Annotated in this window: 53 protein-coding genes and 1 pseudogene (2 of these 54 only partly in view); 25 read left to right on the forward strand and 29 right to left on the reverse strand. The window is 58.4% G+C overall.

Annotation, left to right across the window (positions count from 1 at the left end; genetic code table 11):
* On the reverse strand, positions 1-296 hold the 5' portion of the coding sequence (locus GIW48_RS09965; RefSeq protein WP_017136146.1) for a hypothetical protein. The gene continues 91 nt to the left of window position 1, outside the view; only the first 296 of its 387 coding nucleotides appear in the window; its start codon is at positions 294-296; the stop codon falls past the left edge of the window.
* Between GIW48_RS09965 and GIW48_RS09970 the strand changes: the two genes are divergently transcribed.
* A complete protein-coding gene (locus tag GIW48_RS09970) occupies positions 295-729 on the forward strand; it encodes a PilZ domain-containing protein (RefSeq protein WP_170038969.1) in 435 nt (144 codons plus the stop codon). The two genes, GIW48_RS09965 and GIW48_RS09970, sit on opposite strands and share 2 nt — an antisense overlap.
* Before the next feature lie 130 nt (positions 730-859).
* Positions 860-1,936: a 3-deoxy-7-phosphoheptulonate synthase gene (locus GIW48_RS09975; protein WP_017136144.1), complete on the forward strand. Its 1,077-nt coding sequence runs from the start codon at positions 860-862 to the stop codon at positions 1,934-1,936.
* A gap of 128 nt (positions 1,937-2,064) precedes the next feature.
* On the opposite strand, the gene GIW48_RS09980 is transcribed toward GIW48_RS09975, so the two are convergent.
* Positions 2,065-2,346: a GNAT family N-acetyltransferase gene (locus tag GIW48_RS09980; protein WP_003189869.1), complete on the reverse strand. Its 282-nt coding sequence runs from the start codon at positions 2,344-2,346 to the stop codon at positions 2,065-2,067.
* A gap of 622 nt (positions 2,347-2,968) precedes the next feature.
* Here GIW48_RS09980 and oprI point away from each other — a divergent pair.
* Positions 2,969-3,220, forward strand: coding sequence for an outer membrane lipoprotei OprI (gene oprI, locus GIW48_RS09985; protein ID WP_003172710.1), 252 nt, complete (start codon positions 2,969-2,971; stop codon positions 3,218-3,220).
* A gap of 135 nt (positions 3,221-3,355) precedes the next feature.
* Here the strand turns inward: oprI and GIW48_RS09990 are convergent, their stop codons facing one another.
* The 3 genes from GIW48_RS09990 to GIW48_RS10000 form a co-directional block, all read right to left on the reverse strand.
* Entirely contained in the window at positions 3,356-4,327 is a 972-nt protein-coding gene (locus GIW48_RS09990; protein ID WP_017136143.1) for a L,D-transpeptidase family protein, read from the reverse strand.
* Positions 4,328-4,411: 84 nt separating this feature from the next.
* A complete protein-coding gene (locus tag GIW48_RS09995) occupies positions 4,412-4,702 on the reverse strand; it encodes a hypothetical protein (RefSeq protein ID WP_017136142.1) in 291 nt (96 codons plus the stop codon).
* 59 nt (positions 4,703-4,761) lie between these two features.
* Entirely contained in the window at positions 4,762-5,367 is a 606-nt protein-coding gene (locus tag GIW48_RS10000) for an arylesterase (protein ID WP_236460659.1), read from the reverse strand.
* 10 nt (positions 5,368-5,377) lie between these two features.
* On the opposite strand from GIW48_RS10000, the gene GIW48_RS10005 reads away from it, so the two are divergent.
* Positions 5,378-6,061, forward strand: coding sequence for an ABC transporter ATP-binding protein (locus GIW48_RS10005; RefSeq protein WP_017136140.1), 684 nt, complete (start codon positions 5,378-5,380; stop codon positions 6,059-6,061).
* Positions 6,061-8,571: an ABC transporter permease gene (locus tag GIW48_RS10010; protein WP_236460660.1), complete on the forward strand. Its 2,511-nt coding sequence runs from the start codon at positions 6,061-6,063 to the stop codon at positions 8,569-8,571. The genes GIW48_RS10005 and GIW48_RS10010 overlap by 1 nt, the downstream gene beginning before the upstream one ends.
* A gap of 44 nt (positions 8,572-8,615) precedes the next feature.
* Here GIW48_RS10010 and greB read toward each other — a convergent pair whose 3' ends face one another.
* Together greB and GIW48_RS10020 are read right to left on the reverse strand one after the other, a co-directional pair.
* Positions 8,616-9,089, reverse strand: a complete 474-nt coding sequence (gene greB, locus GIW48_RS10015; RefSeq protein ID WP_056857197.1) for a transcription elongation factor GreB — start codon at positions 9,087-9,089, stop codon at positions 8,616-8,618.
* A gap of 126 nt (positions 9,090-9,215) precedes the next feature.
* A complete protein-coding gene (locus GIW48_RS10020) occupies positions 9,216-10,298 on the reverse strand; it encodes a hypothetical protein (protein ID WP_236460661.1) in 1,083 nt (360 codons plus the stop codon).
* Between the two features lie 238 nt (positions 10,299-10,536).
* Between GIW48_RS10020 and GIW48_RS10025 the strand changes: the two genes are divergently transcribed.
* The 3 genes from GIW48_RS10025 to GIW48_RS10035 are packed head-to-tail and all read left to right on the forward strand — an operon-like array spanning position 10,537 to position 13,919.
* On the forward strand, positions 10,537-11,463 hold the full coding sequence (locus GIW48_RS10025) for an ABC transporter ATP-binding protein (protein WP_099549078.1): 927 nt from the start codon (positions 10,537-10,539) through the stop codon (positions 11,461-11,463).
* Positions 11,460-12,185: an ABC-2 transporter permease gene (locus GIW48_RS10030; RefSeq protein ID WP_017136134.1), complete on the forward strand. Its 726-nt coding sequence runs from the start codon at positions 11,460-11,462 to the stop codon at positions 12,183-12,185. Before GIW48_RS10025 ends, GIW48_RS10030 begins: the two co-directional genes overlap by 4 nt.
* A 15-nt stretch (positions 12,186-12,200) precedes the next feature.
* Positions 12,201-13,919, forward strand: coding sequence for a Gldg family protein (locus GIW48_RS10035; RefSeq protein ID WP_026013613.1), 1,719 nt, complete (start codon positions 12,201-12,203; stop codon positions 13,917-13,919).
* Between the two features lie 7 nt (positions 13,920-13,926).
* Here the strand turns inward: GIW48_RS10035 and GIW48_RS10040 are convergent, their stop codons facing one another.
* From GIW48_RS10040 to GIW48_RS10050, 3 genes are all read right to left on the reverse strand, one after another.
* Positions 13,927-14,235: a hypothetical protein gene (locus tag GIW48_RS10040; protein WP_003172695.1), complete on the reverse strand. Its 309-nt coding sequence runs from the start codon at positions 14,233-14,235 to the stop codon at positions 13,927-13,929.
* Positions 14,236-14,495: 260 nt separating this feature from the next.
* Positions 14,496-14,930, reverse strand: coding sequence for a DoxX family protein (locus tag GIW48_RS10045; protein WP_017136132.1), 435 nt, complete (start codon positions 14,928-14,930; stop codon positions 14,496-14,498).
* Between the two features lie 103 nt (positions 14,931-15,033).
* The gene (locus GIW48_RS10050; RefSeq protein WP_017136131.1) at positions 15,034-16,455 is read right to left on the reverse strand and encodes a transglycosylase SLT domain-containing protein; all 1,422 of its coding nucleotides are present in this window, start codon (positions 16,453-16,455) and stop codon (positions 15,034-15,036) included.
* A 236-nt stretch (positions 16,456-16,691) separates the two neighbouring features.
* On the opposite strand from GIW48_RS10050, the gene GIW48_RS10055 reads away from it, so the two are divergent.
* From GIW48_RS10055 to GIW48_RS10065, 3 genes and pseudogenes are all read left to right on the forward strand, one after another.
* The gene (locus tag GIW48_RS10055; protein WP_099549080.1) at positions 16,692-17,513 is read left to right on the forward strand and encodes a TatD family hydrolase; all 822 of its coding nucleotides are present in this window, start codon (positions 16,692-16,694) and stop codon (positions 17,511-17,513) included.
* A gap of 210 nt (positions 17,514-17,723) precedes the next feature.
* On the forward strand, positions 17,724-19,205 hold the full coding sequence (locus tag GIW48_RS10060; protein ID WP_170038959.1) for a methyl-accepting chemotaxis protein: 1,482 nt from the start codon (positions 17,724-17,726) through the stop codon (positions 19,203-19,205).
* 109 nt (positions 19,206-19,314) lie between these two features.
* Positions 19,315-19,563: pseudogene (locus GIW48_RS10065) on the forward strand (terminase); the annotation flags it as partial.
* Between the two features lie 6 nt (positions 19,564-19,569).
* On the opposite strand, the gene GIW48_RS10070 reads toward GIW48_RS10065, so the two are convergent.
* The 3 genes from GIW48_RS10070 to GIW48_RS10080 all read right to left on the reverse strand — a co-directional run bounded on the left by GIW48_RS10070 (position 19,570) and on the right by GIW48_RS10080 (position 21,540).
* Positions 19,570-20,367, reverse strand: a complete 798-nt coding sequence (locus GIW48_RS10070; RefSeq protein WP_138449878.1) for an acyl-CoA thioesterase — start codon at positions 20,365-20,367, stop codon at positions 19,570-19,572.
* Between the two features lie 90 nt (positions 20,368-20,457).
* Complete coding sequence (locus GIW48_RS10075) at positions 20,458-21,219, reverse strand: CHAD domain-containing protein (protein WP_099549084.1); 762 nt, start codon at positions 21,217-21,219, stop codon at positions 20,458-20,460.
* A gap of 42 nt (positions 21,220-21,261) precedes the next feature.
* Positions 21,262-21,540, reverse strand: a complete 279-nt coding sequence (locus GIW48_RS10080) for a hypothetical protein (protein ID WP_010176194.1) — start codon at positions 21,538-21,540, stop codon at positions 21,262-21,264.
* A 237-nt stretch (positions 21,541-21,777) separates the two neighbouring features.
* On the opposite strand from GIW48_RS10080, the gene GIW48_RS10085 reads away from it, so the two are divergent.
* A complete protein-coding gene (locus GIW48_RS10085; protein WP_099549110.1) occupies positions 21,778-22,815 on the forward strand; it encodes a patatin-like phospholipase family protein in 1,038 nt (345 codons plus the stop codon).
* 122 nt (positions 22,816-22,937) lie between these two features.
* On the opposite strand, the gene GIW48_RS10090 is transcribed toward GIW48_RS10085, so the two are convergent.
* The 6 genes from GIW48_RS10090 to kdpF all read right to left on the reverse strand — a co-directional run bounded on the left by GIW48_RS10090 (position 22,938) and on the right by kdpF (position 30,941).
* Positions 22,938-23,627: a response regulator gene (locus GIW48_RS10090; RefSeq protein WP_053255124.1), complete on the reverse strand. Its 690-nt coding sequence runs from the start codon at positions 23,625-23,627 to the stop codon at positions 22,938-22,940.
* A gap of 37 nt (positions 23,628-23,664) precedes the next feature.
* Positions 23,665-26,316 (reverse strand): sensor histidine kinase, encoded by a 2,652-nt coding sequence (locus tag GIW48_RS10095; RefSeq protein WP_017136124.1) that lies wholly within the window; start codon positions 26,314-26,316, stop codon positions 23,665-23,667.
* Between the two features lie 125 nt (positions 26,317-26,441).
* Positions 26,442-26,987: a potassium-transporting ATPase subunit KdpC gene (kdpC, locus tag GIW48_RS10100; protein WP_017136081.1), complete on the reverse strand. Its 546-nt coding sequence runs from the start codon at positions 26,985-26,987 to the stop codon at positions 26,442-26,444.
* 75 nt (positions 26,988-27,062) lie between these two features.
* The gene (kdpB, locus tag GIW48_RS10105) at positions 27,063-29,120 is read right to left on the reverse strand and encodes a potassium-transporting ATPase subunit KdpB (RefSeq protein WP_236460662.1); all 2,058 of its coding nucleotides are present in this window, start codon (positions 29,118-29,120) and stop codon (positions 27,063-27,065) included.
* A gap of 21 nt (positions 29,121-29,141) precedes the next feature.
* Positions 29,142-30,842: a potassium-transporting ATPase subunit KdpA gene (kdpA, locus tag GIW48_RS10110; protein ID WP_236460663.1), complete on the reverse strand. Its 1,701-nt coding sequence runs from the start codon at positions 30,840-30,842 to the stop codon at positions 29,142-29,144.
* Between the two features lie 9 nt (positions 30,843-30,851).
* The gene (kdpF, locus tag GIW48_RS10115; protein ID WP_003218754.1) at positions 30,852-30,941 is read right to left on the reverse strand and encodes a K(+)-transporting ATPase subunit F; all 90 of its coding nucleotides are present in this window, start codon (positions 30,939-30,941) and stop codon (positions 30,852-30,854) included.
* A 396-nt stretch (positions 30,942-31,337) separates the two neighbouring features.
* Between kdpF and eat the strand changes: the two genes are divergently transcribed.
* Together eat and GIW48_RS10125 are read left to right on the forward strand one after the other, a co-directional pair.
* Positions 31,338-32,702 carry an ethanolamine permease gene (gene eat / locus GIW48_RS10120; RefSeq protein WP_236460664.1) on the forward strand — a complete coding sequence of 455 codons (1,365 nt, stop codon included), beginning with the start codon at positions 31,338-31,340 and terminating at the stop codon, positions 32,700-32,702.
* Between the two features lie 111 nt (positions 32,703-32,813).
* Positions 32,814-32,981: a DUF2897 family protein gene (locus GIW48_RS10125; RefSeq protein WP_017136085.1), complete on the forward strand. Its 168-nt coding sequence runs from the start codon at positions 32,814-32,816 to the stop codon at positions 32,979-32,981.
* A gap of 6 nt (positions 32,982-32,987) precedes the next feature.
* Here GIW48_RS10125 and GIW48_RS10130 read toward each other — a convergent pair whose 3' ends face one another.
* Positions 32,988-33,836 carry an urea carboxylase-associated family protein gene (locus tag GIW48_RS10130; protein ID WP_169985679.1) on the reverse strand — a complete coding sequence of 283 codons (849 nt, stop codon included), beginning with the start codon at positions 33,834-33,836 and terminating at the stop codon, positions 32,988-32,990.
* Between the two features lie 15 nt (positions 33,837-33,851).
* Positions 33,852-34,496, reverse strand: a complete 645-nt coding sequence (locus GIW48_RS10135) for a GntR family transcriptional regulator (protein ID WP_170039027.1) — start codon at positions 34,494-34,496, stop codon at positions 33,852-33,854.
* Between the two features lie 133 nt (positions 34,497-34,629).
* Here GIW48_RS10135 and GIW48_RS10140 point away from each other — a divergent pair, with 133 nt between their 5' ends.
* Complete coding sequence (locus GIW48_RS10140; RefSeq protein ID WP_099549088.1) at positions 34,630-35,208, forward strand: TetR/AcrR family transcriptional regulator; 579 nt, start codon at positions 34,630-34,632, stop codon at positions 35,206-35,208.
* Between the two features lie 27 nt (positions 35,209-35,235).
* On the opposite strand, the gene GIW48_RS10145 is transcribed toward GIW48_RS10140, so the two are convergent.
* Complete coding sequence (locus tag GIW48_RS10145) at positions 35,236-35,568, reverse strand: ComEA family DNA-binding protein (protein WP_017136089.1); 333 nt, start codon at positions 35,566-35,568, stop codon at positions 35,236-35,238.
* A gap of 111 nt (positions 35,569-35,679) precedes the next feature.
* Positions 35,680-37,674, reverse strand: coding sequence for a polysaccharide biosynthesis protein (locus GIW48_RS10150; protein WP_099549089.1), 1,995 nt, complete (start codon positions 37,672-37,674; stop codon positions 35,680-35,682).
* Positions 37,675-38,863: 1,189 nt separating this feature from the next.
* Here GIW48_RS10150 and wecB point away from each other — a divergent pair.
* The 10 genes from wecB (at position 38,864) to GIW48_RS10200 (ending at position 51,440) form a co-directional block, all read left to right on the forward strand.
* Complete coding sequence (gene wecB, locus GIW48_RS10155; RefSeq protein ID WP_099549090.1) at positions 38,864-40,003, forward strand: non-hydrolyzing UDP-N-acetylglucosamine 2-epimerase; 1,140 nt, start codon at positions 38,864-38,866, stop codon at positions 40,001-40,003.
* Positions 40,000-41,265, forward strand: a complete 1,266-nt coding sequence (gene wecC, locus GIW48_RS10160; protein ID WP_099549091.1) for a UDP-N-acetyl-D-mannosamine dehydrogenase — start codon at positions 40,000-40,002, stop codon at positions 41,263-41,265. Before wecB ends, wecC begins: the two co-directional genes overlap by 4 nt.
* Before the next feature lie 136 nt (positions 41,266-41,401).
* A complete protein-coding gene (locus tag GIW48_RS10165; RefSeq protein WP_236460665.1) occupies positions 41,402-42,646 on the forward strand; it encodes a hypothetical protein in 1,245 nt (414 codons plus the stop codon).
* A gap of 2 nt (positions 42,647-42,648) precedes the next feature.
* On the forward strand, positions 42,649-43,110 hold the full coding sequence (locus tag GIW48_RS10170; RefSeq protein ID WP_026013606.1) for a serine O-acetyltransferase: 462 nt from the start codon (positions 42,649-42,651) through the stop codon (positions 43,108-43,110).
* Between the two features lie 16 nt (positions 43,111-43,126).
* On the forward strand, positions 43,127-44,749 hold the full coding sequence (locus GIW48_RS10175) for an O-antigen ligase family protein (RefSeq protein ID WP_236460666.1): 1,623 nt from the start codon (positions 43,127-43,129) through the stop codon (positions 44,747-44,749).
* Complete coding sequence (gene asnB, locus GIW48_RS10180) at positions 44,749-46,590, forward strand: asparagine synthase (glutamine-hydrolyzing) (protein WP_186617320.1); 1,842 nt, start codon at positions 44,749-44,751, stop codon at positions 46,588-46,590. Before GIW48_RS10175 ends, asnB begins: the two co-directional genes overlap by 1 nt.
* A gap of 60 nt (positions 46,591-46,650) precedes the next feature.
* Entirely contained in the window at positions 46,651-48,279 is a 1,629-nt protein-coding gene (locus GIW48_RS10185; RefSeq protein WP_170038947.1) for a heparinase II/III family protein, read from the forward strand.
* A 7-nt stretch (positions 48,280-48,286) separates the two neighbouring features.
* Positions 48,287-49,465, forward strand: a complete 1,179-nt coding sequence (locus GIW48_RS10190) for a glycosyltransferase family 4 protein (RefSeq protein ID WP_017136097.1) — start codon at positions 48,287-48,289, stop codon at positions 49,463-49,465.
* A 2-nt stretch (positions 49,466-49,467) separates the two neighbouring features.
* On the forward strand, positions 49,468-50,427 hold the full coding sequence (locus GIW48_RS10195; protein WP_138449026.1) for a UDP-glucose 4-epimerase family protein: 960 nt from the start codon (positions 49,468-49,470) through the stop codon (positions 50,425-50,427).
* A complete protein-coding gene (locus GIW48_RS10200) occupies positions 50,424-51,440 on the forward strand; it encodes an MraY family glycosyltransferase (RefSeq protein WP_017136099.1) in 1,017 nt (338 codons plus the stop codon). Before GIW48_RS10195 ends, GIW48_RS10200 begins: the two co-directional genes overlap by 4 nt.
* A gap of 60 nt (positions 51,441-51,500) precedes the next feature.
* Here GIW48_RS10200 and GIW48_RS10205 read toward each other — a convergent pair whose 3' ends face one another.
* The 6 genes from GIW48_RS10205 to GIW48_RS10230 form a co-directional block, all read right to left on the reverse strand.
* Positions 51,501-51,728, reverse strand: a complete 228-nt coding sequence (locus GIW48_RS10205; protein ID WP_186617316.1) for a LapA family protein — start codon at positions 51,726-51,728, stop codon at positions 51,501-51,503.
* Between the two features lie 19 nt (positions 51,729-51,747).
* Complete coding sequence (gene ihfB, locus GIW48_RS10210) at positions 51,748-52,041, reverse strand: integration host factor subunit beta (protein WP_003172657.1); 294 nt, start codon at positions 52,039-52,041, stop codon at positions 51,748-51,750.
* A gap of 132 nt (positions 52,042-52,173) precedes the next feature.
* On the reverse strand, positions 52,174-52,458 hold the full coding sequence (locus GIW48_RS10215; RefSeq protein WP_017136101.1) for a hypothetical protein: 285 nt from the start codon (positions 52,456-52,458) through the stop codon (positions 52,174-52,176).
* 161 nt (positions 52,459-52,619) lie between these two features.
* Entirely contained in the window at positions 52,620-54,314 is a 1,695-nt protein-coding gene (gene rpsA / locus GIW48_RS10220) for a 30S ribosomal protein S1 (protein ID WP_017136102.1), read from the reverse strand.
* 120 nt (positions 54,315-54,434) lie between these two features.
* The gene (gene cmk, locus GIW48_RS10225) at positions 54,435-55,124 is read right to left on the reverse strand and encodes a (d)CMP kinase (RefSeq protein WP_003172653.1); all 690 of its coding nucleotides are present in this window, start codon (positions 55,122-55,124) and stop codon (positions 54,435-54,437) included.
* On the reverse strand, positions 55,121-56,993 hold the 3' portion of the coding sequence (locus GIW48_RS10230) for a bifunctional prephenate dehydrogenase/3-phosphoshikimate 1-carboxyvinyltransferase (RefSeq protein ID WP_236460676.1). 338 nt of this gene lie beyond the right edge of the window; 1,873 of the gene's 2,211 nt are visible here — the last part of the coding sequence; its start codon lies beyond the right edge, outside the window — the gene reads right to left on this strand; the stop codon is at positions 55,121-55,123. Before GIW48_RS10230 ends, cmk begins: the two co-directional genes overlap by 4 nt.

Genomic DNA, 56,993 nt, shown 5'->3' on the forward strand with positions numbered 1-56,993 from the left:
AATTGACCCTCGCACACGAGGAACAACGCGGGCAAATGAAAGATCTGGTAGCGCTCAACCGCCCCGCCGTTGTGCCCGGCATCCACCCAGCACACGCGCTCGACCGGCAACGTCCAGCCGGGCAGTTGCTGGCGTGCCCAACGGCAACTGGAACAGCCCACGCTGGTAAACACCAGCAGCGAAATACCTGGCAATCCCAGCAATTGCTGGTCAATATCCAGGTCGGTCAATTCCAGTTCCTTCACTATACTGCTGCCACTGCCGTCAATTGGACGGTGCTCGGAGTCCGTGTACATGGGTCGTTTTTTACCTCACCCTGATGATGTCGCTGTCGAGTTAATCCAACGTCCCGCCCCAGCTATTCCCCGCCAACGCCTGCACACTATCGGCCTGGGCGGCGTCGCCTGCAATTGCCCGCGTGCCTGGCGCCAGGGCACGGCGGTTGATCTGCGCATCCCGTCACTGGGCGCCAGCGCCCGTTATCCGGGCTATGTGGCCTGGTGTCGCAAAGTCGATAATGGCTACCGTATCGGCATTTCCTTTACCGATGAACATGCCTTGTTCGGTGCGCGCATGGGCGAGCAAGTGTGCCAGATCGAACGCTACTGCCGCCTGCACGAAGACGCCGAGCCAACCCCTGCCCAGCTCGAGACCATGGCCCGTGAGTGGGTTTCACGCCATGCCAGTGAGTTCGCCCACGACACCTTTGTGGCGCCGGTGCTGGATTAAAGCCGGCTTTGCCCATTGTCGCGGCCCCGTGTTACGCGCTAAGGTTCCTCCCCCCTGCATTCAAATCATGCTGTGCCCGCCGCACGGGGATAGCAGGCGGCCGGCACCCGTGACCCTGGCGAGTAACACGATGGCTGATTTACCGATCAATGACCTTAACGTCGAATCCAACGAGACCCTGATCACCCCTGATCAGCTCAAGCGCGAAATCCCTTTGAGCGATGCTGCCCTGCAGACCGTGACCAAGGGCCGCGAAGTCATTCGTGACATTCTCGATGGCACCGACCACCGCCTTTTTGTAGTGATCGGCCCGTGCTCGATCCACGACCTCAAGGCTGCCCACGAATACGCCGAGCGCCTTAAAGTGCTGGCGGCTGAAGTGTCCGACACCTTGTATCTGGTGATGCGCGTCTATTTCGAGAAACCACGCACCACCGTCGGCTGGAAAGGTTTGATCAACGACCCGTACCTGGACGACTCGTTCAAGATTCAGGATGGTTTGCATATCGGTCGCCAATTGCTGCTGGACCTGGCCGAAATGGGCCTGCCGACCGCGACCGAAGCGCTGGACCCGATCTCCCCGCAGTACCTGCAGGACCTGATCAGCTGGTCGGCCATCGGCGCACGCACCACCGAGTCCCAGACCCACCGCGAAATGGCGTCCGGCCTGTCCTCGGCCGTGGGCTTCAAGAACGGCACCGATGGCGGCCTGACGGTTGCGATCAACGCCCTGCAATCGGTGTCCAGCCCGCACCGTTTCCTGGGTATCAACCAGGAAGGTGGCGTGTCCATCGTCACCACCAAGGGCAACGCCTATGGCCACGTGGTACTGCGCGGCGGCAACGGCAAGCCCAACTATGATTCGGTCAGCGTGGCGCTGTGCGAACAGGCGCTGAACAAGGCCAGGATCAAGCCGAACATCATGGTCGACTGCAGCCACGCCAACTCCAACAAGGACCCGGCCCTGCAACCGCTGGTGATGGAAAACGTCGCCAACCAGATTCTTGAAGGCAACCAGTCGATTATCGGCTTGATGGTCGAAAGCCACTTGAACTGGGGCTGCCAGTCGATTCCAAAAGACCTGGCCGACTTGCAGTACGGCGTGTCGATCACCGATGCCTGCATCGACTGGTCAGCCACCGAGACCACCCTGCGCAGCATGCATGCCAAGCTCAAGGACGTGTTGCCCAAGCGCAAACGCACCTGACCTTACACTGCGCACACAAAAACGCCGGGCTTAGCCCGGCGTTTTTGTGTGCGGCATCTGATTGATCGTTCCCACGCTCTGCGTGGGAATGCAGCCATGGACGCTCCGCGCCCCGCCTCACTCAATATTCAGAGCTTCGCGGCATGGCGCTGATGGCGCTCCATGTAGCGCTCTACGTAAGAGCACGAAGGGATCACGGTGTACCCGGCCTCTTCGGCGAACTTCAACGCTTCCTCGGTCAACGCAGCAGCAATGCCGCGCCCGCGCAATGCGTTGGGCACGAAGGTGCGATAGATGTCCAGGGTCTGTTTGCCCAGGTCCATATAGGTCAGATAGGCACGATGACCGTCCACATTGGTCTCGAACTGATGACCAGCCTGGTCATGGTGGATGGACAACGCCTCGCTCATCACTACTCCTCGCGGGTCTTGGATTTCGACCCCTACCTTACCGATGTTTTTCCGGCGAAGGAACATCTACGCCACCCCGTGCCGGTTTCGACAACGAGAAAACCTATAGCGCTCACAACCAGCACGTAGAGAATAGTAGGCACCAATGCTGCAATAGCTCAAGGCGCACTCGTCATCCCTTGCCGCTGGCGGTTACAGAAAGGGCTTCGATCAATCGATGATCGATAGCCTGAACATTGCCGGCAGTTGAAGCTTGAGACGAACTGCCGCTCTTAAAGTCACCTCTAGATGCGCCTACATGCGCAAAAGATGCCGGGCCAGGCAAAGGCCAACTGAAAAAAAGTGTCATCGTAGATATATAAATTTACACCTGCTTACCCAGCCTGACACAGGCTGGCCGGACCTCTCAGCTTGGATCCAGTTCCCGACGAAATGAAAATTTTTGAGCAGTTTTTATACAAACCTCCAAAAGATTAGCCAAAATAGATACGGCACAAGAATTTTTTTTGCTTCTTGCGCTACGTCAGTTTACTTACTACAAGTAATGAGTAGTATGTACGCCGGCTATCAGCTCACCCTGAGAAAGTAGCCATTTAATAGAAAGTCCTTGAAGGGGAACACGATGAACAACGTTCTGAAATTCTCTGCTCTGGCTCTGGCCGCAGTTCTGGCTACCGGTTGCAGCAGCGTCTCCAAAGAAACCGAAGCTCGTCTGACTGCAACTGAAGACGCAGCAGCTCGCTCCCAGGCTCGTGCAGACGAAGCCTACCGTAAAGCTGATGAAGCTCTGGCTGCTGCTCAAAAAGCACAACAGACTGCTGACGAAGCTAACGAGCGCGCTCTGCGCATGCTTGAAAAAGCAAGCCGCAAGTAATAATCCCTCGGGGTTGTTATCAAGCCGATCCATTCTTGGATCGGCTTTTTTATTGCCTGCAATTCAGCCCTGAATCCAGCGCAATCAAAAGCCCGCCATAGCGCAAGGCCTTGGCGGGCTTTTGATCGAACAGGCTTATTGCTGCAGATCGATTGGCGTGCTGGACACCACCGGCGTGTTGGCACCCGGTACCCCAATCTCGGTGGGCAGGCCATCTTCGGCGGCCACCACATCACGCACCTGATCCCAATTGACGCGCAAATTGTTGGCCAGGTCTTCGCGCTTGAGCAGGGCATTGATGACCGCGGTGTGCTTGTCGACCACCGAAGGCGTGCCATCGTCGTTCAGCGGCGTATGCGCTTCAAGGTAGACCTTGCCGCCACTGCTGCCGAACTTGTACGCATCGTTGATGATGCGCACCGAGGTGCCGACCGGCACCATGTCGGCCATCTCCAGCACGTTGTTGTTGAACATGCGGAAGCAACCGTGGCTTGTACGCGTGCCGATACCAAATTTCATGTTCGAACCATGGATCAGGTAACCCGGCGTGCCCAAGGTGAACTTGAACGGCCCCAGTGGGTTATCCGGCCCGGCCGGCACCACATTGGGCAGCGGGTCGCCATTGGCGGCGTGCTCGGCCTTGATCGAGGCGGGCGGGGTCCAGGTCGGGTTGGGGATTTTGCCGGTGATGGTGGTGTGCGCGACCGGCGAACCCCAGCCCTCACGGCCAATGCCCAACGGGAAGGTGTACACCACGTTCTGGCCCTTGGGATAGTAATAGAGCCGGTATTCCGCCAGGTTGATCACGATGCCTTCGCGCGGGCCGGGCGGCAGAATAAACCGCGTGGGCAGCACAATCTCGGTGCCCGCGCCGGGCAACCAGGCATCCACACCCGGGTTGGCCGCGACCATTTCCGAATAGCCCAGGTCATAGGTGGTGCCCAGGTCGGCAAAGGTGTCTTCGTACTTGGCCTTGATCACCTGGACCTGACCGACGATGTCTTCACCCGGCGGGGGCAAGGGCAACTGCAAGGCTGACGCCGAACCGGCTGCACACAAGGCAGCAAGAGACAGGCAGCAGGTAACGACGGAAAGGCGCGACAACATCCGGAAAATCCTTCGCAGAACGACGGGTAGGAAAACACTGATTGTATACGTGAAGCGCGATCCAGGCATCAACCTGCCCCGCTGCTACTCGAAGCGCAGCTCTGGCCAGATCAGCGGCGTGCCACGCTTTTGCGATTCGAGAATTGCCCGGCACAGCGGGCACAGGCGCTGGTCCTGAAAAATCGCACGGTCCACCGATGACCAGCGTGGTTGCGCCGGCAACAAAGTGCCGCACAGCGTGCGGTCGATCGAGCCACCCAGCTCCAATTGACGCGCAACCAGATGCACCCGGACTTCCTGGCAGGCGAACAGATCCAGCTGCTCGTCAGGCTCGATCAGTTGGTAGTTGAACAGGGACCAGGCAGGGCGCGACATCGGGGGCTCCAGATCGGGGGGGGCGCCACCTTAGCCGAAAGCCTGCCGGTAGAAAAGCGTCATAGCAGCGGTTTTAGCGTCGGCCAGACATTTTCCAGCAACTTGCCCTGTGCGCCGACTGCCGGGTGAAGCTGATCGGCCTGCATCAACTCGGGATGGCCGCCCACGCCCTCAAGGAAAAACGGCACCAGCGGGATGCTTTTTTCCTTGGCCAAGGTACCGTAGACCTCGGCAAATGCCGTGGTGTATTTAGGGCCATAATTTGGGGGCAACTGCATCCCCAGCAGCAGCACCTTGGCGCCCTTGGCCTTGGACTGGTCAATCATCGACGCAAGATTTTGTTTCAATTGCGCTGGCGGCTGCCCACGCAGGCCATCATTGCCGCCCAACTCGAGAATCACCACATCCGGTTTATGCTCTGCAAGCGCCGCCGGCAGCCGCGCCAGGCCTCCGGCACTGGTGTCGCCGCTGATGGAGGCGTTGACCACTGTATCGTCGAAACCTTCGCTCTTGAGCCGTTGTCCCAGCAACGCTACCCACCCTTTGCTGGTATCCAGCCCGAAACCGGCACTGATACTATCGCCAACGATCAGGACTGTACCCGCCGCTGCGTTCTGGGCCATGCACATCAAGGCCAGGCCAGCACTCAAAAACCACATTCGCATCGGATTCTCCATGGGCGCAAGCATTCTCACCGCGCGAAACCTTAGCAAAGTGGTTCCCAGCGCGGAAGGTGAACTGACTATCCTGCACGAACTGAGCCTGGAACTGAACAAGGGCGATAGCCTGGCTATCGTCGGCAGCTCCGGTTCCGGCAAATCCACCCTCCTCGGCCTGCTGGCCGGCCTCGATCTGCCCAGCAGCGGTGAAGTCACGCTGGCCGGGCAAGCCTTGAGCACCCTCGACGAAGACCAGCGCGCACGCATACGCGCCGAGCACGTGGGTTTTGTCTTCCAGTCATTCCAACTGCTCGACAGCCTCAATGCGCTGGAAAACGTCATGCTGCCGCTGGAGCTGGACGGCCGCAAGGACGCCCGCGAGCGCGCCACCCACCTGCTGGAGCGTGTGGGCCTGGGCCAACGCCTGACCCACTCGCCGCGCCAGCTTTCCGGTGGCGAGCAGCAGCGCGTCGCTATCGCCAGGGCCTTCGCCGCCGAACCGGATGTGCTGTTTGCCGATGAACCCACCGGCAACCTCGACAGCCACACCGGCGAGCGCATCAGCGACCTGCTGTTCGAACTCAACAAAGAAAGCGGCACGACCCTGGTGCTGGTCACCCACGACGAGCGCCTGGCCCACCGTTGCCGGCGCCTGATCCGCCTTGAAGCCGGCCTGATGGTCGCGCCCCTGGAGCCTTGATGGCACGTTTGCCGCTGTTGCGCCTGTTCAGCCTTGCCATGCGCCAATTACTGCGCGACGCCCGCGCCGGTGAGTTGCGCGTGTTGTTTTTCGCCCTGCTGGTGGCGGTCACGGCCAGCACCGCCATTGGCTACTTCGGTGCACGCCTGAACGGCGCCATGCTGTTGCGTGCCACCGAATTCCTCGGTGCCGACCTGGTGCTCGAAGGCAGCTCGCCGGCCCGCTTCGAGCAAATCAGGTCAGGCACCGAACTGGGCCTGGATCACGCGCGCATTGTTGAGTTCTCCAGCGTTATCGCGACCGATAATGGCATCCAGCTCTCCAGCATCAAGGCGGTCAACGAGCAGTACCCGTTGCGCGGCGAACTCAAAAGCGCCACGCAGCCGTTCGGCGCAGAAACTGCAGGAGGCGGCCCAAAACCCGGCGAAGCCTGGGTGGAAGCACGGCTGCTGACGGCGCTGGACCTCAAAGTCGGCGACAGCATCGACGTGGGCATGAAAACCCTGCGGCTGACGCACATACTGACCTACGAGCCCGACCGCGCCGGTAACTTCTACAGCCTCACGCCGCGGGTGATGATCAACCTTGCCGACCTGGACGCCACCGGCGTGGTACAACCCGGCAGCCGCGTGAGCTACCGCGAACTGTGGCGTGCGCCCCAGGGCAGCACGGCACTGCAAACCTATCGCGACCTGGTCAAGCCGGGCCTTGCCGCCAACCAGCGCTTGCAGGATTCGCGTGACGGCAACCAGCAGATCGGCGGAGCCCTGGGCAAGGCCGAGCGTTACCTGAACATGGCCAGCCTGGTGGCAGTGCTGCTGGCCGGCGTGGCCGTGGCGCTGTCGGCCAACCGCTTCGCCAGCCGCCGTTTCGACGCCAGCGCGCTGCTGCGTTGCCTGGGTTTATCACGCCACGAAACAATGCTGCTGTTCAGCCTGCAACTGAGCGTACTGGGCCTGTTGGCCAGCCTCACCGGCGCCGTGCTCGGCTGGTTGGCGCAATTTGGCCTGTTCTATTTCCTGCATGACTTGCTGCCGGCCGACGTGCCGCCCGGCGGGCTGCTGCCAGCAGTGGCGGGCATCGGCACCGGGCTGGTCGCCCTCGCCGGCTTCGCATTGCCGCCCCTGGCAGCGTTGGGCCGGGTGCCGCCGCTGCGGGTATTGCGACGTGACATGCTGCCGATCCCTTCCAGCACCTGGATGGTGTATGGCGCTGCGCTGTTCGCCCTCGGCCTGATCATGTGGCGCCTGAGCCTCGATCTGGTGCTGACCTTCGCATTACTCGGCGGTGGCGTGATGGCCGCGCTGATCCTTGGCGGCCTGCTGTTGTTGTTACTGCAAAGCCTGCGCCGGCTACTGGCTCGCGCCTCGCTGCCCTGGCGCCTGGGTTTGGGCCAGTTGCTGCGCCATCCCTTGGCCGCAGCCGGCCAGTCCCTGGCATTTGGCTTGATCCTGTTGTCCATGGGCTTGATCGCCCTGCTGCGCGGCGAATTGCTCGACACCTGGCAAAACCAGCTACCCAAGGACGCCCCCAACTATTTCGCCTTGAACATCCTGCCGGCCGATAAAGACGCCTTTGGCGCCCGCCTGCTGGAGTTGCAAGCACAAGCGGCGCCGCTGTACCCGGTGGTGCCGGGCCGCTTGATCAGCATCAATGGCGCGCCAGTGCAGGAGATTGTCAGCAAAGACTCCAGCGGTGACCGCGCTGTGCAGCGCGACCTGAGCCTGACCTGGGCAGCCGACCTGCCACCGGGCAACCTCCTCACCGCAGGCACTTGGTGGTCACAGCAACCGGGCGATGGCATCCCAGAGGTTTCGGTAGAAGCCAAGGTCGCTGAAAGCCTCAAGCTGAAGCTCGATGATCACCTGGTGTTCACCGTCGGTGGCGAGAACCGCGAAGCACGGGTGACGAGCCTGCGGACCATCAACTGGGACAACTTCCAGCCCAACTTTTTCATGATTTTCCAGCCGGGCACCTTGAAGGACCTGCCCGCCACTTACCTGACCAGCTTCTATCTGGCGCCGGGGCATGACCAGCAGATCGTCGACCTGTCCCGGGCCTTCCCGGCCGTCACTATCCTGCAGGTCGAAGCCTTGCTGGAGCAGTTGCGCAGCATCCTCGCCCAAGTGACCCTGGCGGTGGAGTACGTGTTGCTGTTTGTGCTGGCGGCGGGTATGGCCGTGCTGTTTTCGGGCCTGCAGGCGACTCTGGATGAGCGGATTCGCCAAGGCGCGCTGTTGCGGGCGCTGGGGGCCGAGCGCAAGTTGCTGGTCAAGGCGCGACGGATCGAGTTCGGCTTGCTGGGTGCGGTAAGCGGCTTGCTGGCAGCCCTGGGCACCGAGCTGGTGACCTGGGTGCTGTACCGTTACGCCTTTGACCTGGCGTGGCATCCGCACGCGTGGTTGCTATTGCTGCCAGTGATCGGTGCCGTGCTGATCGGCGGCGCTGGTGTATTCGGTACGCGTCGCGCGTTGAATGCCAGCCCATTGACGGTGTTACGCGAAGGTTGAAAACCAGCGCTGGCCAGCACGCCCGACGGCGTGCCGGCCAGCGTTTACTTCACATACTCGATACCCGTAATCCACCAGCACACCTCGCCGGTTGGCGTCTGCACCATGGCTTCATCGTCGACTTCCTTGCGCAGCAACGCCCGGGCCATCGGGGAGTCGATGGAGATGTAATCCATGCGCTCATAAATTTCGTCATAGCCGACGATCCGAAACCGCTTGGTCTCGCCCTGCTCATTTTCGATATCGACCCAGGCGCCGAAAAACACCTTGCCCTCCTGCTCGGGCATGTACTCCACCACCCGCATGTCTTCCAGGCGCTTGCGCAGGTAACGCACACGCCGATCAATCTCACGCAGCAGTTTCTTGTTGTATTGATAGTCCGCGTTCTCGCTGCGATCACCGAGGGACGCCGCCCAAGTCACCTTGCGGGTGGTATCTGGACGCTTTTCACGCCACAGGTAATCCAGCTCTTTTTTCAGCGCCTCATGACCTTCTTTGGTTATCAGCTTGGTACTCAAACGCGTGCATCCCCAGACAGTGTCCAATGGTGCCGATACGCCAAGGCGTCATGCTCTGGCGCCGGCCGGCTGGGGTTGATGATAAATGAACCCTGAAAAGTAGCCAGACCGTAGAACACATCAGCTTCAAGCCTGGCCGTCCAGGGTTTGATCAAGCTCCAGGAGTACACTCTGCAGGCGCTGGCGTATTCCCGCCACCTGCGACAGCGCCAGCGTCAACTTCTCAGCCTTCTGGCCAACCTCAAGGTTTCGCGCCTGCAACTGCGTTGCTTGTTGCTGCAACTCCTGGCTCCTTTCGTCCAGCTCACCCTGTTCCTGCTCGAGTCGTGCCTGCCACTGCGTCAGCATTTCCTCGCGCTCGTTCACCGCAAGTTGCTGTTGCGACAGCTCTTGGGCGACCTTTGCCAGGCTGGACAACGTGCTGTCTACCTCAACCAACGAGGCATGTTCCATCTTCGGCGCAGGTGGGCGCGGTGCAGGCGCTGCTTGCTCGACCTGAACAGGTGGCGCGCTGAGCTCGACGGGCACTGGCACTGGCTCTGGCGCGGGTTCTGGTTCTGGTTCTGGTTCTGGTTCTGGTTCTGGTTCTGGCTCTGGTTCAGGTTCTGGCGCAGGGGCTATCGCGGCGGGAGCCTCCAATGGCTGAGCCTGGGCCGGCTCTGAAACTGGCGGCTCGACGGGCCTGGCTGGGTTCGTGGCCCTGGGCGGCGAAATCATCTGCGACGAGAAGCGAATCGAAGGCACGATCAACGAAGCACTTTCGATGGCCGGCAGTACGGGTGCCGACATGCCCAGGGTAATGACCTTCATGACCAATGCCTTCTTGATGATCATCGAGTGATGGTCCTCAGGCCTGGCGGGCGGTAACTTGCAGCCTTTCAAATCAATGAAATGAAAAGGCACCGAGGATTCGATAACGGTGCCGTTCTTAGTCCCGGAAGCGGCGGCCACCATCAGGATTTGCTTGAACACTTGCATGGCAACTTGCAGGTCTTCCTTGGACTCGACCCCGCCGAGGAAGTACCGGTCGAGTTTCTTGCGTAGCGCCGCGATGTAGACCCTGGAGTTACCAGGTTCGGTCTCTTCATCCAGGCTATAGACCAAAAAATTGGAATCGGTCTGTGCAACGGCAAACCCACAAAGCAGTGCACCGTTGACCGGCGTGTCCTGACCGCTGCGTTCAAGAACAAGCGTGCGAAGAAGCATCATGATATTCAGGCCTTATTGCGAAAGAGTAAACCTTATATAAGCGCCAGATAAATACCCGGCCATTAACTAACCTCGGAACAACGCAATTGTTTCAGCAAGTTATCCGATTCGGCGTAGGAATTATCTGAGAAGTATGTCCCCTTGTTCCCAAGTCCAATGATTAAACGTATCTTTCTCGGCGCTTACCGTGCATGACGGTACAAGTTCTTACGCCTCGCAAAACTTATTCGGTAAAAAAATGCTCGAGATAAGCAGCCTGACAAAGCGTTTGGGTAAAAGAAACGTCATCACTAATCTCTCGTTCAGCGCTCAACGCCAGGAATGTATCGGCTTGTTCGGGGAGAGTGGCGCAGGCAAAACCACACTGCTGAATGTTATCTCCGGTTTGGCCAGCCCCTCGGCCGGGCATGTCACTGTCGAAGGCTTTGATACCCAGGCTCATCCTCTGCAAGCGCGAAGAGCCCTCGGCTATCAACTCCAGGACGGCCTTAGCCATCAAACGATGTCGGTCAAAGGCGTGCTCAATTTCATTGCCGCCGTACGCGGCTTCAGCGGTGCTGAAAAACGCAGCCGGGTTGATCGAGCAGCCATGCGCCTGGAATTATCACGTGTACTCGATGCACCGATCGATACGCTTTCCGTCGGTTTGAAGCGCAGAGTCGCTATCGCCCAGGCGATCCTGCACACCCCCGGCCTGCTGCTGCTCGATGAACCGATTGAGGGGCTGGCAACGGATCAACTGCTCAAGTTCAAGACCCTGATCCAGTCACTGACCGAAGACATGACGGTCCTGATCGCCTCCCGGCATTGCGACAACCTGTCGAGCCTTTGCACGCGCGCCTTGGTCATCGCTGCAGGGCACCTTGTGGCAGACACCCCGCTGCCCGATTTGCAGCGCAACTCCCGGCATTACCGAGCTGTCACGCTGGCCGCAGAAACACCCCTGGATTTACTCGCCCTTGCCGTATTACCCGGCGTGGCAGGTATAGAAGAGGACCGGCATGCGCCCGGCACCGTAACGGTTCTGGCGATGCCCGGGCACGCCATCTACCCCCATATCAACGCACTTATCGCCAGCCGCGGCTGGAACATAACGTCACTGAATCTGGAGCCAGGTCGCCTGAACGAAGTCGTTCAGCATCTGAGCCACGAGGTCACTCTTTGAAACTGCTGCCTGTCATTTTCAAGCGCCAACTGGCCAGTTATGCCTGTACACCCAGCACGTACCTCGGTATTGCCGCGTTTCTAGTGTTGTGCGCCACCTTGGGGTTGTACACAAGCAAATGGCTGGAACAGGAAAGCGGCGACCTGCAGGTGTTTTTCCAATTGCACCCTTGGCTCTACCTGCTGCTGATTCCCATGTTGTCGACACAATTATGGTCGGACGAACACCACGCCGGCATGCGCGACATGATGAAAACCCTGCCTATCACCAGCGCAGAGCGGGTCATCGGAAAGTTTCTGGCTGCGTGGGTCGTGTGCGCAATCGCATTGCTGCTTACTTTCCCACTGGTAATCCTCGCCAACTACCTCGGCACCGCCGACAACCGTGTTATCGCTTCACAGTTTCTAGCCAGTTGGTTGCTGGCCGGCGCTTATCTTTCTGTCGGATGCTTTACGTCTACCCTGACCCACCAACGTTTGGCTGTCTTCCTGATAACGGTGGTGATGTTACTGGCCGCCAGCGGACTTTCATCGGTTCTCGACGCACTTGAGCATCAGGCGCCGATCTGGGTCGTAGACAGCCTGGTATCGATTAACCCGATTTCGCGTTTCGGGGCTATCGACAACGGCAAACTGACGCTGCATGACGGCTTGTACTACATCAGCATGATCCTTGCCTTTCTCTCGGCATCCACCGTCACGCTCAACTACAAAACCAGTTGAGAAGGAAAGCAAACGATGCGTTCTACTCTGAGTACGGGTATGACACTGGTGGTCATATTGCTGCTTTTCCTTGCATTCAATCTCGCGTGGGTCGGCAAACTACCGAATATCCGCTGGGACTTCTCACAGCAGAAAATCCACACGTTATCGCCCCCTGCGCGACAACTGCTTGCCTCTCTGGAACACCCACTGGATTTGTATTACTTCAACTCAAGTAATGACCCCAGAAGAAGCCAGGCAATAAACCGCTTCGGCGAACGAGTGGAAGATTTACTCAAAGAGTTCGAAAAAGCGTCAGCAACCATGATTAACCTACATGTTATAGATCCTACTCCTTATTCAGAGGATGCCTACAAGGCCGGCCTGTTCGGATTGGATGACAAGCAAGGCTTTCTTGGCCTCATCGGCACCCGCCCAGGCCAGCCCGCGCAACGTATCAATGTACTGCGCCTGGATGACGAGCCCTTGCTTGAGTACGAAATCAGCCATCTGATCCACCAACTGATGCACCCCGAGCCCCCCACCGTCGGCGTATTGACGGGGTTGGCATTGAACGCGTCCGGTGAACAGTTGCTGGCACAGATGCATCAGCATTTTGATCTGACAGGCCTGGCATCAAGCACTCCGACAGTGCCCGAATCGATCAAAACCCTGATGGTTGTGCACCCGCGCGCCCTGCCGGAACAAACCCTGTATGCAATTGACCAGTTTGTATTGAGGGGCGGCAAACTGATGCTCTTTATTGACCCGGTGAGCGAGGCCGAGACAGACGCCAAACCCGTCGACACAAGGCTGGACGGGCTACTGGCGGCTTGGGGCATACAGATGCCGGCGGACAAACTGCTGGTCGATCACGCATTTGGTTCAGGTGCGCCAGCAGTACTGCACCCGGCCAAGCTGAACCTGCCACGGCAAGCAATGGCGGCCAACGATGTGAGTGCCTGGAAATTGGATACAGTCATCGTATCAAGCAGCGGTGCGCTGTCGCGCGTGAGGAAAAGCCGCACCACACTCACGCCTCTGTTACAAAGCTCCAGGCGCTCCACCCTGCTGGACGCAGGCCGCTTTGCAGCAACGTCTGCAGACGACTTACTGGCTGAAAGGATACCGGCTGCCACGCAACCCCACGTGATCGCGGCGCGCCTCGAAGGCCCCGCCTACTCGGCCTTTCCAGACGGCATTGACGGGCAGCCTGCAGGCTTGCAAAAGGCCGCACAGATCGAGGTGGTGGTGGTCGCGGACACCGATTTACTGATGGACGCTGTGATCAACTCTGCGCCCAACAACAACGTGATGTTTGTCTTGAACACCTTGGATAACCTTGCGGCTCCCGACGTGCTCGCAAGCATTCAACCCCGTGCAAGCAGCCAGTCCACCCACGCACTGGAGCAACTGCGCGAGGCGGCCGCACAGGCTTATGCACAAAAGGCCGGGGAACTGCAAAAACGGCTGGAGCAAACCGAGCAAGAATGGCAACGCCTGAACCCACCGAGTATTGGCTTCGGCACCCGTGCAGTGGACACCAATATCCAGTTGCAGGCGCTCAACAAGGAACGCCTGCGGCTGCCCATGGAGTTGCAGGCACTCAAGGTCCAGGCGTATGCATCGGTGCATCGAACGGAACGCAACCTCAAGCTGCTGATGATTGGCGCAGTACCGCTGCCGTTATGCCTGATCGCCTGTGCAGTGTTCCTCTACCACCGGCGTCGTCGATCGGCGGCTGTCGTTCACTGATCAGCCGTCAACGACGCGCAATCAGCCCTTGCCGGGCGATGCGCGTCAGTTGGCGGATCACCTCCTCGGCATCGCCCGCGCTGGGTGCCTGGATAACGGCAAGATCAAAGCTGTTGCTGGCAAAACGCGCCAGGGAGTCGCCATCTTCCACAAACTGGATCAGAAACGCTGAAGGGCGCCCGGTGCGGCGCGGCCATCCGTCGAGGTAACGCAGCAAGGTCGGCTGATGCTTGCCACCCAAGAGGATTTTGGGGTTGCGTTGAGTCAGGTCCGCGGTGATCGGAGCCAGGCGTATGAGGGGGCGTGGTGCATTCATCGTGTCGTGTCTCTGCCTCAAAAGTCTGCGGGCAGGTGAGAGGCAACACCGAACCAGCGCTTTAGCGGTATTTCGAAACCTGACTCTTGATGAGTGCATGCTTCTGTCGGGCTGCATTGAGTCCCAGTGGCGCCCCGCAATTAGCTGTTTAAATCGGCGCATGAGCAGCATCCTAGAGAAGCCGGTGGGGCGATGTCAAGAATCCCGAGCAATGAAAAAGCCCGCTCATGGCGGGCTTTTTCAGCAGGTAACGCGGGTCATCAGTGGGCGATGGCGCGGTCGACCGAAAGTTTGCCAGCACCTTCGAACAGTACCGCCAACGCACCACCGAGCAAGGCCAAGGCGAACTCATAACCGTTGTTGGCCATGAACAAGCCGTTATGGATATGCACCGAGAAGATTGCCACCAGCGACAGGAAGGTCAGGCCCAAAGCCGCTGGGCGCGCCAGCAAGCCGATGATCAAGGCCAGGCCGGCGAAGAACTCAGTACCGCCGGACAACACCGCCATCAGCGTGCCTGGGGTCAGGCCGAGGCTTTCCATGTATTGCGCAGTACCGGCCAAGCCGCCGCCGCCAAACCAGCCAAAGAGCTTTTGCGAACCGTGAGCGGCGAAAACGATGCCGACAAAAATTCGCAGGATGGTCAGGCCGTAACCGGCGCGAGTGGACAGAATGCGAGTGATCAGTGGGCTCATGGAGAGAATCCTTTTCAAAGTAGGGGTTGGTTGGCCGCTATATTAATCGGATCAGACAATGATAAAAGCGCAAAAATCGCCTAATACTTATCGATAAAACCGATTATTTTCGTGAGGCAATTTTCGGCGCCGACGGCTCCAGGGATTCACGCTCCCGATCAAACGCCAAGTAATACTTGTTCACGCTATTAACATAGCTGACGCCGCCCATTCCCACCTGTTCCATGGCAATACGTTCGACCTGGAAGAACCACTGATTGGGGTTCAAGCCCCGCCGGCGAGCTTCTGCACGCATACCCTGGACCCGCTCCGGCCCCATGTTATAAGCCGCCAGCACAAAGGCCATGCGCTCGCGCTCGTTGAGTTTGGGGCTGGCGAAGAACTTGCGGCGGATCATCGCCAGGTAGCGCGCACCGGCCTGCACATTGCTGTCCAGGCTCTCGATATTGTTCACCCCCACCCGCTGCGCCGCCGATGGCGTGATCTGCATCAGCCCGGTCGGCCCGCCGCTGTTGCGCGCGCCAGGGTCGAGTGCGGATTCCTTGAACGCCAGCGCGGCCAGGTTCAGCCAGTCCATGCCCTGCTCACGGGCGTGCTTTTGCAGCACCGGACGCAGTTTCTCCAGGCGCTGGCGGTCGGCGCGGGCCAGCGGGTTGCGCACTTGGTAGAGACGTCGATAGATCCGCTGGAACGCCACGTCCTGGTCGGACGGCGTGTGGTAAGTCTTGAGGAAGCGATCGATACTGGCCCGCAGCATCGAGGCATCCTGGCGCACAAACCAGTATTCGTCGCCCGGCTCGCTGATCACCACCTGCCGATCAAAACGCAGTTTGGGCAGGATTTTCGACCAGCGCTCGGCAATCGGTTTTTCAACGATGGTGAGGTGGAAGATCCCGGCCTGGACCATCTCCAACACATCCTCCACGGCCAGCGTCGGGTCAACCCACTCCACCTTTACTGGCGGGCGCTTGTGCAGCGCCAGTTGCTGGTTGACCTGATTGATCGCGTCCGCCGCCGCACTGCCGGTGGTCAACGCCAGGGTGCGCCCGGACAATTGCTCCAGCTTGGTAAACCGCCGCTCACCCTTCACGCCCACCAGCCATAGCGGCACACCACTGGCAATCGGGTCGCTGGTGCTGATTTTGTGCGCGGCCTTCACATCGAGTAATTCACCCGGCGCCACCAAGTCGCCTTCGCCACGGGCCAACGCGCCGAGCAATTGGTCCTTGGCCTTGGGAATAATCTTGAGGTTGATTGCTTCTCCATCCCGGGCATGGCCGTTCAGGTATTGCTCGAAGGCTCGCAGACGATGGTATTCGACCCCGATGGCCTGGCCCTGGACCTCACCGGAACTGTTACGGCTCTGGTTGACCAGCACACGCAGGGTGCGGCTGGAACGGATCTGCGCCAAATCACGAACCTTGCCGGGCTTGGTCACTTCCAGCGGCCCGTCCAGACGTGCGACCGCCGCCATGGGCAGCAGTAACGTCAGGCACAACATAAGCAACGCCGAGGGTCGGATCATCCGCTCTCCGGAAAGAATACTGGCCAGCCATCTCGTGAAAGACGAGAAGCTGGAGGTCAGAAACAGAGCGCTTCAAGCGCTGGCAAGGCACGCAACGGTGGCGTCGGGGCAGGCGGCGGGCCAGCCACAATGTCACTTGCGACGTTCAAAGACAGCTATAACGCGTTGTAGTTCTTAGTTTTTCTTATAAATCTACAGCTCTGATATGCTTTCCGGCCGCAGGCGGAGCTAGCACCATGCAACTCATTGATATCGGCGTCAACCTGACCAACCCCAGTTTCGACGAGAGGCACCAGGCCGTTCTCGACCGTGCCTACGCCGCCGGCGTGCAACAATTGGTGCTCACCGGTACCAGCGTCGAAGGCAGCGAGCAAGCCCTGGAACTGTGCGTAAACCTCGATGACAGCGGCCAACGCCTGTTCAGCACCGCCGGCATCCACCCGCACTCGGCCAGTGACTGGAACGGCGACAGCGCCCAACGTTTGCGCGGGTTGCTCAACGAAAGCCGCGTGCGTGCGGTGGGCGAATGCGGGCTGGACTTCAACCGCGACTTTTCCCCGCGTCCGCAGCAGGAAAAAGTCCTTGAAGAGCACCTGGCACTGGCGGTTGAGCTGAAACTGCCGGTGTTTCTGCACGAACGTGACGCCAACCAGCGCCTGCTGGAGATCCTCAAGGATTACCGCGACCACCTCAGCGCCGCCGTGGTGCATTGCTTTACCGGCGAGCAACAGGCGCTGTTCAGCTACCTGGACCTCGACTTGCATATCGGCATCACCGGCTGGATCTGCGACGAGCGCCGTGGCACACACCTGCATCCGCTGGTCAAAGAAATTCCCCGTGGCCGCCTGATGCTGGAAAGCGATGCGCCGTACTTGCTACCGCGCACCCTGCGGCCGAAACCGAAAAATGGCCGCAATGAACCGGCTTATTTGCCCGAAGTGCTGCGTGAAGTGGCACTGCATCGCAATGAAACGCCGGAAGACCTGGCCGAGCACAGCACCGCCTGCTCCCGTGCGTTTTTCGGTTTGCCCTCGGTGGCAACGCAGGGTTCGACGTGAGCTCAGAAGCCATACCCGATTAAATGTGGGAGCTGGCTTGCCTGCGATGCAGACACCTTGGTATGTCAGGTGTACCGAGTTGATGCCATCGCAGGCAAGCCAGCTCACACATGATGCGGCGCATTGACCCATGTCAAAAACGCTTTCCTGAGTAGCGGCACAATAATGGCACCTTGCCAATGCTGTTTCCGCTATCAGAGAAAACCTTCCATGGGTGCCTGGCTTAGCAATATCTCGCTGAAGTACAAATTCTGGGCCGTGAATGCGGTCGCTTTCATCACCACCTTACTGCTGGTGCTCTACGCCGTGCAGCTCGAGCAACAGGCCCGCAGCGATGCATCTCGGGCCTCGGCGCAGGCCCAGGCGCGATTACTCGGTGCCTGGCCGGCCAACACCCCATTACCCAAAGATGAACATTGGCTGACCTTTGCCCGCGGCCAAACCCCATCGTTGGCTGATCAGGATCTGTCCGCCTTGAGCACCGCCAGCGGTTGGGTCGAACTCAATCACATGCCCTTGCTCGGGGAAAACCCACTGATCGGTGCCGACGTCGTCACACGGGCCGATGGCCAACAGATCGCCGTGTTGGCCTATGGCCGCAGCCTCAGTCAGGTCTTCAGCGAACGCTTCGCCAACTACGCCGTGGCCGTGTTGATCCTCATGCTGGCGATGCTCGGTGCCTCGCAGTTGTTGATCCGCTTCCTGCTCAGCCAACTCAACACCCTCAAGGACGTGATGCTGCACGTGGAGAAGACCGGCGACCTGTCGGCCCGCGTGCCCCTGGCCTGCACGGACGAGGTGGGCCAGATGGCCAGCGCCTTCAACGCCATGCAGGCCGGCTATCAGCGCGTGGTGAGTACCGTGGCGCGCACCGCCCAGCAACTCGATGACGGCGCCGCGCGCCTGGCCAGCAGCATGAACGAGGTACAGCACGGCATGCTCGGCCAGCAAAGCGAAACCGACCAGGCGGCTACCGCCATCAATGAGATGACCGCCACCGTCTACCATATCGCTCAACATGCCGGCGCTACCCGCGATCTGTCCCAGACCGCCGACACCCTCGCCGGCAGCGGCCAGGAAGTGGTCACCCGGGTACAGCGCTCTATCGCCGGCCTGTCCACCGGCGTGCAGCAGACGGCTGAAATGATCCAGAAACTCGCCGAAGACAGTCAGAAAATCAACGGTGTGGTCGGCGTGATCCACAGCATTGCCGAACAGACCAACCTGCTCGCCCTCAACGCCGCCATCGAAGCCGCCCGCGCCGGCGAAATGGGCCGTGGTTTTGCCGTGGTCGCCGACGAAGTACGCAACCTGGCCAAGCGCGTGCAAAGCTCCACCGATGAAATCACCCGCATGGTGTCGGCGCTGCAAGCCGGCACCCGCGACGCGGTGGACTTCATGCAGGAAAGCTCGTTCAAGGCTGACGACTGTGTGCAACAAGCCCAGGATGCCGGTGCCGCACTGGCCGAAATCACCAGTGCTGTGGCCCAGATGCGCGAAAGCAACACCCAGATTGCCGTGGCCGCCGAACAGCAGAGCCATGTGGCCGAAGAGATGAACCGCGCGGTGGTGAGCATTCGCGATGTCACCGAGAACACCGTGCAGCAGACGGTGGAGTCGGCCACCACCAGCAATCAGCTGGCGACCTTGGCCGGGGAGTTGAGCAAGGCGATCGGGCAATTGAAGCTATAAGCCAAACAAGGCTGGCTATGGCCTCCATAGCGAGCCTTGATTCGCCGTCCCAGGTGCCTGCGACCTAAACTTTGTCCATGTTGTTTCAACGGACAGAGGATTGATCATCATGGGCAAACGTCACCCCAACTTCCCCGCCTGGCAATGGCGCACTCAGCCACAGGCTCACCAGCACCCCACCAACCTGGGCCTGCAACTGATTGCCGTGCCTTTGCTGATCATTGGTTTTCTGTTGATGGTGTCTGGCGTATTCAGCTTCAGCCTGGCCAGTTTTGCCATCGGCGTCGTCGGCGTGTTGGCTGGCCTAGCGCTGCAACGCCACGGCCGCACGCTGGAGGCCCAGGGCAGCCAGCACTTCTGAGGCTCAGGCGAAGACCACCACGGTCTGGCGGCTGATGGCGATCAACTCGCCGCTCGGGCTCCACAGCGCGGCAGCGGCATGACCGTAGCCGTCGCGGGCGTGCTCGATGTTGACGTAGTACTGGCACCAGTCGAGGGTGGTCAGGCTTTGCAGCGGCTGGATGAACTCGATGGTCCAGGTCAAGGTGCTGCCCGGCGCGGGCTTGGTCAGGTGCGGCAGCAAGGCCGGTGGCCAGGCGTCGACCAGGGCAAGAATATGCGACTCGGTCAGCGGCTCTTCCTTCACGTCCCCACGCAAACGCACCCAACCGCCCATGTCGCGGGATTTATTACCGGTAAACGGCAGGCCGCCGACACTCCAGCGCATCGCCAAGTGACGCATGAATTCGGGGGTAACGCCCTTGATATAGGGCAGTTCCTGGCACTCATCCCAGTGTTTGAACACCGGCGGCGCTTCGCTCGACACATCAATTACCGACTCACGGGCCGCGCCAAAGCTGGCTTGTACCAAGGTCGCCACTTCGCCGTTCTGCACCACGCGGCCGAGCAACTGGCTGACCGCCTTGCCTTCGCGCAGCACTTCGACTTGATAACTGGCGGGCACATCCGGCGCTACCGGGCCGACAAAGGTGATGGCCAGCGAACGCAAAGGCCGATCCGCCGGCACTTGGGCGCGCAAGGCTTCGTATTGCAAGGCAGCCACCAGGCCACCAAAGGTTGCGCGGCCCTGCGCCCACTCGGCAGGGATGGTCACTTCGAGCGGGTTGTTACGGGCGGCATCGAGCAAATCACAAAAGCGCATGGCAACCTCACATCCAGAAAACCGATGTCGGGATCTTAACCAGCAGGTTGAGCAGGCACAGCGCCTATTCCGGCCAAAAGCCGGACCGGTTTAGAAACAATCCGCGCTGAGCTTGTCCAGCACCCGATCCGCCTGGCCTTCAGCCTTGGCCATGGTGCGCTGCCAAACCGCAACACACGGCTGCAGGTCGGGTTGATGTTCAGCCTGGGCCAGCCATTGCCAGCAATCGTGCCAATCGCCCAGGGCGCCTTGCGCTTGCTTGAGGCGTTGCATCGCCTTGGCCGGCAGTTTGTCCAGTTCGGGGTAGGCTTCGGCCGCGTAGCGCACGCGCTTGATCAGCAGGCGCAGACGGTGGCGGTCATGATCCGGGTCTTTGAGGGCGTCATCGAGTTTCTGCGACTGCTTGGCCAGACGCTTCTCGATCCGCGGGCGCAGGCCTTTGAGCAGTCTCTGGTGTTGGGAGGCGCGGATAAAACGCGGGAAGGCATCCAGGATCAGCAGCAAATGCGCGAGTTCCGGGCTTTGCGCCACCTGGCGGTAAGCATCGGCCTGCAAACGCAGGCGCCGGTCGGCCGCCGCGTGATGGCCGTGCTGCTGCAAATACGCCGCCAGTACCTCACGGTCACGCAACGGCGTGGTCAATTGGCCGACCGTGCTGGCGGCCAATTCCAGCTGCTCGACACCCGGTAGCCCACGCAAGGGGCGCAACAAACTGCGCAGGCGCCGCACGGTGGTGCGCAGGTCATGCAAGGCTTCATCGTCGGTAACGGCGGCGAGGCGAGCCTGGCAGCTCAGTAACCCTACTTCCAGGCCAATGACCTGAGCGACTAACTGATCAACCAGCGCTGACATCCCTTCCCCCTTAACGATGAAACCCTAGTCGCCGCTTACCGATCAACGCCCGGCGCGGGACTCACGAATGTAGAAGCGCGCTTTCTCGGCCTTGTTGGAACAGCCTTCAAACGCTTCGAATTGCTGCTGGGTCTTGGCGCCGGTCAACAGCGACAAAGCCTTAGAGTAGCTCACGGTGCCGGCAAAGCCTTCGGCCTTGGCCAAATCCAACTCGTGCCAGGCCGCATCCAATTGCGTGCCACAGCTGTCGCGGTATGCGGTTTTGCCGGCACAACCGGCCAGGGCCAACACGATCACAGGCACACACATCCAGGCTTTCATCAATGACACCTCAAATATAGAAAAACAGTCGTAGGCTGTAGACGTTGCCTCCAAGGAAAAGTGCCTTGGGGGCCGCCTGAAATCAGAAGTGTCCATTCAAAAGTGCTTTCAGCAGTGCCTGCTCAGAAATGCCTACCGCCAGAGCATACCCGAGCGTAATGGCTATTCTGGAAAAATATTTTGATGCCCTCGGCCGGTAAGCGCATTGTGGGCCACTGTTTTGCGAAGGATCAGCTCATGAAAAAACGTGTTGCCTTGGTGCTCGGCTCCGGCGGCGCCCGCGGTTACGCCCACATCGGCGTGATCGAGGAAATCGAACGGCGCGGCTACGACATCGCCTGTATCGCCGGCTGCTCCATGGGCGCCGTGGTCGGCGGGATCTACGCCGCCGGCAAGCTCGACGAATACCGCAACTGGATCGAGAGCCTCGACTACCTGGACGTGCTGCGCCTGGTGGACGTGAGCTTTCGACTGGGGGCGATTCGTGGCGAAAAAGTCTTCGGGCAAATCCGCAAGATCGTCGGCGAGATCAATATCGAAGAACTGCGGATTCCCTACACCGCCGTGGCCACCGACCTGACCAACCAACAGGAAATCTGGTTCCAGGAAGGCTGCCTGCACCAGGCCATGCGCGCTTCGGCGGCGATCCCCAGCCTGTTCACGCCGGTGATGCAAGGCAACCGCATGCTGGTGGACGGCGGCCTGCTCAACCCGCTGCCGATCGTGCCGGTGGTGTCGAGCCATTGCGACTTGATCATCGCAGTCAACCTCAATGCCACCAACCAGAAGCACTACCACCTGCCAGTGATCCAGCGCCCGCCGGCGTTCAAGAGCCGCTTCAACAGCTTGGCCAAATCACTGGGTTCGCACCTGCCGTTTCGGCGCAAACAGGCCGAGCAACTGATGAAGCTGGAACAGGAAGCCTTGCAGTCCCAGGCCGCCGAAATCAACCCGTGGCTGGAGTCGGCCGAACCCGAAGCCCAACAACCTGCGGCCGCCCCGGAAAAACAAGGCGCCCCGAAGTCCGCGACCGGCTCGTTCATTATCGATAACGTCGGGCCGGCGTCACTGCTGGACCTGATCAACCAGAGCTTCGAAGTGATGCAGACCTCGTTGGCGCAGTACAAGATTGCCGGTTATCCGCCGGACGTGCTGATCAACGTGCCGAAGCGGGTGTGCCGGTTTTTCGAGTTCTACAAGGCGCCGGAGTTGATCGCGTTGGGGCGGGAAATTGCCAGTGATACCTTGGACAAGTATGAGAGTGAGCAGGGTTGAACGTGTGGATGTGGCTGATGGCCCTATCGCAGGCAAGCCAGCTCCCACCTTTGAATGTATTCACAAATCAAAAGGTGGGAGCTGGCTTGCCTGCGATGAGGCCCGTTCAGGCACTGCAACATTCAGGCATTCAACAACCGATACCCCACACCCGCCTCGGTCACGATAAACCGTGGCTGGGTCGGATCATCCGCCAACTTCTGACGCAGATGGCCCACCACAATGCGCAGGTAATGGCTGTCTTCAGTATGGGTCGGCCCCCAGATATCCTTGAGCAATTGCTGCTGGGTGATCACCCGCCCAGGATGCCGCGCCAGTTGCGCCAGCACCGCGTATTCCTTGCGGGTCAGGGCCACCTCGACACCGTCCAGCAGCACCCGGCGATAGGCCAGGTCCACGGTCAACGGGCCGAAACTCAACGCCGCTTCCTGAGCCTCTCCCGCCGGTGCCTGGCGCAACAAGGCGCGCACACGGGCAAGAAATTCCTGGATGCCAAAGGGCTTGGTCACGTAGTCATTGGCGCCGCTGTCCAGGGCTTCGACTTTTTGCACTTCGCTGGCGCGCACCGACAGCACCAATACCGGCACCGTCGACCACTCACGAAACTCGCGCAACACTTGCTGGCCGTCCATGTCGGGCAGGCCAAGGTCGAGCACCAGCAAATCCGGTTTGCTCAATGCCGCTTGGGCCAGGCCCTCGTTGCCGGTGCCGGCCTCGATCACCTTGTAGCCCTGGGAGGCCAGGCTGATACGCAGGAATTTGCGGATCTGCGGTTCGTCATCAATGACTAAAATCGTCGCGGTCTGGCTCATGGTGTCCAATCAAAATCCGTGGAGAAAAGAGGGTAGCTCAAGGCTCGCGCTCCGGGCCAGGTTGCGTCGGTAACGGCAGGAACAAGCTGATGCAGGTGCCGCGCCCCTCTATACCATCCTCGACGCGGATATGCCCGCCGTGTGCGCCTACCATGCCCTGGCAGATCGCCAGGCCAAGGCCTGTGCCCTGCCCGCCGCGATCACCACGGGCGGCGGTGTAGAACATATCGAAAATCTTCGCACGCTCGTCCTCGGGAATCCCCGGCCCCTCGTCGGCCACCGAAAAAAACAGTTGCTCATCGGCCACGCCGGCACTCACCTGCAAACGGCCGTGGGGCGGTGAGAAACGCGCGGCGTTTTCCAGCACATTGACCAAGGCCTGCTCGATCAACGCGGCGTGTACATACAGCAACGGCAACTGCGCCGGCACGTCGGTGTGTACCTGCAACGGCGCCAGTACCGCGCGCAAGCGGCCCAGGGCGCTGCCGACGATATCACCCGGCGAGACCCAATCGCGCGCCAGCTTCAGGGCGCCGTGACCCAGGCGTGTCATGTCCAGCAGGTTCTGGATATAGCGGTCCAGGCGCTCGGCTTCATCGCGAGTGCCTTCAAGCAATTCGCGGCGGTCTTCCAGCGGGATGGCTTCACCGAGCGCCAGCAGGCTGTCGATGCTGCCGCGCATCGAGGTCAACGGCGTGCGCAAATCGTGGGACACCGAGGCCAGCAAGGCGCTGCGCAGTTGTTCGGTTTCGCCGTGCAGGCGCGCCGATTCCAGCTCCTGCGCCAGCTGTGCGCGCGCCAGAGCCTGGGCCAATGGCTGGCTCAATGCAGTGAGCAGGCGACGGCGTTGGCCGCTCAATTCCAGGCCGGGTTTGGGGCTGACGCCAAGCAAACCCAACGGCCCCTCCTCGCCCGACAGCGGCCACCACCACCAACGCCCAAACGGCAACGTGCCGGTGCCCATGCCAGCCGGTTGATCATGCTGCCAGGCCCAATCGGCGGCGGCGCGTTCGGCTTCGGTGAGGTTCAGCGCGGTGCCGGTTTCAACCTTCCAGCCGCCCTGGCCGTCGCGATTAAGCAGACACAGGTCCAGATCACTCCAGCCGTCCAGATGATGGGCCGCTGCACTGATCACCGCCTGACGGTCGGTGGCCGCAGTGAGCTTGCGCGACAGGTCGAGCAGTTCGCTGGTTTCTTCCTGGGTGTCGCGCAAGGCCTGCAACTGCCGACGCTGACGCGCCGCGAGGTTGCCGGTCAGCGCCGCCATCAGCAAGAAAAACAACAGGGTCAGCACGTCTTCTTCACGCTGGATGGCAAAGGAGAATTTCGGCGGGATAAACAGAAAGTCGTAGCTCAGGAACGACAGCGCCGCACACACCAGCGACGGTCCCAGGCTGCTGCGCACACCGACCAGCAGTACCGCAGCGAGAAACACCAATGAGATATTCGGCAGCGGCAACACACTGGCTACCGCCCAGGCCAGCGCCGCCGCGACGATGGTTGCAACCACCGCCAGGCCATAGTCGAACCACACCAGCCCGCGCACATCCGGCAGGCGTGGCGGCGCGGGCATGTCGTCGCTGTCGAGCACGTTGATCTCCAAACCCCGCGCATTGCGCAGCAAGCGTGCCGCCAAACCCCCTCCGAACAGCCTGCGCCGCCAGCGCATCCGCGACTGCCCCACGAGTAGCAGGCTGGCGCGGCGTTCGGCGGCATGCTGGATCAGCGTCTTGGCCACTTCGCCAGCGCGCAGCAACACCACTTCGCCGCCCAGCCGTTCAGCCAATTGCTGGGCGTTCTGCAGGCGCAGGCGCGATTGCTCGTCGTGCGCACGGCCGTTATCGATATGCACCATGCTCCACGGCAAATGCCGGCGCTGGGCCACGCGGCTGGCGTGACGTACCAGGCGTTCGGCCTGCGCATCACCGTCCACGCCCACCAGCAAACGCCCGCGCACCGCCGGGGCGGCCTGGCCGAGCTGGCGGTAGCCTTGGGCCAAATCGTCATCGACATGCGCAGCAGCGGTTTGCATGGCCAGCTCGCGCAGGGCCATCAGGTTGGTCTGGGTGAAGAATGCGTCGATGGCGGCGCGGGCCTGTTCCGGCACATACACCTTGCCGTCGCGCAGGCGCTCGAGCAGCTCGCGGGACGGCAGGTCGATCAGCAGCAGTTCGTCGGCCTCTTGCAGCACCCAGTCGGGCAAGGTTTCACGCACTTGCACGCCGGTGATGCCACGCACTTGATCGTTCAAGCTTTCCAGGTGCTGGACGTTGACCGTGGTGAACACGTTGATGCCGGCGGCGAGCAGTTCCTGGATGTCTTGCCAGCGTTTTTCATGGCGGCTGCCGGGGGCGTTGCTGTGGGCCAGCTCATCCACCAGCACCAGCTTGGGCTTGGCGGCGAGCAGGCCGTCGAGGTCCATTTCTTCGAGCATCACGCCACGGTATTCGCTGCGCAGCAAGGGTTGCTGCGGCAGGCCGCTGAGCAAGGCTTCGGTCTCGGCGCGGCCGTGGGTTTCAACCACGCCTGCGATCAGGCGCACACCCTGGCGCAGTTGAGTGTGGGCGGCCTGGAGCATGGCGTAGGTCTTGCCCACACCGGGCGCCGCACCGAGGAAGACTTTGAGCCGGCCACGGCCGTCCCGTGGCAGATCGGCTAACAGGGCATCGGCGCGGCCGGAGTCGCTCATGCTTTGGAGTTCCTTCAGGTGTTTATTTGGAATCCTTCAGGCCGTCATCGCGGGCAAGCCCGCTCCCATATTTGGAATGCATTTCCCTGTGGGAGCGGGCTTGCCCGCGATGACGGCACCACGGTTTACAACGTTTCCAGCGCCATGTTCAGCGCCAGCACATTCACCACCGGCGGCCCCACCAGCGGGCTTTCGATGTGCTCATCGAGCAAGCGCTGCAGTGTAGACACGGGCACATTTCGCGCCGCCGCCACTCGCGCCAGTTGATAGGCAATCGCCGCCGGAGGCAAGTGTGGATCAAGGCCGCTGCCGGAGGTAGTCAGGGAGGCCAAAGGCACCGGCCCCTGGCCTGGCACCAACTGTTTATTCGCGTCATCAAAAATACGCGTGGCCAATGCCGGGTTGCTTGGGGCCAGGTTGCTGGCGCTGCTGGAGACCGTCGCAAACGCGCCAGCCGATGGGCGTGGGTGGAACCAGCTGTCACCGGTAAAATCCTGGGCGATCAGGCTGGAGCCGCGCACTTTGCCCTCGGCGTCACGCACCAGGCTGCCGTTGGCCTGGTCGGGGAACGCAACTTGGGCGACACCGGTGACCACCAGCGGGTAGGCAACGCCGGTGATCAGGGTCATGAGGACCAGCAGGCTCAGGGCCGGGCGGATCATGTTAGTCATCTTGAAATCCTCAATAAATCGAGTAACCACTGTGGCGAGGGAGCTTGCACCCTCTCCACAAAAAGTGCGATCCAGTTACACCAGGTGCAGCGCGGTCAGGAGCATGTCGATCGCCTTGATGCCCACGAACGGCACCAAAAGCCCGCCCAACCCGTAGATCAGCAGGTTGCGGCGCAGCAACGCCGCCGCACTCGCCGCCTGTACGCGCACACCGCGCAGTGCCAGGGGAATCAACACCACGATAATCAGCGCGTTGAAGACGATCGCCGAGAGAATCGCGCTCTGCGGGCTCTGCAAATGCATCACGTTGAGCACGCCCAACTGCGGGTAGATCGAGGCAAACAGCGCCGGCAAAATCGCGAAGTATTTGGCCACGTCGTTGGCGATGGAAAAGGTCGTCAACGCACCGCGTGTCACCAGCAGTTCCTTGCCGATCTGCACCACATCCAGCAGCTTGGTCGGGTCGCTGTCGAGGTCGACCATGTTGGCCGCTTCGCGAGCGGCCTGGGTGCCGTCGTTCATCGCCATGCCGACGTCGGCCTGGGCCAGCGCCGGAGCGTCGTTGGCGCCGTCGCCGCACATCGCAACCAGGCGACCGTCGTTCTGCTCGTGACGAATGCGGGCGAGTTTCTTCTCTGGCGTGGCTTCGGCCAGCACGTCGTCCACGCCCGCTTCAGCGGCAATCGCGGCGGCGGTCAACGGGTTGTCGCCGGTGACCATCACGGTGCGAATCCCCAGTTTGCGCAGTTCGGCGAAGCGTTCGCGGATGCCGGGTTTAACCACGTCCTTGAGGTGGATCGCACCGAGCAGTTTGCCATCGGCGCATACCAGCAATGGCGTGCCGCCGCTCTGGGCGATCTTGTCGATTTCCCGCGAGAGTGCCGGCTGCAGGTCACGGCGTTGTTGGCCGATAAACGCCAGCAGTGAATCGACCGCGCCTTTGCGGAACACACGGCCTTGGTAGTCGACACCGGACAAGCGCGTTTCGGCACTGAACGGCACGGAGGTCAGCTCCTCCACGGTTGGCTCGGCCTGAGGGTGCAAAGCACGCAGGTATTCGACGATGGATTTGCCTTCCGCCGTGTCGTCCGCCAGGGACGCCAGCAACGCGCCTTCAGCCAGGTCGCGACCACTGACGCCAGGCGCTGCAATCACGGCTGCACAGCGACGGTTGCCGAAGGTGATGGTGCCGGTCTTGTCCAGCAGCAGCACATGCACGTCACCCGCCGCTTCCACCGCACGCCCGGATTTGGCGATGACGTTGAGGCGTACCAGGCGATCCATGCCGGCGATACCAATGGCCGATAACAGGCCGCCGATGGTGGTCGGAATCAGCGTCACCAGCAGCGCGACCAGGAACACCAGCGGCAAGCTGCCATTGGCGAAGTGGGCGAACGGCTGCAGGGTGACCACCACCAGCAGGAAGATCAGCGTGAGGCCGATCAGCAGGATATCCAGCGCCGCTTCATTCGGGGTTTTCTGGCGTTTGGCGCCTTCCACCAGGGCGATCATGCGGTCCAGCGTGGACTCGCCCGGGTTGACGGTGATGCGGATCAGCAACCAGTCCGACACCAGCCGCGTGTTGCCGGTGACGGCCGAACGGTCGCCGCCGGATTCACGGATAACCGGTGCGGATTCGCCAGTGATCGCCGCCTCGTTGACGGCCGCGATACCTTCGATGACCTCGCCGTCACCGGGGATCATCTCCCCGGCCGCGACGCGCACCACATCACCTTTGCGCAGGCTGGTGGCCGGCACGACCTTGAAGCTGCCGTCGGCCTCTTTGCGGCGAGCGCTCAGGCCTTCGCTGCCGGCTTTGAGGCTGTCGGCGCGGGCCTTGCCGCGACCTTCGGCCAAGGCTTCGGCAAAGTTGGCGAACAGCACGGTGAACCACAGCCACACGGCGATTTGTACCGCCACAAAGGTCGGCACCGCAGTGTCCGGCACAAAGCACAACACGGTGGTGAGGATGGCGGTCAACTCGACCACCAGCATCACCGGCGAGCGTTGCAGTTGGCGTGGGTCCAGCTTGACGAAAGCCTGGACCAGCGCCGGACGCCAAAGAGCGGAGATGGCGGTTTTGGCCGGTTCCTGAGAACTCACAGGGGCCGCATTTTTTGCAGGCATATTCATTTTCATATCCCCTCTAGCTCTTTATTTAGGAGCAGCCATGCTCAGGTGTTCAGCAATTGGGCCCAGTGCCAGCGTCGGCAGGAAAGTCAGGCCGCCCACCAGCAAAATGGTCACGGTCAACAGGGTCACGAACAGTGGGCCATGGGTCGGGAAGCTGTTCTGGCCAATCGGTGCGGTTTTCTTCATCGCCAGGCTGCCGGCAAGGGCCAGTACCGGGAGGATGTAGCCGAAGCGGCCGATCAACATACCCAGGCCCATCATCAGGTTGTGGAACGTGGTGTTGGCACTGAAGCCGCCGAACGCCGAGCCGTTGTTGGCACTGGCCGAGGTGTAGGCATACAACAATTGACTGAAACCGTGCGGGCCGGGGTTGCTGATGGCCCCCGCCGGACCCGGCAGGCTGGCGGCGATGGCGCCCAGTACCAGGGTGCCGATCGGCATCACCAGCAAAGTCACCACCAGCAATTGCACTTCCTTGGCCTGCAGCTTCTTGCCCAGGTATTCCGGGGTGCGGCCGATCATCAGGCCGGCGAGGAACACCGCGATCAACACGTTGAGCAACATGCCGTACATACCGGCGCCGACGCCGCCGAAGATCACTTCGCCGACCATCATGTTGACCAGCGCCACCATGCCGCTCAGGGGGTTGAGGCTGTCGTGCATACCGTTGACCGAACCATTGGACGCCGCTGTAGTGGTGACCGACCACAACACGGTGGCAGTGGTACCGAAGCGCACCTCTTTACCTTCCAGCGGCGCGGTTTGCTCAACAGCTGGGTTGTTCAGGGTGGGGTTGGGCTGGTATTCGGCCCACAGCGAGGTCGCGCCGCCGATCAGGAACAAGGCCAGCATACAACCGAGGATCGCCCGGCTCTGACGCAGGTCTTTCACGTAATGGCCGAAGGTGAACACCAGCGCCACCGGGATCAGGATGATCGCCGACAACTCGAACAGGTTGGCCCAGGCAGTCGGGTTCTCAAACGGGTGCGCCGAGTTGACACCGAAGAACCCGCCACCGTTGGTGCCCAACTGCTTGATCGCAATCTGGCTGGCTGCCGGGCCGAGTGGGATCACTTGGTCCACGCCCTGCATCGTCACGGCATTCACATAGTGAGCGAAGGTTTGCGGCACGCCCTGCCACACCAGGAACAACGCGAACACCAGGCACAACGGCAGCAGGCCGTAGAGGGTGGCGCGGGTCATGTCGACCCAGAAGTTGCCCAGGGTCTTGGTGGATTTACGCCCGATACCACGGCACAACGCGACCAGCACAGCCAGGCCAGTGGCGGCGCTGACGAAGTTCTGCACGGTGAGACCGATCATCTGGCTGAGATAGCTCAGCGAGGCTTCACCGCTGTAGTTCTGCCAGTTGGTGTTGGTCATGAAACTGACCGCCGTGTTGAAGGCCAGCGTCCATTCCTGACCCGGCAATTTCTGCGGGTTCAGTGGGAGATATTCCTGGAACAACAACACGGTAAACAGCAACACAAAACCGGCCAGGTTGAACGCCAGCAGTGCCAGCGTGTACTTCTGCCAGCTCTGTTCCTGGTGCTCGTCCACGCCGGACAGGCGATAACAGGCGCGCTCGACAGGGCCGAGCACGGGCGAGAGCCAGGTGCGCTGGCCTTCCATCACCTTGTAGTAGAACCGCCCCAGGAACGGTGCCGGCACCAGCACCACGGCAAAGAAGGCGATGATCAGCCAATAGTCATAACTGTGCATAGCCTGCTCCTAGTTCCGATCCGCGCGTAACAGCGCAACCAGCAGATAAATGAACAGCGCCACGGCCAATAGCAGTGACACCCCGTCCAGAACGCTCATGGAAGTCTCTCCGTTTTGCGGCGATTGCCGCGTGTGGGGCAATTGTCGGCAGGAGTGGCGTAAAGGAACGAGAGCGAGGGTATGGGCGGGGCGTAAAGACGGCGTAAAGAGTGGGTTTATGCGGGGTTTACAGGGGGATTTTCAGCGCCTGGGCGGGCCTCATCGCGGGCATGCCCCGCTCCCACCATTGAAATGCATTCCCTGTGGGAGCCGGGCTTGCCCGCGATGGCGTCGGTGAGGCCACCACCGCACCCATCTGGTGCGACGCCGAAAAAATTCAAACGCCAAACCGTCCCCATGGCGACAGTTCGGCGCCTTTACGACATGAGTTCGCGCAATGGCATGGCCGCTGCAACACCCAGTAATCATTCCAACCCGTTCAGGGAGCGCCACACGATGAACACACAACTCAAACCCACCTTGGGCACCCTGCATTTATGGGGCATTGCCGTCGGGCTGGTGATTTCCGGCGAATACTTTGGCTGGAGCTATGGCTGGGGCGTGGCCGGCACGCTGGGCTTTTTGGTGACCTCGTTGATGGTCGCCGCCATGTACACCTGCTTTATATTCAGTTTCACCGAACTGACCACCGCGATTCCTCACGCGGGCGGGCCGTTCGCCTACAGCCGTCGCGCCTTTGGCGAGAAAGGCGGTTTGATCGCGGGCCTGGCGACCTTGATCGAATTTGTCTTCGCACCACCCGCGATTGCCTTGGCCATCGGCGCTTACCTGAACGTGCAGTTCCCGGCACTCGATCCGAAACACGCGGCTGTGGGGGCCTACATCGTGTTCATGGGCCTGAATATCCTGGGGGTGAAGCTCGCCGCGACCTTTGAACTGGTGGTGTGCGTGCTCGCCGTCGCTGAATTGCTGGTGTTCATGGGCGTGGTCGCGCCGGCGTTCAGCTTCAGCAACTTTGCCCTGAACGGCTGGGCGGGTTCCGACACCTTTGGCGCACCGGCCATTGCCGGGATGTTTGCGGCCATTCCTTTCGCCATCTGGTTCTTCCTCGCCATCGAGGGCGCAGCCATGGCAGCTGAAGAGGCGAAAGATCCCAAGCGCACTATTCCAAAAGCCTACATCAGCGGCATCCTGACCTTGGTGATCCTGGCCATGGGCGTGATGTTCTTCGCCGGTGGCGTGGGCGACTGGCGTACCCTGTCGAACATCAACGACCCGCTGCCGCAGGCGATGAAAAGTGTGGTGGGCACCGGCTCCGGCTGGCTGCACATGCTGGTGTGGATTGGTCTGTTTGGCTTGGTGGCAAGCTTTCACGGCATCATCCTCGGCTATTCGCGGCAGTTCTTTGCCCTGGCCCGTGCTGGTTACTTGCCGTCGTTCCTGGCCAAACTGTCGCGCTTTCAAACACCGCACCGGGCCATTATCGCCGGCGGTGTGGTCGGTATCGCCGCGATCTACAGCGACGGCCTGATCAACCTGGGTGGCATGACGCTGACCGCAGCGATGATCACCATGGCGGTGTTCGGCGCCATTGTGATGTACATCATGAGCATGCTCAGCCTGTTCAAGCTGCGTAAGACCGAACCGCTGCTGGAACGCACATTCCGCGCACCGGGCTATCCGATCGTGCCGGCTATTGCGCTGGTATTGGCGCTGGTGTGCCTGGTGGCCATGGCCTGGTTCAATGCGCTGATCGGCTTGATATTCCTGGGCTTTATGCTGGCGGGGTTCATCTACTTCCAGCTGACCGCCCAAGACCGTGCCGACGCACCGGCTGATGCGATGTTGACCGGGCGCTAAGGTTAACGAGGCGGAACAGGCCTACAATGAACTACTCAGAACGCCTGTTACTCAAAGCCGTTATTAGCGTGGGAACATCCTCCGACGCTGGTCCGCCTCAAGGAGAGCCTTATGCCGTGGTATGCGTGGTTGATTTTAGTGGTAGCGATCGGGTCGATCGTCGGTGGGCTGCTGATGCTGCGTGACAGCGCCAACAAGGTGGAACTCACCGACGAACAACGCAAACGCGTGGTCGAGCGCAACGCCCAGGCGGACGCCAAGGATGCGCAGGACCGCTGAAGCAGGTTATTCCCAGGCTGCCTTGGCAATATGCAAGCCGTGCTGCCCCTTGTAGGCAGCACGCTCAGGCTGGCTCCAGCCGTTGAGCAACTCCGCCTCCAAGCGATAGATCTCTACGCCCAGCGGGCGGCACACGGTCAATGGGTCTTGTGCGTCCGGCCCCCACATCGGTAGCGACAAGTCCCCACCCGGGCACGTCGACAATGCGCAGAGCAAATCAATCTCTGCAAAAAACTCCAGGTAATCGCCCTTCTGCGCCGGGCAGGCTTTCATGAAGTACATGTCGTCATGATTAAGACCGGTGCACTGGAAAATATTCAGCACATCGTGCACGTCAAATTCGGTCAGGCCATGGGGCAAAACGGCGCGGGTCAAGTTGGAATGGCAATGGTGGTGGAAGTCTTCGCCGGTAAGCATGCGGTTCACATACGGGTCACAGCGAGTGCCGAGCAAATCGTGCAGGCGCCCACCGTGTTCATCGATGCCATAGCCCGCCAGGCTGTCATCGGTGATGGTTACCAAGGGGCGCAGAAACGGCAGGTTCGACCATAGCCGGTCATGGGTACTGACATGGGCGCCCTGCAACTGCCGCGTGCGTGCCGCCCATAGGCGTTCGCGCGGGTCATTGGCGTTCCACACGTTGAAATCGCCGACCTGTGGCCCTACCGGCGTTGTCACGCGAAACACATGCCCGGCCGGCACTTTCCACGCCCTGCCCGTGCGAATCGGCACTTCGAACTGCTCGATCAATGTGCGTTTACCCGCCTGGTCGCGAATACGTGCGTAGAAGGCCTTGTCCACTTGCAGCGCCGAGCCTTTGCTGACCTGATAGGCAGCCGGATAATCTTTGTACATGGGTGCAATCCTCCATCAAGGGTAATCAAACAGCGCCAGGGACAGGCGTTCAGAATCGTGCAGATAGAGGCTCATCGCCTCCTGCGCAGCTGGTTTATTGCCCTGCGCCAGCAAGGTGTAGATCTCACGATCACGCTCCAGCCAGGGCGACTGAAAACGTTGTTCATCGGGCGCCGCACAAAACACCAGGCGCAACTGAGCAATCACTTGGGCGAAAAACTCATCGAATAAAGGGCTGCGCATCAACCCGACAATGTGCTGGTGGAACACCAGGCTATGAGTGGCAACGGCGCGCCAATCTTCGCGCTCTCGCGCCAGCGTGGTGGCGTCGATGGCATTTTGCATACGCACGTCGTGGTCGCCCGTCAGCGTGCCACTCTGGGCGATGGCCTGCAGCTCAAGGGTACGGCGGACCACAAACAGGTCACGCACGTCGTCGCGCGCCACACGCCGGACCATCACGCCCTTGTTGCGCACATAACGGGTGAGCCCCTCCTGCCCCAAACGGTGTAACGCTTCGCGAATGGTATTGCGCGAGGCGTTGTAGCGCTTGACCAGGTCCACTTCGACCAGCGCCACACCTGGCAGCAGCCGCCCACTCATGATGTCGGCGCGCAGTTCAAGGGCAATCTGATCGGCTAGAGACAAGCTGAGCGTCATCATGGCACCTCGATTGTTGAACAATTCATGCAACGGATGTAATCACTTTTCATGCCAAGCCCGCTGAATGCCGTCTCTATGGGTAAACAGGTTCGACTCCGCTAAAATGCGCACTCGTTCTCGAGGCCGTCCTATGCGTTATTCAACAGACCACAAAGCCCAGACTCACCAACGCATCATCAAGGAAGCCTCCGTACGATTTCGCCGCGATGGTATTGGCGCCACCGGCCTGCAGCCCTTGATGAAAGCGTTGAACCTGACACACGGCGGGTTCTACGCGCATTTCAAGTCCAAGGATGAACTGGTGGACAAAGCCCTTCTGGCCGCCGCCGCAGAGCTGGATGCCCATTGCGCAATGTTGTTCAGCCAGAAACGGCCGCTGGATGCGTTCATCGACAGCTACCTTTCGCAATGGCACCAGACCTCGCCGGGTGAAGGCTGCCCGCTGCCCACGATGTCGTCGGAGCTGGGCCTGCGAGGGCAGCATAGTCCGGTAACGGATGCGGTACTTGAAGCCAGGTTGACGCAGATCGACTCAGCATTGGAGCACCCAAAGGGGGAACACGAGAGCCTGGTACTGATGTCGACATTGGTGGGCGCATTGGTGTTGGCCAGAAGCGTCGAAAACCCGGAACTGGCAGCCCATATCATGGAAGTGGTACGCGGGTGTTTGAAAGAACAGGTCTCGGACAAACAGAAGGCCGGTCAATGACCGGCCTCTTGCCCAGGATTTACACCCTTAGTTGATTGCCAGCCTGTCGCGGTTTTTCTCCAGCAACGCCTTACCGATGCCTTTGACTTCCAGCAACTCGTCTACCGCCGTGAAAGGCCCGTTGCTGTCGCGATAGGCGATAATCGCCTTGGCCTTGGCGGCGCCAATACCGAACAGGTCGCGGCGCAGGACTTCAGCGTCGGCGGTGTTGAGATTGACCTTGGTGGATTGCTCGACGTTAGCCATCTGGGCCGTGATAGGCGCCGGGGCTTCGGGTTTGATGGAGGGGGCTGCGGTGGTTGCTACGGAGAGGCTGGTGAGGACTGCAAAGATCAGGGAAGAGATATAGGCGTTTTGCATTGGTGACACTCCATGACATCGGTAGAAGAAAAGCAGCTTTCCAAAAGCTGCTTTTCTAACTTAGGCGATGTGGGGAGAGAGTCAAAAACGGGTGAGTAACAGGGTGTTAACTCACGGCTCCAAACGGCGCTGCTGGTAGATCCAATCGACGATTTCGCCGTCGGGCGAGTAGCCACTGACTGTCTCGCGCAGGATCTGACGCACACGGGTGTAGTCGTCCTCACTCACCGCGCCGAGCAATTCGCTCAGTTTGCTTTTGAGTACGTCCCACGCCAGGTGATCCTCGTTGGCGCTCATAATCATCGGGTGCTGGGTAGCGACGACGTTGTTGCCGATCAGCAACTCCTCGTAAAGCTTTTCGCCTGGCCGCAATCCGGTGAACTCAATCGCGATATCCCCGAGAGGGTTTTTATCCGTGCGTACACTCAGCCCGGATAAATGAATCATCTTTTCCGCAAGCTCTACAATTTTTACGGGCTCACCCATGTCCAGAACGAACACGTCCCCCCCCTGCCCCATGGAACCGGCCTGGATCACCAGTTGGGCCGCTTCGGGGATGGTCATGAAATAACGCGTAATTTTTGGGTGTGTGACGGTCAATGGACCGCCTGCCTTGATCTGCCGGTGAAAAAGCGGAATCACTGAGCCGGAAGAACCCAGTACATTGCCGAACCTGACCATCGTGAAGCGCGTTTTGTTTACGCGGGCCACGCCAGACTTGTCGCCAAACATCACCGGCGCTTTTTCAACGCTGAGGGCTTGCAGGGCTAATTCTGCAAGGCGCTTGGTACTCCCCATCACATTAGTGGGGCGAACAGCCTTGTCGGTGGAAATCAGCACAAAGTTCACCACACCGGCCTTCAAGGCTGCCTGGGCGGTATTCAAAGTACCAATGATGTTATTCAAGACACCTTCGGCAATGTTGTGTTCGACAATCGGCACATGCTTGTACGCAGCCGCATGATAAACCGTGTCGACGTGCCAGCTCTTCATAACATCAAGTAATTTATTCTCGTCGCGTACCGAACCCAGAATGGGCAATAACTTAATGGGCATTGACTCATGCGCAACGCGGTGTTCAAGTTCGGACAGGATACTGTAGAGGTTAAATTCGCTGTGTTCGAACAAGAGTAAGGTCTTGGGTTTCTGCGTCAAAATCTGCCGGCATAGCTCAGACCCGATCGACCCCCCTGCTCCCGTGACCAAGACCGACTGGCCAACGATACAACGTGCAAGCAGGTCTTCCTGGGCTGGCACTGCATCACGCCCCAGCAAGTCGGCAATATCGACTTCCTGAATATCGTCGACCTTGACGCGGCCACTGGCCAGGTCCATAAAATCCGGAACACTGCGCACATGCAGCGGAAAACGCTCCAAGTTCGAGAGAATCTCACGCCTGCGCCCGCGGCCCGCCGAAGGCACTGCGAGCAATATCTGCTGAGCGCCTGTTGTGTCGATCATCTGCTGAATATGCTTGGGCTTGAACACCTGCAGCCCAGAGATGACACGACCTGCGATACTCCCGTCGTCATCGATAAAGGCGACCGGCCGCATGACACGCCCCATGCGCAACGCAGCAACCAATTGATTACCCGCCGAGCCGGCTCCGTAAATGGCAACTTTCGTCAAGCCATCATCACGATTGGTAAAGGGAACATGCTGTGCTGCAGAGAACCAATCCCCCATGAAGTACTGGCGCATCGCTAGTCTCAACCCGCCTACGGTAACCAGGCACAACCACCAATAATTGAAAATAACCGAGCGTGGAACAACGTATTGATGGTTGCTGTAAAGATAGACAGCCAAGCCAAGAATAAGTGAAGAAAGGCTCACCGCCTTGATAATAGTAATAAGTGCATCGTTACCAAAGTAACGCATGACGGCGCGGTACATGCCAAAGCGAACAAACAGGGGAATGGCAATAACCGGAGCGCTCACGAACAGCCATAAGTATCGCTGGATCGGTTGTTCCATCTCGGCAATTCCAAGCCGTACGACGAAGGCCAACCATAATGAAATCCACACCAGTACAATATCAACAAGCACCTGAAGAATGCGCTTGTGGCGGCGCGGCAGATTTAATAAAAAAACTCTCATCTTATCCATGCCCCTCTCCAACACTTTTCCACGCTCCTAGAATCAAAACCCTGCCCGCGAATAGACGAAAATAGCGATCCACAATGAATAACCCGCACTGAACAAAAATCGTACAGACGTGGCAACTGCATGAAAATCTCCTTTCAGAAAAATCGCACTCCTTTGACGACCTTTCCTTGGGTTAATAACCCCTATTCTGTACAGAAAATACCACGGTGGTACTCGACACCTACAGTAAACACCATAGATGGGATGATACCCTTGTTGTGTCGGAAATCCTTTGAAATCCTTTCTCAGCCCCAAAAAAAACCAGGACGGGTAGGCACTGACCCCTACGAAACCGCGGGGTTCGAGCGCTCACGAACAAAAAATGGCGAACACCTGACAAGCTGCTAGGCTTGGCCCGAGACGTTGAGTTGCAGCCGTATCATTAGCTAGCACAGCAACAGTATCGTATAGCAAAATGTAACAAAAATGGTCACCCTTAAAACAATACGAGAGAGGCTGATGCCACCGTCGATGTTCATTAATGGTATAGCTGGACTCTAAGTCCCTTAATCTAGAACGTCCCGCGAATGCCCTTTTAGAGCCAGTCGAACAGCTGTTCCATTCCAATCTTGGAAAAAACACGCCTAAAGAGGCTATACTCCGCAACGCGTTCACCTGCGCCGCTACAGCGGAAAGCGCTGTAGGAAAAATCTGTAAGCATCCGCCGCGACAAAATAATGACCGGATCACCCGCACTTGACGGTTGACTTTAATCATAGAGATGCTAATCCGCGATCATGTTTTAACGAAACTAACCAGCCCCAATGCAAGCCAATTTTTGCCTTGGAGCCGAATGGGAGGGATACTTTAGAGTATGCGCACTACTTGCTGAGTGATCATCGCAGGTGTACATACGCACTGCCAAACGGGACGAAAGGAGGACGCCCGAGAATTTTCACTAGACCCAGGCAAATGGCTTGGAATTCGCACGAACCTCAACTCACGGGCCTGCAACTGCCTGCGATTGGAATTCCAAAAAATAACGCATGCACAACTATCAGATGTCATGTTTCCACTATCTGATTGTGCTGTCCCGCGGCCCTGCGCCCTGGCATAGCGTGTGCAAAAACGTATCACAACTGACGGCACCCTAATCCGCGGATTATGACGTAAGCGTGCATTGATTTTTACTTTAAGTAGCGGTGTTGCGATGACTTTAAGAACCCTGTGTGTATTCGGCACACGACCTGAAGCAATCAAAATGGCTCCCTTGGCGTTGAGCCTTGCAGCAGATGAGCGCTTCACTGCCAAGGTCTGCGTGACTGGACAGCACCGAGAAATGCTCGACCAAGTGCTCAGTCTCTTTGAAATCAAGCCTGATTTCGATTTGAACATCATGAAGTCCGGCCAGGATCTGACCGATGTCACGAGTGCCATCTTGCAGGGAATGAAAACTGTCTTCGCAACCTTCAAACCGGATATTGTCCTGGTCCATGGCGACACAGCGACGACGTTCGCCACCACATTGGCCGCTTACTATCACCAAATTCCTGTGGCTCACGTCGAAGCCGGCCTGCGCACCGGAAACCTCTATTCTCCGTGGCCTGAAGAGGCAAACCGCAAGCTGACTGGCGCTCTTGCGGCATTGCACTTCGCACCCACTGAAACGTCCAGGCAGAATTTGCTGAGAGAGGGGGTCGCAAGCCAAAGCGTCCATGTGACCGGCAACACTGTCATTGACGCGTTGCTGGATGTGGTGGGCCGAATCAAGACCCGTCCGGCCCTGCAACAGCAATTTCACCAGCAGTTCTCGTTTCTGGGCGATTGCCAGCGAGTGATCCTGGTCACGGGTCATCGCCGCGAAAGTTTCGGCGGTGGCTTTGAGAATATCTGCCAGGCCTTGATCAATACGGCCCTGGAGTTCCCCGATGTCGAGATTGTGTACCCCGTTCACCTGAATCCGAATGTACGCGAGCCAGTCAATCGCCTGCTCAGCGACATCCAGAATATCCATCTGATCGAACCCCTGGATTATCTGCCCTTTGTGTATTTGATGGATCGCTCTTATCTAATTTTGAGTGATTCAGGTGGCATTCAGGAAGAGGCCCCCTCTTTAGGTAAACCTGTGCTGGTGATGCGTGACACCACAGAGCGTCCAGAGGCGGTTGACGCGGGCACAGTCAAACTTGTCGGGACTGAAATTGAGGCCATTACCTCTAACTTGAGAGTCTTGCTGACTGATGTTGAAGCCTATGGCCAGATGAGCTTCGCTCACAACCCCTATGGTGACGGAAAAGCATCCGCACGAATTCTCGATGTACTTTCACGAATTAAAAAGGCTAATTCATGAGCTTTGAAACTGTTTCTGTAGTCGGCCTCGGCTATATAGGGCTTCCGACGGCAGCTGTTTTCGCTGCACGTAAGAAAAAAGTCATTGGCGTCGACGTCAACCCGAACACAGTTGCAACCATCAACCGCGGCGAAATCCATATTATCGAACCGGATCTGGATATCGTCGTACGGGCCGCCGTTACCGAAGGCTATTTGCGGGCAACTCTAACCGCAGAGCCGGCCGATGCCTTCCTGATTGCCGTCCCGACACCGTTCAAGGGCGATCACGAACCCGATCTTTCCTACATCGAATCAGCCAGCCGAGCCATTGCTCCCGTCCTGAAAAAGGGTGACTTGGTCGTGCTGGAATCAACCTCCCCAGTCGGGGCTACCGAGCAAATGTCTGCCTGGCTGGCAGAAGCCCGTCCGGACCTGACATTTCCGCAAACCCATGGCGCAGAGTCGGACATCCGCATAGCGCATTGCCCCGAGCGCGTGCTGCCGGGTCACGTACTGCGGGAGTTGATCGAAAACGATCGCATCATCGGCGGGCTTACCAGCAAATGTTCAGAAGCAGCGCGGTCTCTGTATAAAACATTCGTTGAGGGTGAATGCATCATCACCGACGCCCGCACCGCCGAAATGTGCAAACTCACAGAGAACAGCTTTCGCGACGTGAATATCGCGTTTGCCAATGAACTGTCGATGATCTGCGACGAACTCAACATCAATGTATGGGAGCTGATCCGCCTTGCGAATCACCACCCTCGCGTTAATATCCTGCAACCTGGCCCCGGTGTGGGCGGTCACTGCATCGCTGTCGACCCCTGGTTCATTGTCAGCAAAACGCCCGCCCTGGCACGCCTGATCCGCACCGCAAGGGAAGTGAATGACAGCAAGCCAAAGTGGGTATTGGAGCAGGTTCAACTGGCTATCGGTCAATTCCTGCAGGAACACCCGTCGAAAACCGCCAAGGACGTTACGGTTGCCTGCCTCGGGCTGGCCTTCAAGCCGGACATCGACGACTTGCGTGAAAGTCCATCCTTAGAGATCACCGCACACATTGCCCAGTCCCATCCCGGTACTGTTCTGGCGATTGAACCGAATATCGCGCACCTGCCGGCTCGCCTTGAAGGTATTGCAACCCTGAGCGGAATCGATCAGGCGCTGTCATCTGCGCACGTGATTGTCCTGCTGGTCGATCACAGCGTATTCAAGAAAATCCCGGGCGCACGCCTGTCCTCGCTCAAAGTCATCGACACACGCGGTGTGTGGGCTTGAAAAAAGCTTGATGAATACCGCTTGGAAATCGACGCAAGCCGTTAGTATTGCGTCGGTTTCCGAGCACCGAGCTGGGCACGTTTGTTAAATGATCATGCAATTGCATTTGTCATGATGAGGTTCAAGAGGTTCTGGCATGGTCAATTTATTGATCCAGGTGCTGACACTGATAAGTGGCCTGGTTGTTAACTTTGTGATTCCCGGACTTTACGGCTTGGAAGCGTACGGCGCATTCATCAAGGCCAACGTGCTGGTATTTTTATTTCAAAAACTGTTGGATATCGTCAATGAGCAGCTGATTGCCACCGTGGAGGCCGAGTACATTCTGGTGACTTCATTATTTATGGCCGTACTGATTTTTGTACTGTTCAGCGCTGTGAACCTGATTGACCACATTGGCAACCCACTCCTGCTTGGGGTGATGCTTTTGAGCTCGGCATGCCTGTTATCGCTGTTCGGGCTACGCCTGCAATGCTGGATCGTGGCCTACCTGGTGCTATTTCTTGGCGTGTTTTTCACGCTCCTGTTTATCAGCTACCAACAAATAGTCTCGCTGACTATCGTCGACATACTGATTCTGACCAACTTGATTCCGTGCGCGTTTGCGGTAGCGGTGCTGTTTTTCAAAGGTGCGAAACTGCCCGTCGGCAAACAGCTGCTGCAGACCTGCCAAGGTGTGCTGCTGTTATTACCCAGAATGATATCCATCACCCTGGTGTTCAATCTGTTCACCAACATCTTGCCCTTCATTCTTTCCAAGAGCCTGCCCGTGCGCGACCTTGGATTGTTCAGGGTCATCGTCTCGATCATTCAATCCGCTACCAGCCTGTTCCCCATCAACGTCAGGGCAGTGTTTGTCGCCTTCGTCTCGGGCGGGCAACGCCAAGCGCAATATAGAATCATCACGTCGATCGCTATTTTCTACTTCGCGTTGGTAGGCTTATCGGGGTACGCAGCGGTTTGGCTGTTCCCTCAGTACTCGAACTATCTGGTGATGCTGCCCTGCCTGCCAGTGCTGTACTGGGCAGTGGTGACAGAGCGCTATCTGGTCGCCTCCGGCCTGCACCGTAAAGTCATCGTGGCAAACCTTGTCATTGCCCCACTGGCCATAACGAGCATGATTCTGTTTGTCAAAGACTTGAACCAGGCACAGTTGTTCTACGCTATCGGGTTCTCGGCCTACTTGTTGTTCCTGCACATAAGCTGCCGTCCAGGCATTCGCTTGCCGGTAGTTTTTTGGGTCGCCTTACTCTCTCCCCTGACTATCTTTTTGACACACATCAGCCTGGTCTGGGCCGTGCTGTATATGTGCTCGCTCATGATCATTGCAGTGGGAGCACTCCAGCTTCGACCCGCTGATCTTCGCACGCTGAGGTTTTAACCGTGAACGCAGTAAAACTTTATCGAGTTGGAAACTGGCTGCACCGGCGTCGAGTGCCGTTATTACCAGGCCTTGTTCGAAATGTGATTTTCCTACTGTTCAACTCTTACATTCCAATTACCGCAACGATCGGAAGGGGCACGATATTCGCCTATGGCGCGATCGGCGTTGTACTGCACGCAAATGCCAAGGTTGGCGACGGCTGTGTGCTGGGCCAAGGCATCACCATCGGCGCCGCTGAGGGTTATGTCACCAGCGAGATCAATCGCTGCCCCGTCATCGGTGACAACTGCTACATAGGGGCCGGGGCAAAGATCATTGGCGATATCGTCATCGGCAATAACTGTCAAATTGGCGCTTCAGCGGTCGTATTGAAAGACGTGCCTGATAATTCAATCGTTGTGGGAATACCCGCAAAAGTGATTGGACAAACAGCCAGCGACTATAAAGCCATACGCCCTTGAACAATGGAGTACCGCAATGCGTCAACCTGACTGCGTAAAAAATTCCATGGCGATCACGGCGGCAGCGCTCATCGCCATTTTATTTATGCTGGATCCTGGCGTGCTTTTCTACACGGCCATTATCGGCAGCGCTTTATTGGTATTGACGGCCATCATGTCGCCTTGGCTGGGTTTATTGGCGCTATTCCCATTGGCCTTTGCTCTCCACCCCGCGCCCACTTCGTTGGGCGCTCAGGAAGTGGCGTTTGCTGCCCTGCTGGTGGCGGTATTCCTCAGCGCATTGATCAAATTGCTCCGTACTCTGGGTTTTACATCGGTCCTGCGCCTGTTCGCCGCGCCATTGCTAATAGGCCTTGGGTTTCTAGTGCTGAACCTGGTTGTAGCGATGTACCACCATGTTCCGATGACTGATTGGCTCAGAGGGGTCGTGCCCTTTCTGTTTATCTATGCACTGATCCCGATCTGCGCTCTTGTAGGCCGCGAAGAAAACAACGTTCGTTGGCTCGGCGCTTCGGTGGGAACCCTGATTTTATTGACCGCAGGCTACATCGTTTTCTATTACTTCTATCACGGTCTGTGGCAGCCGTACTGGACCCTTGAGGTCAACGGGGAGATGGTAAAAATCCCTTATGAAGAAGCGCTGCGCAACGTTAACGCACAGGGCCCAATGCGTGATCGCATCACCATGGTGCTGGCGCAAGCAACCGACGCGATCCTGCCGCTGGGCATGGTGCTCGGCTATGTCGTCGGCACGCTGACCCCTGACCGAAGGGTTGCATCGATCAGTGGCCTGATATCGCTGCTGTGCACAGCCGCCGTGCTGATCACATTCACACGAAGCATGCTGATCAGTGCATTTCTCGTCATTGGCTTGTTCGCGCTCTATACCTTTTTCGCGCGCAGGCACTTATGGCTAAAAGTAGTATCCGGCATTGTCATTCAAGCGCTGTTTTGCCTTGTGTTTATTTTTGCCACCGGCATGCAAGACGTATGGCTCGGGCGCATGAACTCCCTGGCGAATACTGCATTACCTATCGCAACCTCTTCCATTGCGTCCATGGGAGAGAAACACACGCAACCTGACGCTGCGGCGCCTGTAGCCTCCGAATCCAAGCCCGCTGCCAACGAGAAGCAGGACTTCAACGTCTCTTCCCGGGTACAGGAATATAAAATCGCCTGGCGCATGTTTCAGGACCACCCCGCGCTGGGCAATGGTATCGGGATCAAACACGAGATGCGCTGGGAGAGACCCGGCGGTGATTCATTCACGGAGTCAGTTGGCTATATCCATAACTGGCCACTGTACATGCTGATGGTCGGCGGCGTCTTAGGGCTGCTGATGTACATCACTGTCCTCGGTGCTCCCGTTTTATATCGGTTCACCACTCTAAAATCCGACCCCGCTCACCTCACCGTGATTCGCACGGCGGTCATGACGCTGGCGATCTACGGGTTGTTCTTCGCGGTGTTTCGCCTGATCTCTTTCAACTTACTGCTCGCAGCAGCTTGGGGCGTAATGCTGGCGCATAAGCATTCAAATCAAATGATGGGTACCGCCTTGCCTGACGGGCATACAGCGTCACTCTCCAACACCAGGCCGGAAACGGTCGTCAAAGACCCCAGGGAGACGTCGGTATAATGTGTGGCCTCAGCTTTTTTGCAGTCAAAGACGGTGTACCCGAGACCCAGGCCCAAATGGAAAAAAGCCTGGCGGTTACACGGCACCGTGGCCCGGATGCATCCGGCACCTATTTCGCCAGTGTCGCGGGCTATCAGGTAGGGCTAGGACACAACAGGCTGAGCATCCTGGATTTGTCACCGACTGGCAGCCAGCCGATGTTTGCCGACAATCATGGTGTAAGTATCGTGTTCAATGGCGAGGTGTTTAACCATCACGAATTGCGCCGGCAACTGATCGAAAAAGGCTATACCTTCAAAGGCACCTCCGATACCGAAGTTATCCTGCAATTGTACGTAGAACATCAAGAGCAGGCCTTTGCACTGCTTGAAGGCATGTTCACGTTTGTCATATTGGATGAGCCGCGCCAAAAAACCTTTCTGGTAAGGGACGTCGTTGGCATCAAGCCGGTGTATTGCTACACCGGCGTCGACGGCTTCTACGCCTGCTCAGAAATCCGCGGCCTGAAATGTTTTTCGCAGGTAAACACCGACATAGACCCTGATGATGTCTTTGAGTTTTTCAACAACGGCTTTCTCTACGAGCCCAACACCGGCTACACATCCATCAAGAAACTGATGCCCGGTAGTTACCTGGCGTTCGACCTGGCAACCGGCAAGATGACAACCCAGCGTTACCAGAGCGCCATGCACTTCAAGACCGAGCAAAGCCTCGTGCAGGATGTGCGTTCTGCCGTGACGCGCCAATTGGAAGCGGACGTCCCGGTCGGGGTATTTTTCAGTGGTGGCGCAGACTCCAGCATCCTGGCAAGTTTCACCGGTGATGCTGACTTATTTTTTGCACAGTACGACGCAACGGACGACTCCGCTGTCGATACGAAGTTTTCCGCCAGGATCGCCGAACACCTTGGCAAAAAGCTGGTGGTCACGGAGATTCTCGACTCAGATATAGACCCCTTCGAGTCCATCGACTTCGTCGCTGCCAACACCGAAGAACTGGTATCCGACTATACGTTCTGGGCAACCTACCGCTTGTCCACCGAAGCCAGGAAAAGTGGATATACCGTCATGCTCAGTGGCATGGGCGGAGATGAGGCGTTTGCAGGATACCCACGCTACACAGTACTCAAGCATCACACACTCATCAGGCTGCTGTATCCCGCATTAAGTGCACTGCTAAAACTCAAGTTATTTCCAAAGCGGCTCGACAAAAAGTTCGAACGGTTGGTGTCCTATGCTCAGGAAAACTATTGGCCCCTGGCGTATTCGCGCATGCTGGGGTACTTCTCCCGCCAAGAGTTGCAGGGCTTTTTTCGTGACTACAACGAGCTTGAACGACACTACAAGCAACGCCTGTCCGGCGTAATGGATCAGTACAGCGGCGCCGTTGAAGACAAAGTCAAATGTGCACAGCATTTTGACCAGACAGGCTTCTTGAGCCATAACCTGAGTGTCTCGGACAAGGCCAGTATGTTGGCCAGTATCGAACTGCGCGTTCCGTTGCTGGACGAGCGTGTGGTGGCCAGCGGTCTTGCAACCTCAAGTGCAGATTTGCTTAAAGGCGGAGCGCCAAAGGCCCCACTCAAACAGCTCCTGAAAAGTCTGCTTCCCGCCTCATTGGTTGATCGCCCCAAAACAGGCTTCAACCCACCTCTGGATGGCATTATTCAACGCATAGGCCAACAACGCCTGCTCGCCGAGTTCGAGCGCATCTACACCTATGTGGCCCGAGGAGAGGTGGAAAAATTAGTGAACAATCATTTTTCAGGCAGCGCAAACAACACCTACAAACTCTGGCAGGTGTTGTACTTCGAGCGCTGGCTGAAAATAAATTTCCCTTAACTGGCGTCAGTCAATACTCACTACTTTAACTTTCAAGTGACTGACCTAAGCAGGACGTTGATGCAACGAATAATCAAGCTCTACCACACCGTTAAAATGCTGCGATTGAAGCAGGTTGTTTACCGTCTTTACTATCGCTTCGCTAAAGTTCGGCCTTTTTCGGCACAAGGCTTTACCCGGCGCCCCGGAATTAACCTGGCGAAGGCTCCCCATTGGTGTGCCTCGCGCTTCGGTGCCGACGAACAGTTTGAATTCATGGGCCTGACGGCACCGATTGATTGGCACGATCAGACACGCCCGAAAATTTGGCAATACAACCTGCATTATCTGGATCATCTGGCCTCTTCAGGCGAAGACCGAAGAGACTTCGACACGCGCCTGGTCAACAGTTGGATCACAAACAACGCCCCCTTTCACGGATGCGGCTGGGAACCCTATACGCTCTCTTTGCGCATCGTAAATCTGATCAAGTGGATGCAACAACAACCGAGCCTGGAACCGCACTGGCTGGACAGCCTGGCTACACAGGCCTACGCGCTGTCTGAACAGATCGAATATCACATTCTCGCTAACCATTTGTTCGTGAATGGCAAGGCACTGGTGTTTGCCGGGAGCTTTCTGAACGGCGATCGGGCAGACAGCTGGCTGTCCAAGGGTTTGAAGATCCTTGATGAGGAAATCAAGGAGCAGTTTCTGGCGGACGGTGCGCACTTCGAACTTTCACCCATGTACCACGCGTCTCTTCTTTGGGACATCTGCGACCTGCTGAACCTGGCCACTCACTCCGAGCTGCCGGAACTTAACATTCGCAAAAACCAATGGAAGCACCAGATTGAGCAAGGCCTGGTCTGGTTACGCAGCCTCCAGCACCCGGATGGTGGCATTGCGTTCTTTAATGACTCGGCATTCGGCATTGCACCCACACTGCTCGATATAGAGGCGTACGCGTTTGAATTGGGATGCCGTGCGCCCAATGACATGCCCACCGCTACGATTGCAGCTGTACACCAGGCTGAAAGTGGCTACGTGGCGATCAATTTTGGCGATCAGTGCAAGGCATTGTTGAACCTTGCGCAGGTTGCGCCTGATTACCAGCCAGGTCATACCCATGCGGACACCCTGAGCTTCGAACTCAGCCTGTTTGGACAGCGCGTGTTCGTCAACTCTGGAACGTCTCAATACGGCGAAGACGCGGAACGTCAACGGCAACGCAGCACGGCAGCGCACAACACAATAGAAGTGAACGGTGAAAACTCATCTGAAGTCTGGGCCGGATTCAGGGTCGCACGACGCGCACGCACCTGCGTGGATAAGCTGGAACACACAGTCGACACCGTACGTGTCAGTGGCAGCCATGACGGCTACCTGCGTCTACCGGGGAAAAACCTGCACGCTCGTGAGTGGGTTGCGATGGCCGGTGAATTACAGGTGATAGATTCCGTCTCCGGCAAATTCGATCAAGCTGTATCAAGGCTATTTTTACACCCTGATATCCACACCACTCAACAAGGCAACACGGTAACGATCACCCTGCCCGGCGGTCAGGTCGCTGTCGCGACACTAGAGGGCGCAACCCGGATCAATGTGGTGTCTTCCACATGGCATCCGGAATTCGGCAAGTCTGTTCCCAATCAGTGCATCGTCGCTGAAATGTCGACAGACAAACTGACCACCCGCATAACCTGGTGAGGCTTACGTGAAACTTTTGATTTTGAGCTTTTACTACCAGCCTGATCTGTCAGCCGGTTCATTCCGCACGACAGCACTGGTAGACGCACTTCTGGAGCAACTCCCTGCAGACGCCCATATTGAGTTGATCACAACCCTGCCGAATCGCTACAGCTCCTTCAGCAGTCAAGCCCCGGAACTGGAGAAGCACCCGAGGCTCACCATCCGCCGAGTGGCCCTGCCTGGCCACAAGAGCGGGATGGTCGATCAAGCAAGAGCGTTTCTGGTGTATGCCAACGCTGCACGCAAGATTGTGCGAAACCAAGACTACGATCTTGTCTATGCGACTTCTTCACGCCTGATGACCGCTACGCTGGGAGCGGTGATCGCACGCACAAAACGAACGCCACTCTACTTGGATATACGCGACATCTTTGTCGACACGATCAAGGATGTGCTGTCCAAAGAAAAAGTCTGGTTGCTTAAACCCTTATTATCGCTGGTTGAACGTTTTACCATTCACTCGGCGCAAAAGGTCAACCTGGTCTCTGAAGGTTTTCTTCCTTACTTCAAATCACGCTATCCCGACCAACGCTACTCCACCTATACGAATGGCATCGATGGCGAATTCCTGGATGCGCAACCCGTCGCTGAAGAAAAGGTGCCCAGCCCGATCCTGGACATTGTCTATGCGGGAAATATCGGTGAAGGCCAGGGGCTGCACAACATTATCCCCCAACTGGCCAAACAACTTGAAGGGAAGGTGCGATTCCGCGTGATCGGCGACGGAGGCCGGATCGAGCTGTTAAAACAAGCCATTGTCACTCACGCCTGTACTAACGTTGAACTCTTGAAACCGGTCAAGCGCGAACAATTGATCGAGGCTTATCAGTCGGCGGATGTGCTTTTCCTGCATTTGAACGACCACGACGCCTTCCGCAAAGTCTTGCCATCAAAAGTCTTTGAATACGCTGCACTGGGCAAACCGATCTGGGCGGGCATCTCTGGTTACGCAGCCAGTTTTGTCTCTGAACATATTGAAAACGCTGCCGTGTTTGCGCCGTGTGACGCCGCCGCAGGGATCCAGTCCTTCAAGACTCTCAATATTATGACGCGCCCGCGCCATGCCTTCGTCGAGCGTTTCGCGCGTGGCCGCATCATGCGCGAAATGGCGAAAGATGTTCTTTCACTCACAGGAACTCCTTGATTATGCAAATCCTCCTGACGGGAGCGAGTGGCTTTGTCGGTAGCGGGTTAATCGCGCCACTGCTTAAACGCCAGCACTCGATTACCGCTGCTGTACGCGAGCTCAAGGCCGATCTTGATACGCGCGTCAACCAGCGCCTTATCGGCGGGCTATCCGACGATCAGGATTGGCAGTTGTTGCTCGAGAGCCAAGAAACGGTGATCCACCTGGCCGCCCGGGTCCATGTCATGAGTGACGCATCCACCGATCCACTTGCCGAATACCGGCGGATCAATGTCGAAGGCACCTTAAACCTGGCCCGCCAAGCGGCGGCTGCCGGGGTTAAGCGCTTTATATTTATCAGCTCGATCAAGGTCAATGGCGAGAGCACGGCGACTGGCGCGCCGTATACGGCTGACGGTCCCACAACCCCTACCGACCCTTACGGCATCTCCAAAAAGGAAGCAGAGCAAGGCCTGCGAAAACTGGCTTCTGAAACTGGCATGGAAGTGGTGATCATTCGTCCCGTATTGGTCTACGGACCCGGCGTTCAAGCGAACTTCCTGAGCATGATGCGCTGGTTGCATAAAGGCCTGCCCTTGCCCTTTGGCGCCGTGAACAATCGACGCAGCCTGGTTGCCCTGGACAACTTGATTGATTTGATTGTGACGTGCACCGAGCACCCCGCTGCCGCCAATCAAACCTTCCTGGTCAGTGACGGGGAGGACCTCTCGACCACAGCGCTTTTGCGTCGAATGGGAACGGCTCTGAACAAGCCCGCACGCTTGCTACCTGTGCCGAGTTGGTTGCTGCAAACCGGCGCCACTGCGCTGGGTCGCCGGGCACTCGCTCAAAGGCTATGCGGCTCCCTGCAGGTCGATATTGGCAAGACCCGCGAACTGCTGGGCTGGACACCGCCGAGCAGCGTTGACCAGGCACTGAGTAAAACAGGTAAACACTTTTTGGAACGGCAAACTAAATGAATATGTGGTGGTTGTTACCGGCTGTGACGATTGTCGCACTCCTTTTAACGGGGGCCTTGCGTCATTACGCTCTGGCTCGAAGCCTGATCGACATCCCGAATGCGCGCAGCTCGCACGTCGTGCCTACGCCCAGGGGCGGTGGTGTCTCGATCGTCGTCAGCTTTCTGTTAGCGCTATTGCTGACTGCCAGCCTTGGCCTGATTACATGGCCACTCACGTACGCATTATTCGGCGCCGGGACCGGCATCGCGGTATTGGGTTTTTTGGACGACCATGGCCATATCAGCGCACGTTGGCGCCTGCTAGGGCACTTTATAGCCGCGGCATGGGCACTGTTCTGGATCGGTGGCCTGCCGCCGCTGGTGGTGGCGGGATTCGCCGTCGACTTGAGCTGGATCGGCCATATGCTGGCAGCGGTCTACCTGGTATGGCTGCTGAACTTGTATAACTTCATGGATGGAATTGATGGAATCGCCAGCGTCGAGGCTATTTGCGTATGCCTTGGCAGTGCGCTGCTCTATTGGCTAACAGGTCATGAGCTGATCGCGTTTACACCGTTATTACTGGCGTTTGCAGTGGTTGGTTTCCTGTATTGGAACTTCCCAAAAGCCCGTATCTTCATGGGCGATGCGGGCAGCGGGTTCCTCGGCATCACGCTGGGGGTGCTGTCGCTGCAAGCGGCCTGGGTCTCGCCGCAGCTACTGTGGAGCTGGCTGATCCTGCTGGGTGTGTTTATCACTGATGCGACATGGACCTTGCTGCGCCGCCTGCTCAGAGGCGACAAAGTCTATGAGGCCCACCGCAGCCACGCCTACCAGTTCGCTTCTCGCCAGTTCGGTAAACACGCACCCGTTACCCTGGTGGTAGCGGCAATCAACATTGGATGGCTGTTACCTATGGCGCTGCTCGTGGGCAACGGCACGGTGGATGGCTTTCTGGGACTGCTGGTGGCCTATCTGCCGCTGATAGCGTTGGCCGTAAAGTTCAGGGCTGGAGAGAAAGAACCGAATTGAACCAGTGCAAAGGGGCGGCGATCGCCTCCCCTTCCTTCCACTCATCAATAGTGGCCAGGATCAAACTCGAGTCTTGCGCCGCGCCCTGGCAACCCACGCCATCAGTGGGCCAACAAGCATTCCGACCAATAAAGCGAGCACTACGAAAACAGAAATTGGTAACTGCGGGGCTGCCCAACTCAGAAACTGCAGAGAAACCGACTGTTGATTTTCCAGCACAAATGCCACGATGCACAGCAGCAGCATCAACACTACCAGCATTGCAATAACACGCGTCAATCTACTCATGCCCACTCCCTCACGAGTATCAAACCTCGTCTTCATCCTCATTAACTCGATCGCGCAATTCCTTGCCCGGCTTGAAGTGAGGCACAAACTTACCGTCAAGGCTGACGGATTGCCCGGTTTTCGGGTTGCGGCCCACTCGCGGTGCACGGTAGTGCAGGGAGAAACTGCCAAAACCACGGATCTCAATCCGATCCCCGGTAGCCAGGCATTGGGACATCTGTTCAAGCATAGTCTTGATAGCCAGCTCTACATCCTTGGATGAAAGCAGCCCTTGATGGGTGACAATTCGTTCGATCAACTCCGACTTCGTCATATTTTTCCCTTCTTTTTCAAGCAGCTAGGAAAAGCGCTTCGAAGGTTTTAGCATGACTTGGTGAATTTGAACAGCCCACCTGACAACTTATCTGCAGCATAAACGGATACCCGGAACACATGCTTGACCCCCTCAATTACAGATCACCAACATGGTACGAGTGACAGCGCCGGCAGGGTTCCAGCCGAACAGATAGTCACCCTCCTCGTCCTTGGCATCACTGGATCGGGTGATGACCTTGTAGCCCTGCATCTTGCACTCCCGGGCAGCGCGCTTCTCACACTTGTCCCAGTTGCTGCCAAGGCCCGAGCAATCGATCTCAATGCCGCTGACGCCGCGCTTGGCGTGGGTTTTGGCACTGGTGGCAGTGCAGCCGGCCAGCAGCACCACTGCGAATAAAACGATAAGCCTGTTCATTCAAATCCTTATTGAAACAACAACACAGCGGAGCATTTGTTAAGAACTATAGTCAGCTCTGACACTGGGCTGCACGCCTTGGTTCTAACTTGTTGATTCAACGAATTTCAGGCACAAAAAAGGGCGACCGAAGTCGCCCTTTTTCTATGGTCTGACAGAACTTAGTTCTGCTTTTCCATTTGTGCACGCAGCAGGTCGCCCAGAGTGGTCGGACCCGAAGCGATGTCAGAGGTAGCTGGCTTGTCGCGCAGGCTCTGGATTGCTTCTTTCTCTTCGATCTCGTCCTTGGACTTGATGGAGAGTTGGATCACGCGGCTCTTGCGGTCAACGCTGATGATCTTGGCTTCTACTTCCTGGCCTTCTTTCAGAACGTTGCGCGCGTCTTCAACGCGGTCACGGCTGATTTCGGAGGCTTTCAGAGTCGCTTCGATATCGTCGGCCAGAACGATGATGGCGCCTTTGGCGTCAACTTCTTTCACAGTGCCTTTAACGATTGCGCCTTTGTCGTTCTCTTGAACGTACTCGGAGAACGGATCGCTTTCCAGTTGCTTGATACCCAGGGAGATGCGCTCGCGCTCTGGGTCAACCGACAGGATAACGGTGTCCAGCTCGTCGCCCTTCTTGAAACGACGAACAGCTTCTTCGCCCACTTCGTTCCAGGAGATGTCGGACAGGTGAACCAGGCCGTCGATGCCGCCGTCCAGACCAATGAAGATACCGAAATCGGTGATCGACTTGATGGTGCCGGAGATTTTATCGCCCTTGTTGAACTGGCCAGAGAAATCTTCCCATGGGTTAGATTTGCACTGCTTGATGCCCAGGGAGATACGACGACGCTCTTCGTCGATGTCCAGAACCATAACTTCCACTTCGTCGCCGACTTGTACGACTTTCGAAGGGTGGATGTTCTTGTTGGTCCAGTCCATTTCGGAAACGTGTACCAGGCCTTCCACGCCTTCTTCCAGCTCTGCGAAGCAGCCGTAGTCGGTCAGGTTGGTAACACGCGCGGTTACGCGAGTGCTTTCTGGGTAACGAGCTTTGATAGCAACCCATGGATCTTCGCCCAGCTGCTTCAAGCCCAGGGAAACGCGGTTACGCTCACGATCGTACTTCAGAACCTTGACATCGATCTCGTCGCCAACGTTGACGATTTCGGAAGGATGCTTGATACGCTTCCAAGCCATGTCGGTAATGTGCAGCAGGCCATCGACGCCACCCAGATCGACGAATGCGCCGTAATCGGTGAGGTTCTTGACGATACCTTTGACTTGTTGGCCTTCCTGCAGGGATTCCAGCAGAGCTTCACGCTCGGCGGAGTTCTCTGCTTCCAGGACGCTGCGACGGGAAACGACAACGTTGTTGCGCTTCTGGTCGAGTTTGATGACCTTGAATTCGAGTTCTTTGCCTTCCAGGTGCGTGGTGTCGCGCACAGGACGAACGTCGACCAAAGAACCTGGCAGGAACGCACGGATGCCGTTAACGTCGACAGTGAAGCCGCCTTTAACCTTACCGTTGATAACGCCCTTGACCACTTCTTCAGCTGCGAAGGCTGCTTCGAGAACAATCCAGCATTCAGCGCGCTTGGCTTTTTCACGGGACAGCTTGGTTTCACCGAAACCGTCTTCAACCGAGTCCAGAGCAACGTGAACTTCGTCACCGACATTGATAGTCAGATCGCCAGCATCGTTGTAGAACTGTTCCAGCGGGATCAGAGCTTCAGACTTCAGACCAGCGTGAACGGTTACCCAGCGAGCTTGGTAATCGATATCAACGATAACACCGGTGATGATGGAGCCTGCCTGAAGGTTCAGGGTTTTTAGGCTTTCTTCAAAGAGTTCCGCAAAGCTTTCGCTCATTTTAATTCCTGTTGATAAGGGCGAAGAATACGCCCATCTCCACACCCCAGACGGTGTGGGTCAGTTTCAGTTAAAAGAAGCCACCGCAGGACTATGACTGGTCCCCTGCGGCCTTCTTGATCACCCGGCGATATCGCGAATGGCGATTTCACTCAAGATGCGTTCCAGCACCTGCTCGATGGACAACTCCGTGGAATCCAGCTGTATGGCGTCAGCCGCCGGCTTTAGCGGGGCTACCGCACGCTGGGTATCACGCTCATCGCGTGCACGGATCTCATCTAGCAGACTCGACAGACTAACACCATCGACTTTGCCCTTCAACTGCAAGTAACGGCGGCGAGCACGCTCCTCGGCGCTGGCGGTCAGGAAAATCTTCAGCGGCGCCTCGGGAAACACCACGGTACCCATGTCACGGCCATCAGCGACCAGGCCCGGCGGCTCCTGAAACGCCCGCTGGCGCTGCAGCAATGCGTCACGCACGGCCGGCAGAGCGGCAACCTGGGAGGCCCAGGAGCCGACTTGTTCGTTGCGCAGGTCATCGGTCACGTCATCACCCTCAAGGATGATGCGCTGCGGATGACCTTCCGTCGCGCCGACGAACTGCACATCAAGGTGCGCCGCCAGCAGCTTCAGGGATTCTTCGTTGGTCAGGTCGACGCCATGGTTGCGTGCGGCAAAGGCCAGCAGGCGGTACAGCGCGCCGGAATCCAGCAGGCACCAGCCCAGGCGCTTGGCCAGAATGCCGGCGATCGTGCCTTTGCCCGAGCCGCTTGGCCCGTCGATGGTAATCACCGGTGCTTTGATATTCACAATTGAGCCTCTTGGGCAACACGGATGCCGACGTGGGCACACAGTGTAAGAAAATTCGGAAAAGACGTAGCAACATTGGCGCAGTCACGGATACGAATCGGCGCGGCCGCCCGTAGGGAGGCCACGCTGAACGCCATGGCGATGCGGTGATCACCATGGGATGGCACTTCGCCACCGCCCATCGGGCCACCGTCAATGATAATCCCATCAGGTGTCGGTTCACACTTCACGCCAAGGGCCAACAGACCATCGGCCATGACCTGGATGCGGTCGGACTCCTTGACCCGCAGTTCTTCGGCGCCACGCAGCACGGTGCGCCCTTTGGCGCAGGCCGCCGCCACGAACAACACCGGGAACTCGTCGATCGCCAGCGGCACCAGGGCCTCGGGAATCTCGATGCCTTTTAACTCAGCGGCGCGCACGCGCAGGTCGGCAACTGGCTCACCGCCCACTTCACGCGGGTTTTCCAGGGTGATATCCGCGCCCATCAGCCGCAGGATATCGATCACGCCAGTGCGCGTCGGGTTAACGCCAACGTGCTCCAACAGCAACTCGGAGCCTTCAGCAATCGAAGCCGCCACCAGAAAGAACGCCGAAGAGGAAATATCCCCCGGCACTTCTATATGTGTAGCCTTCAATGCATGGCCCGACTCGACAGACGCCGTAGCCCCCGCCACGGCAACCGGATAACCAAACCCACGCAACATCCGCTCGGTATGATCACGGGTCGGCGCAGGCTCGGTCACCGAGGTCTTGCCCTCGGCATACAACCCGGCCAGCAACAGGCAGGACTTCACCTGCGCACTGGCCATCGGCATCGAATAGTCCAGGCCTTTGAGCGCCTGGCCACCGCGAATTGTCAACGGCGGATGCCCGTCCGGCCCGGTCTCGATCACTGCGCCCATTTCCCGCAGTGGCTTGGCCACGCGGTTCATCGGGCGTTTGGACAGCGATGCATCACCGGTCAACACACTGTCAAAGCGCTGCGCCGCGAGCAACCCGGACAGCAAACGCATCGACGTACCGGAGTTACCCAGGTAGATCGGCCCCGGCGCCGGCTGCAAACCGTGCAACCCCACACCATGAATCGTCACGCGCCCGTGGTGCGGCCCTTCAATCACAACGCCCATGTCACGAAACGCCTGCAGGGTTGCCAGGGCATCTTCGCCTTCGAGGAAACCTTCGACTTCGGTCACGCCGTCGGCCAATGAGCCCAGCATGATCGAGCGATGGGAGATCGACTTGTCGCCCGGCACCCGGATCTGCCCGCTCAAGCGGCCGCCCGGGTTGGCGAGAAAGGTCTGCTCATTGGCGTTCACAGCGGTTTCCATGTAGGCCCGGCGCGCCAGGATCTTGCTGAAATGCTCACGCGCAACCCGCGCACGGGTGAACACGCCCAATAATTGATGGCCATCACCCGCATCAACCGCATCGCGCAAGGCGTCGAGGTCACTGCGGAAGGTGTCCAGGGTGCGCAACACAGCTTCACGATTGGCGAGGAAGATGTCGTGCCACATCACCGGGTCACTGCCGGCAATCCGCGTGAAATCGCGAAAACCACCGGCGGCGTAACGGAAAATCTCAAGGTTTTCGTTGCGCTTGGCCAGAGAATCCACCAAGCCAAAGGCCAGCAAGTGCGGCAAATGGCTGGTCGCCGCCAACACTTCGTCGTGGCGCTCGACCTGCATGTGCTCGACATCCGCGCCCAACTCGCGCCACAGACGATCCACCACCGCCAAGGCCGCCGGATCGGTCTGCTCAAGCGGGGTCAGAATCACCTTATGGCGACGGAACAACTGCGCATTGGACGCCTCGACGCCGCTCTGCTCGGAACCGGCAATGGGATGGCCCGGCACAAAACGCGCCGGC

Origin of the sequence: Pseudomonas sp. PA-6-3C (genome assembly GCF_021605825.1) — a bacterium.
In the GTDB taxonomy this organism is placed as follows: Bacteria; Pseudomonadota; Gammaproteobacteria; order Pseudomonadales; family Pseudomonadaceae; genus Aquipseudomonas; species Aquipseudomonas edaphica.

Bases quoted from the DNA above. Each gene is read 5' to 3' on its own strand.
- GIW48_RS09970 (WP_170038969.1), top strand. From the start codon at position 295: ATGGGTCGTTTTTTACCTCACCCTGATGATGTCGCTGTCGAGTTAATC.
- GIW48_RS09975 (WP_017136144.1), top strand. From the start codon at position 860: ATGGCTGATTTACCGATCAATGACCTTAACGTCGAATCCAACGAGACC.
- GIW48_RS09980 (WP_003189869.1), bottom strand. From the start codon at position 2,346: ATGAGCGAGGCGTTGTCCATCCACCATGACCAGGCTGGTCATCAGTTC.
- oprI (WP_003172710.1), top strand. From the start codon at position 2,969: ATGAACAACGTTCTGAAATTCTCTGCTCTGGCTCTGGCCGCAGTTCTG.
- GIW48_RS09990 (WP_017136143.1), bottom strand. From the start codon at position 4,327: ATGTTGTCGCGCCTTTCCGTCGTTACCTGCTGCCTGTCTCTTGCTGCC.
- GIW48_RS09995 (WP_017136142.1), bottom strand. From the start codon at position 4,702: ATGTCGCGCCCTGCCTGGTCCCTGTTCAACTACCAACTGATCGAGCCT.
- GIW48_RS10000 (WP_236460659.1), bottom strand. From the start codon at position 5,367: ATGCGAATGTGGTTTTTGAGTGCTGGCCTGGCCTTGATGTGCATGGCC.
- GIW48_RS10005 (WP_017136140.1), top strand. From the start codon at position 5,378: ATGGGCGCAAGCATTCTCACCGCGCGAAACCTTAGCAAAGTGGTTCCC.
- GIW48_RS10010 (WP_236460660.1), top strand. From the start codon at position 6,061: ATGGCACGTTTGCCGCTGTTGCGCCTGTTCAGCCTTGCCATGCGCCAA.
- GIW48_RS10020 (WP_236460661.1), bottom strand. From the start codon at position 10,298: ATGATGCTTCTTCGCACGCTTGTTCTTGAACGCAGCGGTCAGGACACG.
- GIW48_RS10025 (WP_099549078.1), top strand. From the start codon at position 10,537: ATGCTCGAGATAAGCAGCCTGACAAAGCGTTTGGGTAAAAGAAACGTC.
- GIW48_RS10035 (WP_026013613.1), top strand. From the start codon at position 12,201: ATGCGTTCTACTCTGAGTACGGGTATGACACTGGTGGTCATATTGCTG.
- GIW48_RS10040 (WP_003172695.1), bottom strand. From the start codon at position 14,235: ATGAATGCACCACGCCCCCTCATACGCCTGGCTCCGATCACCGCGGAC.
- GIW48_RS10045 (WP_017136132.1), bottom strand. From the start codon at position 14,930: ATGAGCCCACTGATCACTCGCATTCTGTCCACTCGCGCCGGTTACGGC.
- GIW48_RS10050 (WP_017136131.1), bottom strand. From the start codon at position 16,455: ATGATCCGACCCTCGGCGTTGCTTATGTTGTGCCTGACGTTACTGCTG.
- GIW48_RS10055 (WP_099549080.1), top strand. From the start codon at position 16,692: ATGCAACTCATTGATATCGGCGTCAACCTGACCAACCCCAGTTTCGAC.
- GIW48_RS10060 (WP_170038959.1), top strand. From the start codon at position 17,724: ATGGGTGCCTGGCTTAGCAATATCTCGCTGAAGTACAAATTCTGGGCC.
- GIW48_RS10070 (WP_138449878.1), bottom strand. From the start codon at position 20,367: ATGCGCTTTTGTGATTTGCTCGATGCCGCCCGTAACAACCCGCTCGAA.
- GIW48_RS10075 (WP_099549084.1), bottom strand. From the start codon at position 21,219: ATGTCAGCGCTGGTTGATCAGTTAGTCGCTCAGGTCATTGGCCTGGAA.
- GIW48_RS10080 (WP_010176194.1), bottom strand. From the start codon at position 21,540: ATGAAAGCCTGGATGTGTGTGCCTGTGATCGTGTTGGCCCTGGCCGGT.
- GIW48_RS10085 (WP_099549110.1), top strand. From the start codon at position 21,778: ATGAAAAAACGTGTTGCCTTGGTGCTCGGCTCCGGCGGCGCCCGCGGT.
- GIW48_RS10090 (WP_053255124.1), bottom strand. From the start codon at position 23,627: ATGAGCCAGACCGCGACGATTTTAGTCATTGATGACGAACCGCAGATC.
- GIW48_RS10095 (WP_017136124.1), bottom strand. From the start codon at position 26,316: ATGAGCGACTCCGGCCGCGCCGATGCCCTGTTAGCCGATCTGCCACGG.
- kdpC (WP_017136081.1), bottom strand. From the start codon at position 26,987: ATGACTAACATGATCCGCCCGGCCCTGAGCCTGCTGGTCCTCATGACC.
- kdpB (WP_236460662.1), bottom strand. From the start codon at position 29,120: ATGAATATGCCTGCAAAAAATGCGGCCCCTGTGAGTTCTCAGGAACCG.
- kdpA (WP_236460663.1), bottom strand. From the start codon at position 30,842: ATGCACAGTTATGACTATTGGCTGATCATCGCCTTCTTTGCCGTGGTG.
- kdpF (WP_003218754.1), bottom strand. From the start codon at position 30,941: ATGAGCGTTCTGGACGGGGTGTCACTGCTATTGGCCGTGGCGCTGTTC.
- eat (WP_236460664.1), top strand. From the start codon at position 31,338: ATGAACACACAACTCAAACCCACCTTGGGCACCCTGCATTTATGGGGC.
- GIW48_RS10125 (WP_017136085.1), top strand. From the start codon at position 32,814: ATGCCGTGGTATGCGTGGTTGATTTTAGTGGTAGCGATCGGGTCGATC.
- GIW48_RS10130 (WP_169985679.1), bottom strand. From the start codon at position 33,836: ATGTACAAAGATTATCCGGCTGCCTATCAGGTCAGCAAAGGCTCGGCG.
- GIW48_RS10135 (WP_170039027.1), bottom strand. From the start codon at position 34,496: ATGACGCTCAGCTTGTCTCTAGCCGATCAGATTGCCCTTGAACTGCGC.
- GIW48_RS10140 (WP_099549088.1), top strand. From the start codon at position 34,630: ATGCGTTATTCAACAGACCACAAAGCCCAGACTCACCAACGCATCATC.
- GIW48_RS10145 (WP_017136089.1), bottom strand. From the start codon at position 35,568: ATGCAAAACGCCTATATCTCTTCCCTGATCTTTGCAGTCCTCACCAGC.
- GIW48_RS10150 (WP_099549089.1), bottom strand. From the start codon at position 37,674: ATGGATAAGATGAGAGTTTTTTTATTAAATCTGCCGCGCCGCCACAAG.
- wecB (WP_099549090.1), top strand. From the start codon at position 38,864: ATGACTTTAAGAACCCTGTGTGTATTCGGCACACGACCTGAAGCAATC.
- wecC (WP_099549091.1), top strand. From the start codon at position 40,000: ATGAGCTTTGAAACTGTTTCTGTAGTCGGCCTCGGCTATATAGGGCTT.
- GIW48_RS10165 (WP_236460665.1), top strand. From the start codon at position 41,402: ATGGTCAATTTATTGATCCAGGTGCTGACACTGATAAGTGGCCTGGTT.
- GIW48_RS10175 (WP_236460666.1), top strand. From the start codon at position 43,127: ATGCGTCAACCTGACTGCGTAAAAAATTCCATGGCGATCACGGCGGCA.
- asnB (WP_186617320.1), top strand. From the start codon at position 44,749: ATGTGTGGCCTCAGCTTTTTTGCAGTCAAAGACGGTGTACCCGAGACC.
- GIW48_RS10185 (WP_170038947.1), top strand. From the start codon at position 46,651: ATGCAACGAATAATCAAGCTCTACCACACCGTTAAAATGCTGCGATTG.
- GIW48_RS10195 (WP_138449026.1), top strand. From the start codon at position 49,468: ATGCAAATCCTCCTGACGGGAGCGAGTGGCTTTGTCGGTAGCGGGTTA.
- GIW48_RS10200 (WP_017136099.1), top strand. From the start codon at position 50,424: ATGAATATGTGGTGGTTGTTACCGGCTGTGACGATTGTCGCACTCCTT.
- GIW48_RS10205 (WP_186617316.1), bottom strand. From the start codon at position 51,728: ATGAGTAGATTGACGCGTGTTATTGCAATGCTGGTAGTGTTGATGCTG.
- ihfB (WP_003172657.1), bottom strand. From the start codon at position 52,041: ATGACGAAGTCGGAGTTGATCGAACGAATTGTCACCCATCAAGGGCTG.
- GIW48_RS10215 (WP_017136101.1), bottom strand. From the start codon at position 52,458: ATGAACAGGCTTATCGTTTTATTCGCAGTGGTGCTGCTGGCCGGCTGC.
- rpsA (WP_017136102.1), bottom strand. From the start codon at position 54,314: ATGAGCGAAAGCTTTGCGGAACTCTTTGAAGAAAGCCTAAAAACCCTG.